Source organism: Maritalea sp., from assembly GCF_047634455.1.
GTDB lineage: Bacteria > Pseudomonadota > Alphaproteobacteria > Rhizobiales > Devosiaceae > Maritalea.
In genome coordinates, this window is the sequence record NZ_JBLIAI010000010.1 from 1 (window position 1) to 56,335 (window position 56,335).

Annotated in this window: 60 protein-coding genes, 1 pseudogene and 1 riboswitch (1 of these 62 cut by a window edge); of the genes and pseudogenes, 15 read left to right on the forward strand and 46 right to left on the reverse strand. The window is 50.4% G+C overall.

The window, feature by feature from the left end:
- From ACJAZW_RS04650 to ACJAZW_RS04660, 3 genes and pseudogenes are all read right to left on the reverse strand, one after another.
- Nucleotides 1-215: pseudogene (locus ACJAZW_RS04650) on the reverse strand (hypothetical protein); the annotation flags it as partial.
- Nucleotides 216-325: 110 nt separating this feature from the next.
- On the reverse strand, nt 326-1,372 hold the full coding sequence (locus ACJAZW_RS04655) for a permease (RefSeq protein ID WP_415155709.1): 1,047 nt from the start codon (nt 1,370-1,372) through the stop codon (nt 326-328).
- Entirely contained in the window at nt 1,365-1,715 is a 351-nt protein-coding gene (locus ACJAZW_RS04660; RefSeq protein WP_415155710.1) for an ArsR/SmtB family transcription factor, read from the reverse strand. The genes ACJAZW_RS04655 and ACJAZW_RS04660 overlap by 8 nt, the downstream gene beginning before the upstream one ends.
- 221 nt (nt 1,716-1,936) lie before the next feature.
- Here ACJAZW_RS04660 and ACJAZW_RS04665 point away from each other — a divergent pair, with 221 nt between their 5' ends.
- Nucleotides 1,937-3,649: an ABC transporter ATP-binding protein gene (locus tag ACJAZW_RS04665; protein WP_415155711.1), complete on the forward strand. Its 1,713-nt coding sequence runs from the start codon at nt 1,937-1,939 to the stop codon at nt 3,647-3,649.
- A 46-nt stretch (nt 3,650-3,695) separates the two neighbouring features.
- Here ACJAZW_RS04665 and arfB read toward each other — a convergent pair whose 3' ends face one another.
- The 4 genes from arfB to fliI all read right to left on the reverse strand — a co-directional run bounded on the left by arfB (nt 3,696) and on the right by fliI (nt 6,607).
- The gene (arfB, locus tag ACJAZW_RS04670) at nt 3,696-4,109 is read right to left on the reverse strand and encodes an alternative ribosome rescue aminoacyl-tRNA hydrolase ArfB (RefSeq protein ID WP_415155712.1); all 414 of its coding nucleotides are present in this window, start codon (nt 4,107-4,109) and stop codon (nt 3,696-3,698) included.
- Between the two features lie 55 nt (nt 4,110-4,164).
- Entirely contained in the window at nt 4,165-4,689 is a 525-nt protein-coding gene (locus ACJAZW_RS04675; RefSeq protein WP_415155713.1) for a hypothetical protein, read from the reverse strand.
- 144 nt (nt 4,690-4,833) lie between these two features.
- Nucleotides 4,834-5,247 carry a flagellar export protein FliJ gene (gene fliJ, locus ACJAZW_RS04680; RefSeq protein WP_415155714.1) on the reverse strand — a complete coding sequence of 138 codons (414 nt, stop codon included), beginning with the start codon at nt 5,245-5,247 and terminating at the stop codon, nt 4,834-4,836.
- 28 nt (nt 5,248-5,275) lie between these two features.
- Nucleotides 5,276-6,607, reverse strand: a complete 1,332-nt coding sequence (gene fliI, locus ACJAZW_RS04685) for a flagellar protein export ATPase FliI (protein WP_415155715.1) — start codon at nt 6,605-6,607, stop codon at nt 5,276-5,278.
- A 385-nt stretch (nt 6,608-6,992) separates the two neighbouring features.
- On the opposite strand from fliI, the gene ctrA reads away from it, so the two are divergent.
- Nucleotides 6,993-7,694, forward strand: coding sequence for a response regulator transcription factor CtrA (ctrA, locus tag ACJAZW_RS04690; RefSeq protein ID WP_269394795.1), 702 nt, complete (start codon nt 6,993-6,995; stop codon nt 7,692-7,694).
- A gap of 103 nt (nt 7,695-7,797) precedes the next feature.
- On the opposite strand, the gene ACJAZW_RS04695 is transcribed toward ctrA, so the two are convergent.
- The 9 genes from ACJAZW_RS04695 to ACJAZW_RS04735 all read right to left on the reverse strand — a co-directional run bounded on the left by ACJAZW_RS04695 (nt 7,798) and on the right by ACJAZW_RS04735 (nt 16,223).
- Nucleotides 7,798-8,226: a GFA family protein gene (locus ACJAZW_RS04695; RefSeq protein WP_415155716.1), complete on the reverse strand. Its 429-nt coding sequence runs from the start codon at nt 8,224-8,226 to the stop codon at nt 7,798-7,800.
- A gap of 42 nt (nt 8,227-8,268) precedes the next feature.
- Complete coding sequence (locus ACJAZW_RS04700; RefSeq protein WP_415155717.1) at nt 8,269-9,321, reverse strand: phospholipase D-like domain-containing protein; 1,053 nt, start codon at nt 9,319-9,321, stop codon at nt 8,269-8,271.
- A gap of 73 nt (nt 9,322-9,394) precedes the next feature.
- Entirely contained in the window at nt 9,395-10,204 is an 810-nt protein-coding gene (locus tag ACJAZW_RS04705; RefSeq protein WP_415155718.1) for a CheR family methyltransferase, read from the reverse strand.
- Between the two features lie 13 nt (nt 10,205-10,217).
- Nucleotides 10,218-11,285 carry a chemotaxis-specific protein-glutamate methyltransferase CheB gene (gene cheB / locus ACJAZW_RS04710; RefSeq protein WP_415155719.1) on the reverse strand — a complete coding sequence of 356 codons (1,068 nt, stop codon included), beginning with the start codon at nt 11,283-11,285 and terminating at the stop codon, nt 10,218-10,220.
- Nucleotides 11,286-11,307: 22 nt separating this feature from the next.
- Complete coding sequence (locus ACJAZW_RS04715; protein WP_415155720.1) at nt 11,308-11,673, reverse strand: response regulator; 366 nt, start codon at nt 11,671-11,673, stop codon at nt 11,308-11,310.
- A gap of 33 nt (nt 11,674-11,706) precedes the next feature.
- Nucleotides 11,707-12,177 (reverse strand): chemotaxis protein CheW, encoded by a 471-nt coding sequence (locus tag ACJAZW_RS04720; RefSeq protein WP_415155721.1) that lies wholly within the window; start codon nt 12,175-12,177, stop codon nt 11,707-11,709.
- The gene (locus tag ACJAZW_RS04725) at nt 12,174-14,783 is read right to left on the reverse strand and encodes a chemotaxis protein CheW (protein WP_415155722.1); all 2,610 of its coding nucleotides are present in this window, start codon (nt 14,781-14,783) and stop codon (nt 12,174-12,176) included. Before ACJAZW_RS04725 ends, ACJAZW_RS04720 begins: the two co-directional genes overlap by 4 nt.
- 136 nt (nt 14,784-14,919) lie before the next feature.
- Nucleotides 14,920-15,570: a histidine phosphotransferase ChpT gene (gene chpT, locus ACJAZW_RS04730; RefSeq protein WP_415155723.1), complete on the reverse strand. Its 651-nt coding sequence runs from the start codon at nt 15,568-15,570 to the stop codon at nt 14,920-14,922.
- 149 nt (nt 15,571-15,719) lie between these two features.
- Complete coding sequence (locus ACJAZW_RS04735; RefSeq protein ID WP_415155724.1) at nt 15,720-16,223, reverse strand: YHS domain-containing (seleno)protein; 504 nt, start codon at nt 16,221-16,223, stop codon at nt 15,720-15,722.
- A 132-nt stretch (nt 16,224-16,355) separates the two neighbouring features.
- Here ACJAZW_RS04735 and ACJAZW_RS04740 point away from each other — a divergent pair, with 132 nt between their 5' ends.
- Entirely contained in the window at nt 16,356-16,925 is a 570-nt protein-coding gene (locus ACJAZW_RS04740; RefSeq protein ID WP_415155725.1) for a DUF1134 domain-containing protein, read from the forward strand.
- Nucleotides 16,926-17,089: 164 nt separating this feature from the next.
- A complete protein-coding gene (locus tag ACJAZW_RS04745; RefSeq protein ID WP_415155726.1) occupies nt 17,090-18,283 on the forward strand; it encodes a hypothetical protein in 1,194 nt (397 codons plus the stop codon).
- A gap of 27 nt (nt 18,284-18,310) precedes the next feature.
- Here the strand turns inward: ACJAZW_RS04745 and ACJAZW_RS04750 are convergent, their stop codons facing one another.
- Nucleotides 18,311-18,673 (reverse strand): hypothetical protein, encoded by a 363-nt coding sequence (locus ACJAZW_RS04750; protein WP_415155727.1) that lies wholly within the window; start codon nt 18,671-18,673, stop codon nt 18,311-18,313.
- Between ACJAZW_RS04750 and ACJAZW_RS04755 the strand changes: the two genes are divergently transcribed.
- Complete coding sequence (locus ACJAZW_RS04755) at nt 18,672-19,679, forward strand: RluA family pseudouridine synthase (RefSeq protein WP_415155728.1); 1,008 nt, start codon at nt 18,672-18,674, stop codon at nt 19,677-19,679. The genes ACJAZW_RS04750 and ACJAZW_RS04755 overlap by 2 nt on opposite strands.
- Nucleotides 19,680-19,865: 186 nt before the next feature.
- Entirely contained in the window at nt 19,866-20,744 is an 879-nt protein-coding gene (gene rpoH / locus ACJAZW_RS04760; RefSeq protein ID WP_415155729.1) for an RNA polymerase sigma factor RpoH, read from the forward strand.
- Here rpoH and ACJAZW_RS04765 read toward each other — a convergent pair.
- Nucleotides 20,741-21,364, reverse strand: coding sequence for an FMN-binding negative transcriptional regulator (locus tag ACJAZW_RS04765; protein WP_415155730.1), 624 nt, complete (start codon nt 21,362-21,364; stop codon nt 20,741-20,743). The two genes, rpoH and ACJAZW_RS04765, sit on opposite strands and share 4 nt — an antisense overlap.
- A 9-nt stretch (nt 21,365-21,373) precedes the next feature.
- On the reverse strand, nt 21,374-22,081 hold the full coding sequence (locus ACJAZW_RS04770) for a thiamine diphosphokinase (RefSeq protein WP_415155731.1): 708 nt from the start codon (nt 22,079-22,081) through the stop codon (nt 21,374-21,376).
- A gap of 25 nt (nt 22,082-22,106) precedes the next feature.
- Nucleotides 22,107-22,202: riboswitch (TPP riboswitch) on the forward strand.
- A 68-nt stretch (nt 22,203-22,270) separates the two neighbouring features.
- Here ACJAZW_RS04770 and thiB point away from each other — a divergent pair.
- The 3 genes from thiB to ACJAZW_RS04785 are packed head-to-tail and all read left to right on the forward strand — an operon-like array spanning nt 22,271 to nt 25,533.
- Entirely contained in the window at nt 22,271-23,278 is a 1,008-nt protein-coding gene (gene thiB / locus ACJAZW_RS04775; protein ID WP_415155732.1) for a thiamine ABC transporter substrate binding subunit, read from the forward strand.
- A gap of 19 nt (nt 23,279-23,297) precedes the next feature.
- On the forward strand, nt 23,298-24,923 hold the full coding sequence (locus tag ACJAZW_RS04780) for a hypothetical protein (RefSeq protein ID WP_415155733.1): 1,626 nt from the start codon (nt 23,298-23,300) through the stop codon (nt 24,921-24,923).
- On the forward strand, nt 24,910-25,533 hold the full coding sequence (locus ACJAZW_RS04785) for an ATP-binding cassette domain-containing protein (protein ID WP_415155734.1): 624 nt from the start codon (nt 24,910-24,912) through the stop codon (nt 25,531-25,533). The genes ACJAZW_RS04780 and ACJAZW_RS04785 overlap by 14 nt, the downstream gene beginning before the upstream one ends.
- 1 nt (nt 25,534) lies before the next feature.
- On the opposite strand, the gene ACJAZW_RS04790 is transcribed toward ACJAZW_RS04785, so the two are convergent.
- Together ACJAZW_RS04790 and ACJAZW_RS04795 are read right to left on the reverse strand one after the other, a co-directional pair.
- Nucleotides 25,535-27,778: a hypothetical protein gene (locus tag ACJAZW_RS04790; RefSeq protein WP_415155735.1), complete on the reverse strand. Its 2,244-nt coding sequence runs from the start codon at nt 27,776-27,778 to the stop codon at nt 25,535-25,537.
- A 46-nt stretch (nt 27,779-27,824) separates the two neighbouring features.
- On the reverse strand, nt 27,825-29,117 hold the full coding sequence (locus ACJAZW_RS04795; RefSeq protein ID WP_415155736.1) for an adenylosuccinate synthase: 1,293 nt from the start codon (nt 29,115-29,117) through the stop codon (nt 27,825-27,827).
- 165 nt (nt 29,118-29,282) lie between these two features.
- Between ACJAZW_RS04795 and ACJAZW_RS04800 the strand changes: the two genes are divergently transcribed.
- Together ACJAZW_RS04800 and ACJAZW_RS04805 are read left to right on the forward strand one after the other, a co-directional pair.
- Nucleotides 29,283-30,236, forward strand: a complete 954-nt coding sequence (locus ACJAZW_RS04800; protein ID WP_415155737.1) for a DMT family transporter — start codon at nt 29,283-29,285, stop codon at nt 30,234-30,236.
- 6 nt (nt 30,237-30,242) lie between these two features.
- Nucleotides 30,243-30,461 (forward strand): SlyX family protein, encoded by a 219-nt coding sequence (locus ACJAZW_RS04805; protein ID WP_415155738.1) that lies wholly within the window; start codon nt 30,243-30,245, stop codon nt 30,459-30,461.
- Between the two features lie 42 nt (nt 30,462-30,503).
- Here the strand turns inward: ACJAZW_RS04805 and ACJAZW_RS04810 are convergent, their stop codons facing one another.
- Nucleotides 30,504-30,890: a nuclear transport factor 2 family protein gene (locus ACJAZW_RS04810; RefSeq protein WP_415155739.1), complete on the reverse strand. Its 387-nt coding sequence runs from the start codon at nt 30,888-30,890 to the stop codon at nt 30,504-30,506.
- A gap of 71 nt (nt 30,891-30,961) precedes the next feature.
- Nucleotides 30,962-31,309 (reverse strand): winged helix-turn-helix transcriptional regulator, encoded by a 348-nt coding sequence (locus ACJAZW_RS04815; RefSeq protein WP_415155740.1) that lies wholly within the window; start codon nt 31,307-31,309, stop codon nt 30,962-30,964.
- Between the two features lie 113 nt (nt 31,310-31,422).
- On the opposite strand from ACJAZW_RS04815, the gene ACJAZW_RS04820 reads away from it, so the two are divergent.
- Both ACJAZW_RS04820 and ACJAZW_RS04825 read left to right on the forward strand, forming a co-directional pair.
- Complete coding sequence (locus tag ACJAZW_RS04820; protein ID WP_415155741.1) at nt 31,423-31,713, forward strand: putative quinol monooxygenase; 291 nt, start codon at nt 31,423-31,425, stop codon at nt 31,711-31,713.
- Between the two features lie 16 nt (nt 31,714-31,729).
- Complete coding sequence (locus ACJAZW_RS04825) at nt 31,730-32,740, forward strand: zinc-binding alcohol dehydrogenase family protein (RefSeq protein ID WP_415155742.1); 1,011 nt, start codon at nt 31,730-31,732, stop codon at nt 32,738-32,740.
- Between the two features lie 90 nt (nt 32,741-32,830).
- On the opposite strand, the gene serA is transcribed toward ACJAZW_RS04825, so the two are convergent.
- From serA to ACJAZW_RS04840, 3 genes are all read right to left on the reverse strand, one after another.
- Nucleotides 32,831-34,423, reverse strand: a complete 1,593-nt coding sequence (serA, locus tag ACJAZW_RS04830; RefSeq protein ID WP_415155743.1) for a phosphoglycerate dehydrogenase — start codon at nt 34,421-34,423, stop codon at nt 32,831-32,833.
- A 76-nt stretch (nt 34,424-34,499) separates the two neighbouring features.
- Entirely contained in the window at nt 34,500-35,672 is a 1,173-nt protein-coding gene (locus ACJAZW_RS04835; protein ID WP_415155744.1) for a phosphoserine transaminase, read from the reverse strand.
- A gap of 189 nt (nt 35,673-35,861) precedes the next feature.
- Nucleotides 35,862-36,572 (reverse strand): outer membrane protein, encoded by a 711-nt coding sequence (locus ACJAZW_RS04840; RefSeq protein ID WP_415155745.1) that lies wholly within the window; start codon nt 36,570-36,572, stop codon nt 35,862-35,864.
- A gap of 155 nt (nt 36,573-36,727) precedes the next feature.
- On the opposite strand from ACJAZW_RS04840, the gene ACJAZW_RS04845 reads away from it, so the two are divergent.
- Entirely contained in the window at nt 36,728-37,651 is a 924-nt protein-coding gene (locus ACJAZW_RS04845; RefSeq protein ID WP_415155746.1) for a DMT family transporter, read from the forward strand.
- Between the two features lie 22 nt (nt 37,652-37,673).
- Here the strand turns inward: ACJAZW_RS04845 and glmM are convergent, their stop codons facing one another.
- The 6 genes from glmM to pal all read right to left on the reverse strand — a co-directional run bounded on the left by glmM (nt 37,674) and on the right by pal (nt 44,907).
- On the reverse strand, nt 37,674-39,017 hold the full coding sequence (gene glmM / locus ACJAZW_RS04850) for a phosphoglucosamine mutase (protein ID WP_415155747.1): 1,344 nt from the start codon (nt 39,015-39,017) through the stop codon (nt 37,674-37,676).
- A gap of 158 nt (nt 39,018-39,175) precedes the next feature.
- Nucleotides 39,176-39,802 carry a LysE family translocator gene (locus ACJAZW_RS04855; RefSeq protein ID WP_415155748.1) on the reverse strand — a complete coding sequence of 209 codons (627 nt, stop codon included), beginning with the start codon at nt 39,800-39,802 and terminating at the stop codon, nt 39,176-39,178.
- Between the two features lie 91 nt (nt 39,803-39,893).
- A complete protein-coding gene (ftsH, locus tag ACJAZW_RS04860) occupies nt 39,894-41,819 on the reverse strand; it encodes an ATP-dependent zinc metalloprotease FtsH (protein WP_415155771.1) in 1,926 nt (641 codons plus the stop codon).
- A gap of 156 nt (nt 41,820-41,975) precedes the next feature.
- Complete coding sequence (gene tilS / locus ACJAZW_RS04865; RefSeq protein WP_415155749.1) at nt 41,976-43,274, reverse strand: tRNA lysidine(34) synthetase TilS; 1,299 nt, start codon at nt 43,272-43,274, stop codon at nt 41,976-41,978.
- On the reverse strand, nt 43,268-44,260 hold the full coding sequence (gene ybgF, locus ACJAZW_RS04870) for a tol-pal system protein YbgF (protein ID WP_415155750.1): 993 nt from the start codon (nt 44,258-44,260) through the stop codon (nt 43,268-43,270). Before ybgF ends, tilS begins: the two co-directional genes overlap by 7 nt.
- A gap of 164 nt (nt 44,261-44,424) precedes the next feature.
- Entirely contained in the window at nt 44,425-44,907 is a 483-nt protein-coding gene (gene pal / locus ACJAZW_RS04875) for a peptidoglycan-associated lipoprotein Pal (protein ID WP_415155751.1), read from the reverse strand.
- A 464-nt stretch (nt 44,908-45,371) separates the two neighbouring features.
- Between pal and ACJAZW_RS04880 the strand changes: the two genes are divergently transcribed.
- A complete protein-coding gene (locus ACJAZW_RS04880; RefSeq protein WP_415155752.1) occupies nt 45,372-46,565 on the forward strand; it encodes a hypothetical protein in 1,194 nt (397 codons plus the stop codon).
- 31 nt (nt 46,566-46,596) lie between these two features.
- On the opposite strand, the gene ygiD is transcribed toward ACJAZW_RS04880, so the two are convergent.
- The 14 genes from ygiD to ruvC form a co-directional block, all read right to left on the reverse strand.
- Nucleotides 46,597-47,415, reverse strand: a complete 819-nt coding sequence (ygiD, locus tag ACJAZW_RS04885) for a 4,5-DOPA dioxygenase extradiol (protein WP_415155753.1) — start codon at nt 47,413-47,415, stop codon at nt 46,597-46,599.
- Nucleotides 47,416-47,833: 418 nt separating this feature from the next.
- A complete protein-coding gene (locus ACJAZW_RS04890) occupies nt 47,834-48,391 on the reverse strand; it encodes a GNAT family N-acetyltransferase (RefSeq protein WP_415155754.1) in 558 nt (185 codons plus the stop codon).
- The gene (gene tolB, locus ACJAZW_RS04895) at nt 48,370-49,683 is read right to left on the reverse strand and encodes a Tol-Pal system beta propeller repeat protein TolB (RefSeq protein ID WP_415155755.1); all 1,314 of its coding nucleotides are present in this window, start codon (nt 49,681-49,683) and stop codon (nt 48,370-48,372) included. Before tolB ends, ACJAZW_RS04890 begins: the two co-directional genes overlap by 22 nt.
- Before the next feature lie 35 nt (nt 49,684-49,718).
- Nucleotides 49,719-50,774, reverse strand: a complete 1,056-nt coding sequence (locus ACJAZW_RS04900) for a hypothetical protein (RefSeq protein ID WP_415155756.1) — start codon at nt 50,772-50,774, stop codon at nt 49,719-49,721.
- Between the two features lie 4 nt (nt 50,775-50,778).
- Entirely contained in the window at nt 50,779-51,225 is a 447-nt protein-coding gene (tolR, locus tag ACJAZW_RS04905) for a protein TolR (protein ID WP_415155757.1), read from the reverse strand.
- A complete protein-coding gene (gene tolQ / locus ACJAZW_RS04910) occupies nt 51,225-51,929 on the reverse strand; it encodes a protein TolQ (RefSeq protein ID WP_415155758.1) in 705 nt (234 codons plus the stop codon). The genes tolR and tolQ overlap by 1 nt, the downstream gene beginning before the upstream one ends.
- 196 nt (nt 51,930-52,125) lie before the next feature.
- Nucleotides 52,126-52,560: a tol-pal system-associated acyl-CoA thioesterase gene (gene ybgC, locus ACJAZW_RS04915; RefSeq protein ID WP_415155759.1), complete on the reverse strand. Its 435-nt coding sequence runs from the start codon at nt 52,558-52,560 to the stop codon at nt 52,126-52,128.
- Between the two features lies 1 nt (nt 52,561).
- Entirely contained in the window at nt 52,562-53,023 is a 462-nt protein-coding gene (locus ACJAZW_RS04920) for a hypothetical protein (RefSeq protein WP_415155760.1), read from the reverse strand.
- Between the two features lie 21 nt (nt 53,024-53,044).
- A complete protein-coding gene (locus ACJAZW_RS04925; protein ID WP_415155761.1) occupies nt 53,045-53,533 on the reverse strand; it encodes an NUDIX domain-containing protein in 489 nt (162 codons plus the stop codon).
- 3 nt (nt 53,534-53,536) lie between these two features.
- Nucleotides 53,537-54,028, reverse strand: coding sequence for an NUDIX hydrolase (locus ACJAZW_RS04930; protein WP_415155762.1), 492 nt, complete (start codon nt 54,026-54,028; stop codon nt 53,537-53,539).
- Nucleotides 54,021-55,064 carry a Holliday junction branch migration DNA helicase RuvB gene (ruvB, locus tag ACJAZW_RS04935; protein ID WP_415155763.1) on the reverse strand — a complete coding sequence of 348 codons (1,044 nt, stop codon included), beginning with the start codon at nt 55,062-55,064 and terminating at the stop codon, nt 54,021-54,023. Before ruvB ends, ACJAZW_RS04930 begins: the two co-directional genes overlap by 8 nt.
- Before the next feature lie 3 nt (nt 55,065-55,067).
- Entirely contained in the window at nt 55,068-55,619 is a 552-nt protein-coding gene (locus tag ACJAZW_RS04940; protein WP_415155764.1) for a hypothetical protein, read from the reverse strand.
- On the reverse strand, nt 55,616-56,233 hold the full coding sequence (ruvA, locus tag ACJAZW_RS04945; RefSeq protein ID WP_415155765.1) for a Holliday junction branch migration protein RuvA: 618 nt from the start codon (nt 56,231-56,233) through the stop codon (nt 55,616-55,618). The genes ACJAZW_RS04940 and ruvA overlap by 4 nt, the downstream gene beginning before the upstream one ends.
- Nucleotides 56,234-56,335 carry the end of a crossover junction endodeoxyribonuclease RuvC gene (gene ruvC / locus ACJAZW_RS04950; RefSeq protein WP_415155766.1) on the reverse strand. 405 nt of this gene lie beyond the right edge of the window, so 102 of the gene's 507 nt are visible here — the last part of the coding sequence; its start codon lies beyond the right edge, outside the window; it ends in the stop codon at nt 56,234-56,236.

Genomic DNA, 56,335 nt, shown 5'->3' on the forward strand with positions numbered 1-56,335 from the left:
ATCAAGCCCCGCCAATCAGCCACCCAAATATTGTGAAACTGCACCATCATTATGCCCACCAACAGCGCTGCAACGCCGGAGAAAAGCTGCATGCCAAAACTCGCTTTGAACGACTTGATAAGGTCGAGATATTTCACTCGATTAACATAACCACCAACGCCGATCGCCAAATATAGCGGTCCCAACAATTGTGCGATAAATTGACTATTGCTCATGCTGACTTCCCTTGGTTTCAGCGAAGCATTCTAGCACCTTGCCGCTAGAAACAAAATGCGCCCCATAAAGGAGGCGCATTTCATTCAGGCTTTGTTGACAAGGGTTAGCTTTAGCCGACAAAACCATTTGCATATTGAAAAACCAGACCAAACAAGATCGCGCCAGAAATTGCCATGATCAAATAAATCGCAAAGACCGGCTTCTTGACCAGTGACATCACGGCCATCATGGCAGGAATTGAGGTAACAGGCCCCGCGATCATAAACGCCATCGCCGCCCCAAGGCTCATGCCTTGATCAAGCAACCCACTAATCAGCGGAATGGCTGCGTAGCCGTTTAGATAGGCCGGGGCACCAACAAGTGCGGCCAAGCCGATAGTTAAAATGCCTTCGCCACCTAAAATATTGGCGACCATTTGTGCCGGAACGTAAGTCACGAACAGGGCTTCGATCACATAGGCGAGCGCCAACCATTTCCCAAGGAACAAAAGATTTGTAGTGCTTTCTTTGCGGAACACATTGACGCGCGCCGCTTCTGTCCAAAACTTCCAGTTTGGTTTGCCTTTGAATTTGCCGGTGCCACAAGTTGAAGCCTTATAGTCTTCGCGCAACGGGTCGGCAATTGCGCCGCGTTTGCCGATCAATTTGACGACAAATCCGCCGAGCAAACCAAGTGCCACAGCAAAGCCAGCGCGAGAAAATGCAAATGCCCAGCCAAGTTCAGACCCCGTAATGATAAATGTTGGCGGATCAATGAGCGGCGACGCCAACCAAAAGGCCATCACAGCAGAAAGCGGCGCGCCCACTGCTAACAATCCAGCGATAAATGGAATGACTTCGCATGAACAGAATGGGGCGAGCCCACCGATAAGTGCGGCTAAGAATATCGCCTGAATTTCCCGGCCCTCAAAAGCGCGGGCGATTAAACTCTCAGACCCGGTGGCTTTTAAATAGCCGATCATCAACACCGCAAACAGAATGAACGGCAACGTGCCAAGGAATGCGCGGATCGCAAACTGGACCACGTCCAGCAATTGTGCCGGGTCCAACATTGCGACCGCCAACAGCATCAAAGCAATCGCAAACGGGACACTTTTGATATATTTGCTGATCTTGAATTTTGGCCGCAGTTTTTGACCCTGTATGGTATCAGACATTATCTGCCCCTTTGTCTTGAACGTCGCCATTTGAATTTGCGTGCAACTGCCGATCGTCCGCACAGCATTGGTTGATGATAAAACCAGCCAACGCTTCCAACTGATCAAGTTGTGCATAATTGTGGATCGTCCGGCCTTGCTTTTCTTGGCGCACAATCCCCGCAGCCGTCATAAATTTGAGATGATGATTGAGCGTGGAAGCGGGAATGCCCGTGCGTTCCTGAATGTCACCCACCAAAAGCCCCTTATTGCCCGCGCGCACCAAACACATCAATACTTCGAGCCGCGGCTCCGAACCCATCGCCGCGAATGCCTGCGCCGCTTGTGTCAATTCAACTGCCATTTCCATGCTCCAATCAATATTTCTATTAAACTAGATATATGGAATCATTATTGAAGTCAAGCGGCTGGTGCATTTTGGTCACGCAGGGCGCAAAGAATGTCCAAATTCGGCAATTTGAGGCGCACCAACATTGCGCACCGCTAGAGCACATGCTTAGCTTGCCTATCAGCTTCTGAACCGAGCTTTCATCTTAATTCCCCCCGCATTTTTTCGGATGATTTATGCTGTTCAGATTTTTCTCATACTACTTACCCCATAAACGCTTGTTTTTTATCGACTTTGGCAGCGCCATCACGTCGGGAGTTCTTGAACTTTTGTTCCCGCTGGCGATTATGATGTTTGTTGATCGGCTTTTGCAAAGCGGCGACTGGCCGCTCATAGCTATTGTCGCAGCCGCATTATTGGCGGTCTATATTCTCAATACCTGCCTGATTGCCATTGTGTCCTATTGGGGCCATGCGCTTGGTATCAATATCGAAACCGACATGCGTAACGAGGCTTTTGATCATTTACAAAAGCTCAGCTTTCGCTTTTTCGATCACGCCAAGTTAGGCAAGCTCATTACCCACGTCACCAAGGATCTCGATGATATCGGCGAAGTAGCCCATCACGGCCCAGAAGACATCTTTACTGCGATAATGACCTTTTTTGGTGCTCTTGGGATCATGTTCTTTATCAATTGGGAGATGGCCCTGATCACAGCAGCTATTACCCCGATGGTCACATGGCTGATGACGAAATATGGCCGGTCAATGGCCGCCAATTATCGCACCCTTTTCGCCCAAATTGGCGAAATCAATACCCGCATTGCTGAAAGTGTTGGCGGCACGCGCTTGGTTAAAGCATTTGCAAACGAGGTACATGAGCAAACCCAGTTCCGCCAAACGTCCGCCGAGTATCGAGCTATCAAACTGCAAGCTTATGATTTCATGACCAGATCTTGGGCGATCTCCTATTTTGCCATTCGCTTCATGCAATTGATGGTGATGGTTGCGGGGAGTTATTTCGTGACGATGGGTCAGCTTTCCAACGGCGAGTTCGTTGGCTTCTTGATCATTGTGGGTATCTTTGTTCGACCAATCGAAAAGCTCAACTCAATGCTGGATCTCTATCCACGCGGCGTGGCAGGTTTTCGGCGCTTTCTTGGATTGATGGACACAGATCCTGACATTGTGGACGCCCAAAATGCGCTCGATGTGGATCACCTTAAAGGCGATATCGAGTACAGAAATGTCAGCTTTTCATACGGTAAAGATGCGCGTGTTTTCGCCAATCTCAATTTGTCTGTCAAGCATGGGGAAACCGTTGCCCTTGTGGGACCGTCTGGTGCTGGCAAATCGACTATTTGTGCGCTTTTGCCACGATTTTACGAAGTTGGTCATGGTGAAATCACAATCGACGGCACTGACATTCGCCGCTTCACCCAACGCAGTTTGCGTCAACAAATCGGTGTTGTGGCGCAAGAGGTATTCTTGTTCGCCGGCACCATAAAAGAAAACATAGCCTATGGTCGGCTCGGTGCCAGCGACAAAGATATTTGCGACGCCATTCAAAAAGCATCCCTTGCCAACTTTGTTGATAGTTTAAGTGAGGGGTGGGACACGCTTGTTGGTGAGCGCGGCATTCGCCTTTCCGGCGGACAAAAGCAACGTCTCTCCATTGCTCGAATTTTCCTCAAAAATCCACCCATCTTGATTTTAGATGAGGCCACTTCTGCATTGGACACAGCAACCGAGCGACAAATCCAAAGCGCATTGGCCGAACTATCCAAGGGCCGAACTACATTGGTGGTGGCGCACCGCTTGGCCACCATTCGAAATGCCGATCGGATTGTTGTGATCACCGAACAAGGCGTCGTCGAACAAGGCAGCCATGATGAATTGTTGGCCCATGACGGAATCTATTCGGACCTACATAAGGCACAAGTTGGATAGGCGCGAAGGCGTGTGAAGCACCCATTGGGGGCGGAAAGCAACGGGATTAATCTTCAACTTTCCCGCGTAATTTCTTCACCTCACCACGCACCTTTTTCGCCACCAAACGGCGCTTCACCGAACCGCGCGTGGGTTTCGTCTTCACCCGGAATTTTGGTTTTTCTGCTGCTTGTAAAATCAACTCGGCCAGCCGTTCGCGCGCAATCTCGCGGTTACGCGCTTGGGATCGTGTGTCTTGCACAAAAATCACAATCGCCCCCTCCAGCGTCCAGCGCCGCCCGGCCAACCGCTTCAACCGCCGTTTAACGGGATCAGTTAAATTGGGGGACCGCTCCGCCTCAAACCGCAATTCAACCGCTGTGCTCACCTTGTTCACATTCTGCCCACCCGGACCACTAGCCCGGGTGAACTGTTCAGACAGTTCCCATTCGGCAAGCGTGATCTGGTCGTTGATGCGCATTTGGACCTACTTGGGTGCGGGATGAAATTGTGCCCACTATGCGCGAATTCTTGCATCAATCCCAGTGATGCTTTGTCCGCGTCGTCTTGCCAATTTCTCCAGAATATTCACCAGCATCAGAATTGACGACTTTTTGCGCATCTATACTCTCATTCCTAACGCGATAACCTTTTTTCCACCCGCCATATGCTCGATCCACTCCAAAAATTTCGCGCTGCGGCATCAGTGGAATCACGAAGCATATAAAACCCAAAAACCAAATTAACTGTCGCGGATGCTCAGGTCCAAGAATGGTAATTCCCACAAATAACACGAGCAACACGAGATCAGTTATCCAAATGGCTGTTCCTTTTAGTTTTGGCAGCTGCACCACTGTCATCGCTAAAACCGAAAGACTTAGCATGAAATTGCTTTGGCCAATTCTAGGAGCAACCGGCAAATAGTACGGCACAATTTCTGGGAAATACGAAGCAAGACCCGACCATAATCCGTAAAGGGCTGACAGGATGGAGAAAAAGAAAACCAACTTATATCTAGTGGTCATGCGGTAAGATGCATTCTTTTGGGTTTGATTTTTCATTTTGCATTCTAAAATTGACTAAAGTAAAAAACAATCACACACTGAAACTATTCAAATCACAACCCCAAAAAGGCCGCACACCGCTTGGCATGCAACCTTTAAAAATTACAGGGTAAGTGAGCTAAGCAAAAAGCTTAGACGAACCTATTTGCGGTGACGACGCATCAGCGCGATTTCATCCATTTCGGCTTGATCGCGTTTGATTTCTTCCGCCGCTTCACGTGCATGTTCGCGCGCTTCGAGCAGTTCGATCTTTTTCAAATCTTCAACCGATTCGGCCAACTCGTCTTGCGCTGCTTCTAGCTTGCCACGCATCTCGTCCGCCGAAGCTGTGAGATTATCGCGACGTGAAGACGCAGCTTTTGCAAAAGTCGAATAGGCAAAATGGCCAACATCGGTAATGCCGGTTTTTTGATGTTCGATTTCGATTTGCTGATCTAATTCGGCTGCCATCCGTTCAAAATCGGCAACCATCATTTCGATTTGCGACACAGCGCGACGTTTTTCGTCGACTGTGAATTTTCTCAACCGAATGAGAGACTCATTCCGTGATTTCATGACTTGTACTCCTTACCCAACCAAGTCTTCATTCCCCGCCGCCTTCTACACTGGCGACAATTTCTGCGAGTTGGCGATACCCTTCATCCAAGGTTACCCGCTCGTCTTGCAATTGAGACAAAAACGCGTCCAATTGCGGCGCAATGGAAATAGCGGTGTCCACTATTGGATCTGATCCAGACCGATAGGCCCCCAAACGGATCAGTTCCTCCATATCAGCAAAAACTGACATATATTCGCGTGCTTTCAGCAAAACCGGCCGATATTCATCCGGAACACAGCCCGGCATAGTACGCGAAATAGACCTCAAAACATTCACTGCCGGGTACCTTCCCCGCTCAGCAATCGCCCTTTCCATTACAATGTGCCCATCCAAAATACCGCGAACGGCATCCGCTATTGGCTCATTATGATCATCACCTTCTACCAAAACTGTAAAAAGTCCGGTAACAGAACCAGAATTTTTTAACCCTGGGCCTGCTCTTTCCAACAATCGCGGTAATTCGGTGAAAACAGTCGGTGGATAACCTTTGGCAGTCGGCGGTTCACCCGTGGCCAAGCCAATTTCACGTTGCGCCATGGCAAATCGGGTCAAACTGTCCATCATACAAAGCACGCGCTTGCCCTTGTCGCGGAAATATTCGGCCAACGTCAGCGTCATATAAGCGGCCTGCCGTCGCATCAGCGCAGGCTCATCTGACGTGGCCACCACAATCACCGCGCGTTTCATCCCCTCCGGTCCAAGATTGTCTTCAATAAACTCTTGCACTTCGCGGCCCCGCTCGCCGATCAGCCCGATAATCGCCACATCAACGGCCGTATTGCGCGCCAACATCGACATCAACACAGATTTACCAACACCAGACCCAGCAAATATGCCCATCCGTTGTCCATCACAACAGGTGGTGAATGTGTTGAGAATCTTGACCCCCAGATCAATTGGCGGACCAACCCGCGCCCGCTCGTGGGCAGGCGGCGGTGACGCACGCAGTGGATAATGGTCAGCGCCCTTTAGAACTGGCGGGCCGCCATCAATCGGGTCGCCATTGGCATTAACCACGCGTCCCAACCAATCGTCCGTTGGCTGTGCGGTGCCCCCATGTGAGGAAAAAACGGCCTTACAGCCGAGCCGAACCCCTTCGAGCGGCCCAAAGGGCAAACAAAGCGCATGATCATTTTCAAAGCCGACAATTTCGCACATCAGCTCGCTGCCAACCCGTGTTTCAATGGCCACCCGACCACCCACACGCAGTTCGCGCACCGGCCCGATCACCTCAACCAGCAGCCCTTGAACGGTCTTCACCCGTCCAAACACTTCAACAGCGTCCATCGCGTCTATATCGGCAATTAGTGATTCCAAAGCACCTTCAATCCTTTTGATTCGGTTAATGCTAACGATTCCTTTACGAAAACGCACTATTTACACAACTCAAGCGAAAAAATATCTTCTCCCGCTTCCATCACCAAACACATTCAGTCATATGCAATTCACCGAGTCTAAAGAGTCGGTTGAAACCTTTTCTTAAACTAAATTATTAAGTTGGTAACCGTCTTTTTATTCATATATTTCAATAGGTTAAGCTAAATGAAGAAAGTTGTTCAATGCATATTGCGGAACCGAATTAAACTTTGTTAACTATTTGACACTAGGGTTGATTCATATCCAGTAGGATTCATTAACTGGTGCGCTGATGTTGGGCTGCACCATGTAGGTTCCATGACGGAACAAGGACAAGGGGAACGACATGCGGGTACTCCTGATTGAGGATGACAGCGCTACCGCGCAGAGTATTGAGCTAATGCTCAAATCTGAGAGTTTCAATGTGTACACAACAGATCTAGGCGAAGAAGGCGTGGATCTGGGCAAACTATATGATTACGACATCATTTTGCTTGATCTCAACTTACCTGACATGAGCGGATATGAAGTCTTGCGCACCTTGCGTGTCGCAAAAGTTCAAACCCCGATCCTTATTCTTTCAGGTCTTGCAGGCATTGAAGACAAAGTTCGTGGCTTAGGCTTCGGCGCAGACGACTATATGACCAAGCCGTTCCATAAGGACGAATTGGTTGCCCGCATCCATGCGGTGGTTCGTCGCTCAAAAGGTCACGCACAATCAGTCATCAACACTGGTGACTTGTCTGTGAACCTAGACACCAAAACGGTGGAAGTTGGCGGTCAACGTGTGCACCTGACGGGTAAAGAATATCAAATGCTTGAGCTTCTTTCTCTGCGTAAGGGCACCACCCTCACCAAAGAAATGTTCCTCAACCACCTTTATGGTGGCATGGACGAGCCAGAGCTAAAAATTATCGATGTGTTCATTTGTAAGCTCAGAAAAAAGCTTTCAACCGCAACCGGCGGCAAGAACTACATCGAAACTGTTTGGGGCCGTGGCTATGTGTTGCGCGAGCCAGACGAGAACGAATTGTCCGAAAGCGCATAAGGCTTTCACTGACATTCAAATTTAAAAGCCCTGCCATTTTGGTGGGGTTTTTTTGTTTTCAATAGGGATATATTTTTTCAGCAAAATGGGTCCCGTTCGCTCGTCATTCGCTAGCAGGTTTCCAATCCGGCTGCGTTTCAAACGCGACAACATTGTCGCTCAGTTGCTCCCAATGCTGTTTGTCACGTTCAAATATCACAACTTGAATTTCCAAACCGGCTGCATCATCCATGGAACCTAGCGGCAAGGTCATATGCTCAGGTGAGCGTGTGTTTGCACCATAAATCGGGGTGCCACATTGTGGGCAAAATGCCTTCGTAACCTCGGATTCCTTGCCAGAAACGTACTTAAACTCACTCAACGTCCCCCGTAGGAATACTGCATTTCGGAGGAACATCGCTCCAATCGTATGTCCGGTTCCGCTCAGCCTTCGACACTCTTCACAATGACATTTGGCAACAACAACTGGGGGACCCGTCACGTCATAGGTTACTGCGCCACAAAGACACTTTCCTGAATATATGCTTTTCATTGGCTCACCCAAATACTTTACCGTCCACAACTGCAGCCAATGCTAAATCTCCTCACTCTGATGCTCAATGATCCGGGTAATTTCATCCCGCGCAAATTGCGCTAATTTAGCTTGCGCATCTCGTTTGGCCGGGTCGGTTTCGTCCAGATCGCCCAACACCATAATGTTTTCATCGTTAATCAGGTTGGCTGGGCCTGTGTAGTTGAAACTGCCCACAATCGTCAGCTGATCGTCAATCGTCATCAATTTGTGGTGCACCTTGCGCACACCGGTGCCATTTTTGTTTTGAAACAGGGTGATGCCGCCATTTTTCAGCGTATCTTTGGCCGCCCACTTTTGGTTCGCAGCACGGCGATCCAGCACGCCCTTCACCTCAACGCCTGCCAATTGCGAAAGCACCATCGCATCGTCAATGCCGGAGGACTTGGAAAAGGTGAAAATCGCAAAATCGATCCGCTGGCGCGCCTTGTTCATATGTTTGATGAATTCCATCTCAGGCATATGATCCGGCGCAAACAATGGCTTCACTCGCACATCCCCAACATAATGATCTTCAAGCGGTTTGCGTGAACGCTCGAGACTGCGCTTGCCAAATATGCCTTTGCGAATGTCTTTAAACTCACGCGTATATTCGCGCGCCACCTTTTGATCTTTCACAATCACAATGTGATTGAGATTTTTTGTCACGCCCGTGGTGGTGAAGTTCGTTGAACCCGTCAGAACCGCATTGCCATCACGCACGATGAATTTCTGGTGAAAAATCGCCGGGTTATAATCCGCTTTCGCGTCAATCCCGTGGCGCAAAATCCGCATCAGCAGTTCGCGGTTTACTTCCAGTTCCCCAAGAGAATTTGCAGCGGGTGGTTTGCTCTCTTTTAGGTAATCTTGCTCCATCACCATATGCACCTGCACACCACGCAGTTTTGCAGCCACAATCGCATCAGCAATCGGTTTATGGTCCAGCTCTTGAACAGAAATGAACAGGCTCTTGGTTGCCGCGCCAATAAAATCAATGATCGCAGCTTCCAAATCGTCGGGTCCACCTACCTGTGTTGGCCCCAAATATAGTGTGATATCGCCTACGGATAATGGCATGGCATTCACCCAAAATTGTTAAAATATGAGTGCATTCTATCACGTAATTTGAAATGTTGAAGAAGAGGGAAGACTAGGCAGGTTGGAACAGGTTTTGGTGTTCCTTGGTCGGCAAGAAATCTTTGCATACACCCACCAATGTTTCAGCAGCACCAAGCATCAGATATCCGTCGTCAACAATTTGATTTTTGATGTTTCCTAACACGTGGCACTTGGTCTCCACGTCAAAATAAATCAACACGTTGCGACAAAAAACGATATCCACGCGCCCGACTTGCTGCAAAGATTTCAGCAAGTTAAGCTCCCTAAATTCAATCAACTCACGCAGATGAGGTTTTGCCCGCCAGGCGCGGCCCTCTTGCTGAAAATGCGCAATCAAACGCCGCGCGCTCAACCCGCGCTGTGCTTCGAACTGGGTGTAAAGCCCATCCTCCGCTGTGGCCAATGCCGCCTGCGAAATGTCAGTCGCGAGTATTGAAACATCGATGTCTTCCAAAAGCCGCTGATTTTCCAAAACAGCTATCGCCAACGAATAGGGCTCTTGCCCGGTGGCGGCAGCGGCGCACCAAATCCGCAACGACTGGCCAGTTCTGCGTTTTTGCGCCGCAATTCGCGGCAACATAACATTTTCAAACAATTCAAAAGGCGTGCGATCTCTAAAAAAGAAACTCTCATTGGTGGTCATCGCGTCCACCACCGCTTGGCGCAAATCACCCTTTGCAGCCAAAAGCTGCGTTGCCAAATGTTCAAAGTTTGAAATACCAAATTGCGACAAAACCGGTTCAAGGCGCGTTTCCACCATGTAGGCTTTGCCAGAAGACAGTTTAATGCCGCTTTCTTGCGCCACAAAACGCGCAATAGCTTGATATGTATTGTCTTGCATTGTGATCTCTCTCTTATGCCTTCAATTGCAACAAACGCGCCCCGATTTTTTGGAGCGGCAGCATTTGATCGACAGCCCCTACCGAAACAGCTGCGCCCGGCATTCCCCATACCGTGCTGGTTGCTTGATCTTGCGCCAACACCACACCACCTGCGTCGTGTATAGCTTTTGCGCCAATGGCGCCGTCACTCCCCATTCCGGTCAACATCACGGCCGCGCAATCCTGTCCGTAATGGGTTGCAATACTTTCAAACATCGGGTCCACCGCCGGCTTGCAAAAATTGATCGCCGGGTCGTCCCCAATCACGATGCGCAACGCACCGGCCTCCCCCGCTAGCCGCATGTGAAACCCACCCGGTGCCATATAGAGCCGTCCGGCGAGAACGGGTTCACCATCAACCGCTTCACCGCCGGGCAAACCGATGCGTTGCGATAAATCTTCCCCCAATAGTTTCGTAAAATGTGCGGGCATATGTTGGGTCACAAGGACCGCGCAGCTCTCAAGCTTGCCAGATAACGCGCCAAACAATTCGTTCAAAGCTTGCGGGCCACCTGTTGACGCCCCAATGGCAAGCAGCTTCATCTCGCCTGTCCAACGCCGCGACTTTTGCAGCCCCATGACGCGCGCGCCATTTTGGTCACTGGCAATTTTAGTCACTTCACTCAAAGCGCGCAGTTTGGCAATCAATTGGTTTTGAAACTGGTCTCGTGACGTCGCTGCATCCGGTTTTGCTAAATAATCCGTCGCCCCAGCACGCATGGCGGCAAGCGAAGCGCGTGCGTTTCGAGTTGTTAAAGTTGAAGCGATGAGAATTTTCGCTGTGGGTGCAATTTGCCTCAATTGCGGCAACGCCTGCATGCCCGAAAGGACCGGCATTTCCAAATCCAGAATGATGATATCAGGCTGCACCCGCGCCGCTTCACTTACCGCCTCTTGGCCATTAATCGCACTCGCGACAATGTCCATACCCGGTTCAGCGTCGATCCAGCGCCGCATAAGACCGCGCACAACCGCCGAATCGTCCACAAGCATCACCCGCACCGACGTGGCGTTTGCCCCGGGTTCCAATTGCGCCTTCATAAGGACGCTCCTTTCGACCAAATTATTTTGGGTCGAGATCCTGGAATTTGCTTTCCATAATTTCCCGATCAAATGGCTTCAGCATGTATTCGTTGGCACCAGCCTTTAGCGCCATGGCGATGTGCCCCACATCATTTTCTGTTGTACAGAACAGTATTTTTGGGGTCTCACCACCAATATAGCTGCGCAATTCTTTGACGAATTCGAGCCCAGACATAACCGGCATATTCCAATCAACAAGAATAGTGTCGGGCATGCTTCTTGTGCATTTTTCAAAGGCCTCGCGCCCGTCTTCAGCTTCGTCGACATCGTAGCCGATTTCTTCAATTATACGGCGGGCGACTTTGCGAATGACACTGCTGTCGTCAACAATTAGACAGGTTTTCATCGCGCTTCTCCTTCAAATGCACGTTCTGGCAGCTTATGCAGCCTCTTGATCAAGGACTTTTGCGATCAATTTGTCCGCCATCAGAACCGTCGTCAACTCACCATCGAGCCGCAAGATTCCCTGACTATAGATCGCCAAATTCCCATCAAGATTGATCGGGTTTGGTTGGATGTCATCCACACTAAATGTGACAACATCCCCGACACTATCGGCCAAAAGTCCATAAGATTCGTTTAAATATTTTATATTGACCATCTGCCGCCCAACAATTGGCGCAGCAATGGCTGGCAGGCCCAAAAGCTGGTCAGTATTGATCGCCACAATGATGCGGCCACGCAAATTCAATATGCCTGCAATCTCCGGCCGCACGGTTGGAATTGGTGTATATTGTTCAGGCTTGAACACATCCTCCACCATCTCAAGATTGATGGCAAACAATTGCCCGCCAATCCGACACGTCACCAGCTGGATCATAGCGTTCGTGGCACTTGTTTGTGCACTCATGCTGCCTCCAATTGGCGCATGCTCATCGCCCGGCTCACCGCTTTTGTCAGATGTTCGCGATCCCCTTTAGCGACAAAATCAAACAACCCAACTTCCTTGGCTCGAGTTTTGACGTTCGGCCCATCATATGATGACAAGGCAATAACGGGTGTGTTTGCAACATGGGGCAACTGCCCAACCGATTGGGCCAACGAGAACCCATCCATGCCCGGCATTTCAATATCAGTTACAATCAGATCAAACTTTGCGCCCGCATGCAGGATTTGAAATGCGGCCTGTCCGTCTTCACAAACGGTGACGTCAAAACCCGCCCCCTTAAAGATCGGTATCAACATATTGCGAAAAAACGCGCTGTCTTCAGCATAGAGCATTCGCCGCCGCGCGCCTTCAATATAGTCGACTTGCCGGTCAAGCGATCTTGGATGTTCAAGCGCCATAAAATAGGCCATGTCCAATATTTCGGTCGCCCGCCCTTTAATGATTGCGGTGCCTAAATAGCCGCCTTGCTTGGCGTCAACATCAATGTCCATACGGTCTACGACAATGTCGAGCACCTGGCTAACCACCATACCAAGCCGGAACTCGCGATCTTCAAACACCAACATCGACATTTTGCGCCCGCCATGTTCTGGCTGTTCGCACAGGAAGCGAATTGGCATCAATGCGCCACGATATTGCAACAAATGTCGGCCATCGACCAACTCAAGTTCACTTTGTTTCACTGTCTCCAGGCGATTAACCAAAGACAGTGGCACGGCTTGCCGCGCGCCATCTCGGGCTTCAAATACCAAAAGTTCGGTCAGCACCGATTGATCGTCTTGCTCTTCAACTACAGGCTTGGTGCGCGCCAAGTCGCCCATATCTGTTTGCGCCACAGAACTCGCAAGGCCTGAGGGGTCCATGATCATGATCACGCTGCCATCCCCCAAAATGGTGGTGCCAGAGAAATGCTTTAAGCCTTGCAACGCCCCCATCATCGGTTTGACGACAATTTCTTCGGTATGGAAAACTTCATCCACCAGCAAACCAAAGCAATATTGCCCGATCTCGGTGACCACCACATATCCCTCATCAGGCACTTGGCCGGGGCGCACGCCCAAGAGGTCACTTAACCCCACAACCGGCAACAAGTGATCGCGCAATTGCAGCACCAAACTGCCATTTAAACGCTCGACAGGATTTGCTTTCTTGCTCACACGCACAAGTTCGCGCACCGCCCGTTGTGGTAGCGCAAAGCGCTCTTTACCAACCGCAATAATCAATGCAGGCACAATCGCCAAAGTCAGCGGAATTTTTAGGCTAACAGTTGTGCCAACGCCCACTTGCGACTTCAAATCAATAGTACCGCCGATCAACTCGACGTTGGAGCGCACCACATCCATGCCCACACCACGCCCCGAAACGCTTGTCACAGCATTTGCGGTGGAAAAACCGGGATGAAAGATCAATTGTTGAATTTGTCCTTCGGTCATCCCTTGTAATTCAGCGGCGGAGACAATTTCTTTTTCCAGCGCTTTAGATTTCAGTCGATCCACATCAAGACCACGTCCATCATCAGCAATTTCGATAACAATTTGTCCCCCTTCATGGAACGCGTTCAACCGCACCGTGCCGGCACCAGATTTACCCGCTGCTTGTCGGGTATGAACGTCCTCCAAACCATGATCAGCCGCATTGCGCACCATGTGGGTCAGTGGATCCTTGATCTGCTCCAAGATTTGACGGTCAAGCTCTGTATCTTCGCCCGACATTTCCAGCACAATCTCTTTGCAAAGATCCTTTGACAGGTCACGAATGAGCCTTGGCATTTTTTGCCATGCGGCCGAAATCGGCTGCATCCGGGTTTTCATCACCCCATCTTGCAACTCTGCCGTGACCGAACAAAGCCGTTGCAATGGCGCATGAAACTCACTTTCTTCGCGCCCGCGCGAAATCGCCATCAACTGATTGCGGGTGAGCACCAATTCGCTCACCATCGTCATTAAACCTTCAAGCACCGGAAGCTGAACCCGAATACCAGGCGCCGCGTTTACGCTGTTGCCTTTTGCGTTCGGCGCATCGATGCCCATAGGTTTTTGCATTGAGGGGCTCACATCATCAACACTGGGTGCAACAGCGGGTTCGTCAATAATGTCGTCCGGTCCCGGGGCCGCTAAAAACGCAGCCTCAAGCGGATCAAGCGGCGGGGTTTCAATTGCCAACGGATCTTGATCGAAACTATCGTTTTTGCTCCCCTGCTCCGCCAAACGGTTAAGCGCATCAATTAAGTCAAGATCGTTACCTTCTGGTTCAACGCCAGTGTCTGCCAAAATATCCAAATGCGATTTTACACGGTCAATTGAATTCAGGATGGTTTCAACGCCGTCCCCAACAACTGGCGCGCCATCGCGATATTGTCCCATGAGGTTTTCAGCGGCATGGGTTAAGGCCTCAAGTCGGGGTAAATCAAGAAACCCGCAAGTGCCTTTTATGGTGTGGACCAAACGAAAGATATGCCGCAATATTTCTTGATCGTCCGGATGTTTTTCAAAATACACGAGCTTGGAATCAACTTGCTCTATGCTTTCCGCCGTCTCGGTCAAAAAATCGATTAAAAGCTCGTCCATCTGCTCGCCCAAAAAATATGCCCGCACGAAACGCCAGACAAAAAGTATGGCGCCACATTGCGGGCACAGTTGTTAACGAGTTATTGCAAAATTTGCAGGTGCGTATTCACACCTATGGACCTACCCGGACATAAAACTAGGCAGGTGCAACAGCTTTGATGATCACTTCGTCATCAATCATTTCGATCGTCACGTCCAAACCGGCATCGCGCGCCAAAAGCCCCGCATAATAAGGTTGGATAACCTGAGCATCAATCCGCCCATCCTCTGGTTTGCCAGCCAACAATGGACCAACTTGATAGGGGATAAGGGTCTTTTTGCCAGTTGATCGCAAAATGACGCCTTCTTGCCCCAACGGCGCGCCATCAAGCTCGACAGTAATCATGCCGCCACGTGGCACCGAACCTGCTGATATCAACAGCAAGTTCAAGATCATTTTTACTTTGTTTTTAGGAAGCAGAACCGGTACGATTTTCCAATCAAGGTCCGCTTTTTCACCGGACATGTAGCTTTGCGCTACTTTTTCGGCCTCGCGCGTATCAATCTCTGTGCCTTGCGTTGAGGATGCGCCAAAAGCCAGCCGTGCAAATTCAAGCTTCGCGCGCGCTTGCTTGGCCGCACTATTGATCAAATCTTGCGCAAATTCAGCCATTTCAGCCTGTTCGGGATCGGCAAGCACTTCCAAACCATTGCCGATCGCGCCGACCGGGCTAATTAAGTCGTGACACACTCGTGAGCACAACATTGCTGCCAGATCAGTTCCATTAATTTCAACAAGTTCCGCCATTGAGTTCCCTTATGATTGCATAGGGTTGGCGCGCGAACAATCGGCCCAACCGAATCAAGTTGGCTCAGTTTAGCCCGAAGGCGGACGTGAGCAATACTCGGCACACAATATCCAAGCCTGATCACCACTATTGGGGGAAGATAATTGTTCTATTGACGTGCCAACTGATTGCGCAAGTCGAGCCAATTATCAAATGCATAGTTCACCATCGCCGCTTTTTCCAACATAAAGGCCTCGCGGTTCCCTGAAGAATAAAACATGTAGAGCCGACGGTTATATACCGAATATATTCTGGGGTTACCGGTTGACAAATAGCCACGCGACAGACCAGCTAAGCCATACCCGCCAAACTGCGGCACGTAAGCTTCTGGTGCCGAACGGAACACCTCACGGTTGGCTTCGGTCGCAAAAAACCACGACACGCCTTTCCAGTGATATTCGTATTCCGCAATGCCCATCAATGGTTCGGGTTCGGTGAAATAGCTCACGGGGTCCATGCCCTCAATCGCGGAGCCGGACAATGGGTCGGTGACATACATTTCAAGAAAATTGCGGTTCGCCTCGGCAAAACCTGGCGACGAAAAGCAAAAAACGGTGCCCAGTGCCAAACAAAGTGACGCAAGCTGCCGGATGGTTAATCTTTGTTTACTCAATTGCCGCATCATCGCCTTGTTTACGCAGTACCTGTTTAGCGAACGACATCAAGACTAACAAAAAGAGTTATCCGCTTTGTTAACAGCCAAACTGTCAATCTGGCGAACTCATACGTGAAGGAAATGTGGCTAATGTTTTCTAAAAGTTTCACCCTAATTGTTGTTTTGATTTCACTCCTTGCCGTCCCCGGGATGGCAGTAGCACAAGACACCGTTTCCGACCGCTATACAGCCAATGAACTGGTTGATGCGGGCAGTGAGTTTTTTGGAACAGTTTCTCAGGGGCTCGCGTCAGTCGTTGAACGAGCGGTTTCAGATTACGGTCTGCCCAATGGCTATATTTTGGGCCAAGAAGGCTCTGGTGCATTCTTTGGTGGTGTGCGCTATGGCGACGGCGAACTCTACACCAAAAATGCGGGCAACCACATCCTATATTGGCAAGGGCCAACCCTGGGTCTTGATGTTGGAGCCGATGGCTCACAGGTTATGATGTTGGTTTACAACCTCCCCTCAACCGATGCAATTTACGGTCGTTATCCAGGTGTCGATGGTTCAGCCTATATCGTTGGCGGTGTTGGCATGACGGTGATGAAATACAAAGATATATATCTTGTGCCCATCCGCTCTGGTGTCGGCGCACGTCTTGGCATCAATATTGGCTATTTGAAATTCACACAAAGCCCCACATGGAACCCGTTTTGATTGTTGGGTCACACAAGGTTTAAGCCGTTTACAATAATCGCTTTTTCCACGTGACCCGATACCCCCAAATATGCTATTAACCATTTGTAAATACAACAGCACCTTTGCCTTTCTTTTCGGGCTATTGTGAACTAGCAATAAGGTAGTGGATTTGGGAGTTTTTGATGGTCATCGAGTTAATGATGTTTTATGCGCTAGGGTTTTTGTGCGCCATCATTCTCGCATTGCTGATCTTGCCCAGCGTTTGGCGTCGCGCAGTCCGGCTCACCAAAAAACGCATCGCAGCAACAACACCTGTAACGCTGTCTGAATTTCGAGCCGAAAAAGATCAGTTGCGCGCAAAAAATGCTCTCACATTGCGAAAACTGGAGCTGCAATTGGAAGACTTGCGCAAAAAACGCGCCGCCCAATTGCGTGAACTAACCCAGCTCCGCCAAACCCAAGAATTGGCTATACATGAACATGAGGGCGCACAAAATATTGCGACAGAACTGGTCGAACGCAATCAGGAGCTGCAAGACCAAGTGCGCAATTACGAAGTTGAACTGACAACCTTAAGTCAAAAATTGCGTTATCGTGAGCGTGACCTGGCTGACAAAATTGATGAACTGGATCAAGCCCGCTCCGTGGCCAATATCGCTGCATCTGCGGTTGTTCAAAACTTCGAAGACGAAGCTGACATTAGCGCCTATGCAGGCGACGCAAAAGCCCTCGCCAAATCACTTGCAGCAGAACGTAAGCGCAACGCGTTCTTAGCTGAACAATTGCGGGCATCCATGACCCGTGTGCAAGAATTAAAGATCAAAGGCCGCACAACCCCCGATAAGACACTCACCAAAAACATCCCTGACCTTCTTGATGATGCAGAAGCGCACATTGCAATCGCCACAGAGCGCTTCAATGCGCTGCTAAAGGGTCAGGCGCAAACAACACAAGAGCAAGAGGCTGCGCAAGCGTTGACACCCACAGATCACATCGGCGCGGACGAAACCGCCTATATTGCCTCCCCCTCGACTGCAAGTTTGGCAGAAGAGCTACTGGTCGAAGATGAACTTGAGGATGTAGGTAGCCGCATATTGGCCCTTGAAGAAGACATCTTGGCGCGTTTTGCGCAAGAAACCGGCGATGTCGATGACCTGCGCGAACGTATGGAAAACATTGCCATCGACGTGAGCCACATCATCTATGCTCAAGACACTACGGATGCCACCCAAACTGAGGAAAGCCTGTTTGACCGGGTGCGCAAATACGCAGATGACGGTTTAGACGAAGCCGTGCTTGAACCGACAATTGACGAAGACATAATCGGCCGTGTGGCCGACCGCATGGACGCGCTTAAAAAATCTTCAACAAGCTAGGGTTCTGGACTGAATTGAGTTCAGACCCTAGTTTGCAGGCACTTCCGCAACCACACTTATATCACGCACCACCTCTCCAGATGTTGCATTGACCACGCGGATGGTCGTTGTTGCATCTAGCTTATAAGTCAGCGTGATCAGTCCATTTTGTGCCACCACCGACACTATCGTAGCGCCCTGTGGCAAACTCACACTTTGTGCCTGATACCGATCATCGCTCGACTTTTGGTTCAAACGATAGACAAGCGCACCCGCAACCGCCATAAACCCAATCAACAGGATGAAAATGCTTATACCAAATGAACGCCGAGCCCGGTTTATCACCGCCAGCGCTTCTGGTGTAAGTTCACTTTTTTCGTCAATAGTATCAGAAGGTTGATCAGCACTCATGCACTTGGGCTCCGAACGAGAATTGGTTACATTTTTAGTCAGTGCCGAAAATGACGGCAAGCGCCTGGACGTTGTTTTGGCTTCATTACTTGACGGACATTCCCGCTCAAGATGCCAAGCCCTCATACGCACTGGCGCGCTTATAATTGACGGTGCGACCATAAGCGAGCCGAAATACCGCGTCAAACAAGATCAGCAACTTTGTTTTAAAGAACCCGCACCCTTGGATGCCGAACCTGAACCGCAAAACATCCCGCTTACTATATTGTTTGAAGATGAGGCGATCATTGTGATCGACAAACCCGCAGGCATGGTCGTACATCCCGCTGCCAGCGTTGAAAAGGATACTTTGGTCAACGCACTCTTGTTTCATTGTGGCGACAGTCTTATTGGCATTGGCGGGGTCAAACGCCCGGGCATTGTGCACCGATTGGACAAAGACACATCCGGCGTAATGATCGCCGCCAAAACCGACGCAGCCCACCACTCGCTTTCCGCACAATTCGCCGACCATGGCAAAAACGGGCCGTTGCGCCGCACCTATAATGCCTTTGTTTGGGGTGTGCCCGACCCAGAAATTGGAACAATTGATGCGATGGTTGGGCGCTCAACACAAAATCGCACCAAGCAAGCTATTGTTGAAAAAAATGGTCGTCATGCCATAACGCATTACAAAACGCTTGCCGCTTTTGGCGGTGATAAATGGACCGTGAGCAAAATCGCTTGCCAGCTCGAAACGGGCCGCACGCACCAAATTCGTGTGCATCTCGCCCATATCGGCAACGCATTATTGGGTGATCCCACTTATGGCACCGGTTTTGAAAGTCGCGAACGCAACCTTCCAATGAAAGTACAAAAATCGCTCAAATCTTTGGCAAGACAGGCGCTGCACGCTGTCGATTTGACCATTGCGCATCCGGTTTCTGGCGAACAAATGCACTTTTCTTCACAATTGCCGGACGACATGAAAAACTTGGAAAACGCCTTACAAACTGCTGGTTCTTAGGCCAAGTTTTGCCTGTTTATTCATTTGTTGCGCATTTTTCTCCTATAAAGGGGTGCAATGCCATATATCGGCCCTATATAATGTCCAACTAACAAAATGATTGCATGTGATGCGGCCAGCAAGGAGCATCAAAATGTGCTGGCATGAGAGTGATGCGGCACGATCACGGGAATGAGGGGGTGCTAAATGGCCCAAACAAATCTGCCAACTCTGTCATCAGACGATGGTTTATCGCGCTATTTGCAAGACATCCGCAAGTTCCCGATGCTCGAGCCGAACGAAGAATTCATGCTTGCAAAGCGCTATAAAGAACATGAAGATCCTGACGCCGCGCAAAAGCTCATCACCTCACATTTGCGCCTTGTGGCCAAAATTGCCATGGGCTATCGCGGCTACGGGTTGCCCATTTCTGAAGTCATTTCAGAAGGCAATGTGGGTTTGATGCAGGCGGTAAAGCGCTTTGAGCCGGACAAAGGGTTCCGCTTGGCTACCTATGCAATGTGGTGGATTCGCGCATCGATCCAAGAATATGTTTTGCGCTCGTGGTCGCTGGTCAAAATCGGCACCACCGCCGCGCAAAAACGCTTGTTCTTTAACCTGCGCAAAATCAAAGGCCAGATCGCCGCCCTTGATGATGGTGCGCTACACCCCGACCAAATCAAGCAAATTGCCACAACGCTGAAAGTGTCCGAGGCTGATGTTGTGTCGATGAACCAGCGCCTTACCGGCGACGCCTCTTTGAACGCACCTATGCGCTCAGATGAAGGCGCATCGCAATGGCAGGATTGGCTGGTGGACGACGAGCCTGATCAAGAAACAGCGCTCGGCGACGCCCAAGAATATGACGAACGCATGGGACTGCTCAACAATGCCATGTCCGTTTTAAACGAACGTGAGCAGGAAATATTCAAAGCCCGGCGGCTACGCGAACCAGCTTTGACACTTGAGGAGTTGGCGCAACAATTTGGTGTCTCACGCGAGCGCATTCGTCAAATCGAAGTCCGGGCCTTTGAAAAAGTTCAAATCGAAGTAAAAAAACAAGCGATGGATCAAGAACCGGCTTAAATTGTGCGTGTGATAATGGCCGCCGTGTCGATGGCGGCCTGATCACCGTCATCGTGCAATCCTTCAACCACAGCCAGTTTGTCCACATCCTTGCGGTTTTGGCTCATTTTCCATTTGCCGACCAATTCTGCGATTTCAAATTCAAGCCCGTAAAGCCCTTTGAGCTGGCGGGCCAAATATTCCGCAGGCGCATCTGAAACCGACCACGGGGTTTCACGGCCATATTCCATCTTGTCCGTGAGCGACTTCAAATGGCTGAGTTTCCACTTGGCATCATGTTTGAAGCGCAATTTTCCGTGCGCATGCACCACCACATAATTAAAGGTCGGCACTTCTTTGCCATGTTCATTTTTGCCCGGATACCATCCCGCTGAAATATAGTGCGCAGGGCCCTGAAAAATTGCCAACGCGTCGACCCCGTTCTCACACTGGTCGATCAAGTCATTACCCCGCGACAAATGTGCATGCAGCTGCTTGCCGTCCTCGTTCGCCATCATGGGGAGATGGTTCGCTGTCAGCCCGTCATTTGTATTGCAAACCAGTGTCGCCAATGGATGCCGTGCAATCGCGTCGAGCAAAACATCTTCGCGGGTCTCTTTGAATGCTGGCGGTTGGTACATGGGCAATCCTTACAAAGCAGCGCGGCACATAACGCCCAAAATTGCGTCAAAATGCGCCTTTGGCAATATCACTAGATATGGAGTGGCAGATTTTTCTTCACATGACAATTCAACAATCGGCGAAATAGTCTGATTGGATGTTCCAATGCGACGGCCGACCTCCAACACGAGACCGTCGAGAGGAAATCGAAGTCCGGTAGAACCCGCAAAGCGAACGGGCTGAAGCGGATAGACCGAAAACCGCGTACCCACTGGCAAATCAATCTTAAAATCACCCACCACGCCAAGGCTGACATCGGTTTGATCCATCAAAACAATATGCTTGCGCCCGCCATGCCGGGCAATGGTGTGAAATGCTGCAAGAGTATGGTCTACCCGCTTCCCCAACATGCCAAAACAAATATAAAGCGGCGCCGCTACAGAGTAGAGGCATTTTTCAAAGTCCGTGGTTTCCTGCTCAGCAAGTTTGATCAACTTAACCTCAGGGCCAAATGCATTCTCATCCTTGATCGAATCAAAATCACCGATGATTGCAGCCAACTTGAGCCCAAGCGCCATCGCTACATCAGCCGCCCCGTCAGCGGCGATCAGCGGATATCCGCGCGCAACAAACTCGCGCAAGTGTTCGGGCGCAAATTCACCCCCACCAAGAATAATCACTGGAGTGGAAAACTGCATCTGAACATTTTCAGCACTAGAACGAATGGGGTCTTGCATAACATTTCAAATCAACTAAGTTGGCCCCATCTCGCTGGGGTGCTCCGATAGGAGCTGAGATTAAACCCATATAACCTGAACCAGGTCATGCTGGCGGAGGGAGACCGAGATGACAAGGGCCTATGGGCTAAGACTTGTCATTTTCCCTTTTATGCACGACCGCACATTGTTTGATAAGAGGGACAGCAAATGTCTTTGAATAAACTTACGATTGCGGCGCTTTTCACAATCATGCCATTTGCATCAACGGCAATGGCGCAAGAAAAGCCAACCCTTACTATTTACACCTATGATGGCTTTGCATCTGATTGGGGGCCAGGCCCACAATTAAAAGCCGGCTACGAAGCTACGTGCGATTGCGTGGTGGATTTTGTCGGTGCCGAAGATTCGATCAGCGCATTGCGCAAAGCCCAACTTGAAGGCGACAGCACAAAAGCGGACATCGTTTTGGGCCTAGATACCAGTGTTGCCGCAGAAGCAAAAAGCTCTGATTTGTTTGCCCCCCACAACACCGATCTATCGGCGCTCAAACTGCCAATCGATTACACGTCCGATCAGTTCGTGCCTTTTGACTATGGCTATTTCGCCTTTGTCTACCGCAAGTCGGATTTTCCCGAAGCCCCAACTTCATTTGAAGATTTGGATATGGCCGACGACGATTTCAAAATCGTTATTCAAGATCCGCGTTCTTCAACACCCGGTCTTGGTTTGGTGCTATGGGCCAAAGCGGTATATGGCGACGATACAGAAGAAATGTGGCCAGACCTTAAAAAATACATTCTGACGGTCACAAAAGGCTGGTCAGAAAGCTACAGCCTGTTCTTGGATGGCGAAGCGGACATGGTATTGAGCTACACCACCTCACCTTCTTATCACAAGATCGCAGAGGGTGACGACAACTACGCCGCGGCGATTTTCGACGAAGGGCATTACGTACAGGTTGAGTTAGCGGGCATTCTAAAATCGTCCAAGAACCAAGAATTGGCCCAAGGTTTCATGAAATATCTTGTGAGCCAAGACGCACAAAAAATTATCCCAACAACCAACTGGATGTTCCCAGTTATCGAACTAGAAGGCGGATTGCCTGAAGATTTTGCAACACCGCTAAGCAAAGAGCAAACTTTACTGCTTGCCGATGATGTGGTGGCTGCAAACACGAAAGCCTATATCGATGCCTTCTTTGCCGGCATTGAGTAAAGTATTATGGTCTCGCCCATTGGGCGGGACCACACCGCTTTGGCGCGCGCCGCGCCTTACAGTGGGGCTGTTTATCGCGCTTGGCGTAGGCACACTCATTTTCGCGCTCATCACCATCATTTGGCAAGCGGCGGATCTTTTTGGCAATCAAAAAACCAGCTCAATCGATATTTTTCACTTGCTGCGCATGTCCGCCCTACAAGCCGGACTAACAGTGTTGCTTTCGTTTTTCACTGGTGGATTGGTTGCCCTTGCCCTCACCCGGCTCAACTTCGTCGGCAAATCATTTTGTTTGGCCGTTTTGTCCGCCGGGTTGGTGTTACCCACATTGGTGGTGGCGTTTGGTTTGTTGGCCGTATGGGGCCGTGCCGGGATCATCAGCGACGTCGGACAAACGCTTGGATTGGGCAAATTGCCGTTCACTATTTTTGGCCTTCAAGGCATTCTCGCCGCCCACACCATCCTCAACGGCTCTTTTGCGGCGCGCATATTTTACGATCGTCTTCAGGGCTTACCAAGCACCAGCCTTAAACTCGGACAATCACTTGGTTTAAGCGAATGGCAACGGTTCACCATTTTAGATTGGCCAGTGCTCAAAGGCTCCATGCCAGGGCTCAGCGCCACCATATTTTTAATGAGTTTTACTTCATTTTCCGTCGTCCTGTTGCTGGGCGGCGGGCCAAGCAACGCCACATTTGAAGTCGCGATTTTTGAGGCCGTAAAGCTTGATTTTGATTTACATCGTGCCGCCATATTGGCCGCATCTCAACTTGCATTCTGCCTGCTCATTATTATTCCAACCGCTGGGATAAAAAGCAATTCGATCCTTATCGGTGCAACCCAAAACCACAATTGGTTGGCACGCGGCATTTCAAAATGGATCGCAGGCGTTTTACTTTTTATCCTCATGGTTGCTTATGCAAGCCCACTGCTGGTCATAATGTATAAGGGCATGGACCCAAAAATATTCGAGCTGGTCACCTCACCAAAGTTCATCAATGCGTTCATCACATCCAGCACCATAGCTTTTGCCAGCGCACTCGCCTCGCTGGGTGCTGCTTTGCTGCTCGCGTTCGCCCGCGCCGAATTGGTCTATCAAAACGCACAACATATCGGCAACAACGTCCTTCGCACATTGATCAGCGCGCCGGTATTTGCCTACCTTGCCACCCCCTCAATTGTCCTGGCGCTCGGGTTCTTTCTGCTTGCGCGGCTTGCAGGTTTAGACACGTCAAAGATCGGCATCTATGTGGTGATCCTTGCCAACGCATTGCTCGCTTTACCGCTGGCGAACGCGACACTTGGCCCGCCATTGGAAAAAATCGCCACCAAATCCTACCGGCTTGTCAAAAGCCTCAACATCAAAGGGTGGCGCAGGTTCCGTTTCATTGAATTGCCTTTGATCCGCAAAGAATGCGCTTATGTGTTCGCATTGGGGTTCTCCTATTCGTTCGGAGACCTTGGTGTGATCGCTTTATTTGGCACAGACGAATTCAGCACCCTGCCTTGGATGATGTACCGCGCATTGGGCGCATACCGATCAAACGACGCAGCAATGTTGGCCGCCATATTGCTGTTCATCGCCGTTTTTAGTTTTTATATTTTCCCCAAATTGCTGGGAGGTCGCGATCATGTTGACGCTTAGCCAAGTGCAGTTCACATACCCTAAAACGCAACCCTACATCTTTGACCTCCGCGTTGCCCCGGGAGAAATTGTCGGCATTTCAGGTACAAGCGGGTCGGGCAAGTCTACGCTTCTTGATTTGGTTGCGGGTTTTCAAACCCCGATTGCGGGACGAATTGACTTAAATGAACACTCGATCCTTGGATTAGCGCCCGAGGATCGCCCGGTGTCCATTCTGTTTCAAAAAGACAATGTGTTTGCCCACCTGACAGCTGAACAAAATGTCAAATTGGGCACCAGCGACAAAATAAATGTGCGCGAAAAATTGCGCGAAGTCGGGCTTGAAGGATTTGAGGAGAAAATATGCGCAGCGCTTTCTGGCGGCCAACAACAACGGGTGGCTCTGGCAAGGACATTGGCGCGCAATCAGCCCATTTTGCTGCTCGATGAGCCATTTTCAGCACTCGACAGCGACACCGCCACACAGATGCGTAGGCTTGTCAAAAAGCTTGTTGTGCAGAACAAATGGCATGCGATTTTAGTGAGCCACCACACACATGATTTTGATGCGTTGGCTGATCGTGTTTTTCACCTCAATCAAGGAAGTCTGCACAACACCAAAGCTGAGTGACCTATTCAACGGCCCACGCAGCCAGCACCGCTTCAAATATTGCGCCGCCTTCTTTGCCTTTTTCCAAGGTCACAATCGCTTTGCGACCAGTGGAATAAACCACGGGCAAATCAATCCAACCGCGCTCAGAAATCAGAGCAACATTTTTGGCCAAATCCGCCTCCGCTGCGCTGAGCGCAAACAAGAACGAATTGTCAAATATCCGCGCCGAGGCACCAACCAACGGATCGCCCTGCGCCAACTCTTGGTCTTTAAGCAAGATACCGGGCAAACTTGCGATGCCTCCACCCAGGAAACTATCGGTCACAGAAAAATTGACTTCAACAAGGTGACTGGCGGGCAGCGCCGGGTCACTGTTTTTTCTGATCAACACATTCACCGTCAGGTTGCGTGCGGGAACGGACACGAGCGCCTTGATAACGGGCGAACCCAGCTCATCCACATCACGAGACCATTGGGTCTCCCCAGAAAATGGCACAGCGCCGCCTGTACCTGTAATTTGCTCTTCAATCAGTAGGGATCGGCTGCCAACTTCACCCGCAGTTTCACCCGTACCACCAACATTGAGCTCCGGCTGGTCTGCGTCGCCAACCATTTCTGCCGCAGTCAAACGCTCATCACTCGGTGTAGCGGGCTCTTCGCCAACAGCGACTTCCGAAGTGGCTGGTGTTGGCGCTGTAGCGCTCTCAACAGTTTCTGGCGTCAATTTTACGTCCCCAGCAGATTCATGTGGAGCAGTATCCTCAACAACCGGTGCCGTTTCAGAAGTCACTTCCGCCAAGCCTGGGGAGGCACTGGGCAATATATCGCGCACATTACTTTGTGTGGCCGTACTATCAGGCGTAGGCGTGACAGCAACCGGGTTTGCTTGGCCCTCGCTCGTCGTTTTATCTGACAAACCAAGCTGCGCCATCAGCGGGTTGAGGTCCACAAACCCCTCTTTCCAAGCCCAATATGCACCACCCCCAGCGCTAGCGAGCAACACAACCACCAGCAACAAGAAAACGGTTAGGCCATTGCCCCCGGTTTCTTCATCTTCAACAATCTGGGTCTCACTAAGATCATCCAGCAATTGCGCAGCGGATGAACCAGTGCCGGCGACTTTATTATGGTCAACCGCTTTTGCACCCGCATTGGCAGCAAAATGTTCCTCAGCGTCCTTGCCTTCAGCTTTCTTGCCTTCAGCTTCTTTGCCTTCAGCTTCCATGTCCAGCGCTTTGATCGCGCGATCAATCGTGGCTTGTGGCTCATCGCCACCAACATTAATGGCACTGACAGACAGACTTTCATCAACTTCAACTTCCCGAACGCTGGATAGCGCAGGTGTAATTGTCGGTGCTGCATCGACAGAATGTGAGCGCTGAGTGTCCGACCTTATGACAACCTTGGGCGGGTTAATAGCCGATGCCGACGACGCAGCCTGTGCTGCCGCAATAACTTGATCAACAGGGTTCTTTGGTTCGGGTGTACTTGCGCCCTTATCCTCGTCGTCAGAGATTTCTTTTTTGGGAGTATTTGGAACAGGTTCGGTCTGAGGCACCACTGGCGGTAAAACTTCAGCTGTTTCAGGTTCCTCATTTTTGGGCGCAGGCTCCGGTTCCTGTGCCAAAACCTCACCGACAATTGCCGTATTGTCCAACGGCGTCTCATCTATTGCTGCAGTCGCATTTATGGCCGGTGATTTTTCATCCACGCTGCCCTTTTCAGTGGCATCATCGTTAGTTTCAACGATTTTTGTGTCACTTATCGGCTCATCTGGCGCACTTTGAGCAAATGATTCTGTTTCGGTTTCGTCGGCTTGCGCCTCATCAGCTTGAACAATATCAAACGGCTGATCACCGCCATCACCCGTTGGCGCCTCAGGGTGATCACTTGGTTTGGCAAGCGGCTCTTGCGCCACTTCTGGAACGGAAACTATCGGTTTTTCAGGCTCAGTCCTTGTCGGTTTGGCGTCCGGTATATCGACCGCAGGATTTGGCTCAGCTGGCGGCACAATTGGTGCCTCAGTTTCTTGCTTAAGCCCCTGCAACAAGGCTTCAGTGGCCTCTTGCTCAACTTGCCGAATACAGTCTTCAAGCGTCAGCCTGTGCTGCGTAATTTCGCGCGCAGGCAATGCAGGCTCAATCGCGCGCAATTGCGTCACAAGCGCTTCACGCGCTTTTTCATAAACGGCACGTCGCGACATGCCATTATTCTCTGGAAGGGCGTAAACCGCCCGTCGCAAAAGTTCTCGATAGTCAGCCATCAGTTACTCAAACTTGCTCCCCGTTACTTGTTGTAACGAAAAAAACTTAGTCTTGGAAAGGGTCATGCACCAAAATGCTGTCCAAACGTTCCGGAGATGTGGACAGAACAGCGACAGGTGTCCCGATTAATTCTTCAATTCGACGTACATATTTTACCGCTTCGGCTGGCAGGTCGACCCAGCTACGCGCACCAGCTGTTGTACCCTTCCAACCAGCAAGAGTTTCATAAATTGCTTTAACCTGAGCCTGACCTTTCATGGTCGCAGGCAAATAGTCAATCCGTTCTCCATCCAATTCATACCCAACACAGACTTTAATCTCGTCCATGCCATCTAAAACATCTAGTTTTGTCAACGCGATGCCGTTAATGCCAGAGACCAGAACTGTTTGCCTGACCAGCACCGCATCAAACCATCCGCAACGACGTTTACGACCGGTATTCACGCCCCACTCGTGGCCTGTGGTGCCCAAATATTCGCCAATTTCATTGATCTGCTCAGTCGGGAACGGCCCTTCCCCAACGCGGGTCGTATAGGCTTTGGTGATGCCCAACACGTAATCCAGCGCACCCGGCCCAAGGCCAGACCCGTTAGATGCTTGCCCACCAATCGTGTTTGATGACGTCACGAACGGATATGTGCCATGCTCGATATCAAGCAGTGCGCCTTGTGCACCCTCAAACAGTATCCGTTTTCCATCGCGGCGCATATTATTGAGCTTTTCCCAAACCCGCCCAGCAAATGGTAATACGTCGCCAGCAACCGCCATTAGCTCATCATAAATGGTTTGCGCTTGCACTTCTACAATGCCCAAACCGCGACGCAGAGCGTTGTGGTGACGCAGGATGCGCTCAATTTTTGGCATCAAACTTTCTGGGTCACCCAAATCGCAAACCCGAATGGCACGACGACCAACTTTATCTTCATAGGCTGGGCCCATACCACGTTTGGTGGTGCCAATTTTTAAGCCAGCATTTGAATTCTCGCGGAAACTATCAAGCTCGCGGTGCAGCGACAGGATCAAACACGCATTGTCAGCAATCATCAAATTGTCAGGAGAAATCTCAACGCCTTGGCCACGAAGCAAAGCCAGCTCTTGCACAAAATGGTGTGGATCAACCACAACTCCATTGCCGATGACTGAGAACTTGCCCGGGCGCACAACACCCGATGGCAATAGAGCGGTCTTATAGGTGACACCATCAATAACCAAGGTGTGGCCCGCATTGTGGCCGCCTTGGAAGCGCACGACAACGTCCGCGCGTTCGCTTAGCCAATCGACAATCTTACCTTTACCCTCGTCGCCCCACTGGGAGCCGACAACCACCACATTCGCCATTAAAATGTTCTCCTTGAGATCGAACGTTTTAGCCCTTATGAACCGATCACTTCGATCAATCCCGCCCCGACAAAACGCTCAAAACTGACAGCAAACCCGTACTGTTTGGTATATCGGGCATTGCCAAAACCTGTTAAGCGTCGCTGGTATAGCAAAAGTGATGTCATGACAAAACAACAATCCGCCGAAAAGAGGGCAAAAAGACCCCTAAATCGACTATTTGATCAGCCTATTTTGCTTCTGTTGCTTACAGCGTTGTTTTGGGGCGGAAATATGGTGGCGGGCAAAATGGCTGTGGGCGAAATTGCGCCCACAAATTTGGTCGCCGGGCGATTCCTTTTGGGCTTTTTGGTAATTTTGCCATTTGCATTACCCCATTTCAAAAAAGACTGGCCCGCGATCAAAGAGAAATTCTGGTTTCTCGCCTTTGCCGGAGGCGTTGGTTTTGCCGGGTTCAACCTGTTTCTCTATTTAGGCGCGCAATATACAACCGCCGTAAACGGCGCGATTGAGCAAGCCTCAATCCCTATGATGGTGATGCTGGCCAATTTCATGATTTTTGGCGAGCGCACAAAAGCCCTGCAAATCATCGGTGTCATCGCCACCATTTTTGGGGTCCTATGGGTCGCAACCGCAGGCGCACCACAACGTCTGCTCACCCTAGACATAAATGTGGGCGACGGGCTGATTTTGATCGCCTGTGTTATCTACGCCGCCTATTCGGTTCTTTTGCGCTATCGGCCGAAAATTCACTGGATGAGTTTTCTCGCCACAACATTTCTGTTCGCCACGCTGTCGTCCGTGCTTTTTGAACTGGTAACAGGCGGCCTGCCCACAATGCTTGTTAATTTCACCAAGGTCACGACAACAGGCTGGCTTTTGGTGCTCTATACGGGCCTGTTCCCCTCCATCATCTCACAGCTTTTTTATGCACGTGGGGTCGAGTTGATCGGCGCAAACCGGGCCAGCTTATTTATCAATGCTTTGCCATTATTTGGCGCCATATTGTCTGTACTCATCTTGTCCGAGCAACTTCAAAACTATCATTTTGTTGCAGCTTTATTTATCATCGCTGGGATCACTATGGCTGAATATGCAGCGCGCACCAAAAAGGGATAATGGAAAATGAGTAACACCAAAGACCTATTGTCGCGCATTGAGGTGCTTGAAACCCAAGCCGCTCATCAAGACCAAACCATTGAAGACCTTAACAACGCCATCACCGAACAGTGGACGCAATTTGAGAAGCTGCAACGCGAAATCTCAAAACTGCACGCCCAAATGGAGGAAGTTGAAACCTCTGGCGGCGGTGGCGAAGTTGACGAACGCCCACCTCACTACTAGCAGCACCGCATCAGTCAGCCTGTATGCATTAAACTTGCTGCCCTAGAAAAGCCCGTTGTCGTTTTCCGAGGCATCGCCAATTGTCTGAAGTACGTCCCAGTGCTCCACAATTTTGCCGTCCTGATCAAATCGAAAAATGTCCATTCCCGCATAGTCTTCGCTTCCCGGCCAAGTTTGATGGCAATGCAACACAACAAAATCTCCCTCAGCGATAGCACGTACAAAGGTCGTTTTCTTACCCGGATACTCCACAGCCATCTGCTCGAAATAGTCAATAAACGCCTGCTTCCCATCACCCACATGTGGGTTGTGTTGTATATACTGAGCGCCCACATAACGCTCCACTGCTTCTCCTGGCTTGCACTGATTGAACATCAAATCATAGAAAGATTGGGCGTTAGCTTTGTTTTGGTCAAGTTGTTCGGTCACGTAATCACTCGATTGGCTCGTGTTAAAAATCTGTTGTTTGGGAAGCGGCTAAGCGCCGCCTAGCAAGGGAATTAGGCCAAAGCTTTGCTTTTACGGTGTACGGTATGTTTGTCGCCCCAATCACGTAAGGCCAGCAGGACTGGTGCAAGTGTTTTCCCCTTTTCACTCAATCGATACTCGACGCGCGGCGGCACAACCGCAAAGACTTCGCGCAATACCAGCCCATCACTCTCCAACTCGCGCAACTGTTTGGTCAGCATGCGTTGGGTCACACTACCCATCTTCCGCTTCAACTCGTTGTAGCGCAGGGTACCACTGAGCAAGTGAAACAAAGCAATCCCCTTCCACTTACCGCCAATCAATTCCAGCGTTGCTTCAACCGGGCAGCCAGCTGAACAGTCATAATTTTCAAACCGCATTCGAACCTCCTAAGGATACTTTTGGTACCTATGCGACAAAACTGTGCGTACTTGCACATCATATCCTTAACTTGTACCTCAATAAGTAACGCAAATCAAAACGAGTTTATCCAATGACAAAACTTACAATCGTGGCCAATATTCATGCCAACCCAGAAAAAACTGACTTGGTTAAATCTGAGCTGGAAAAACTAGTTGCAATTACCCGTGCTGAATCCGGCTGCATCAACTATGATTTGCACCAAGACAATTCAAATCCCGCGCACTTCATGTTTTTTGAGAACTGGGAAACACGCGAATTGTGGCAAACCCACATGAACGCGCCTCACTTGGCAGCTTATACGAAGGCAACAGAGGGTGCAGTTGCTGAGTTTACTCTGAATGAAATGACCCAAATTGCTTAAGCAAAGGACTGTCTAAATGAAAGCCGTCGCTCTTACCCACTATCTTCCCGTTGAAGACCCAAATGTGTTTTTGGACGTAGAATTGCCCAAACCGAGCCCGTCCGGTCATGATCTTCTTGTTTCGGTCAAAGCCGTATCCGTTAATCCAGTGGATACCAAAGTGCGCAAGCCAAAAGACCAAGTCGAGGAAACCCCAAGGGTTCTGGGGTGGGACGCAAGTGGGATTGTTGAAGCCGTGGGGCCAGACGTCACTTTGTTCAAGCAAGGCGATGAAGTTTATTATGCAGGCGACATTACCCGATCTGGGTCAAACGCCGAGTTCCAGTTGGTCGACGAACGCATCGTGGGCTTCAAACCAAAAACGCTCAACTTTGCTGAAGCAGCGGCACTGCCGTTAACAACTATCACCGCTTACGAATCGTTTTTCGACCGCTTAGGCATTGATCGGGGTGGTGCCAACAAGGGCGAAACGATTCTCATCATTGGGGCTGGCGGCGGCGTTGGGTCCATTGGTATTCAACTGGCAAAAGCTGCAGGGCTTGAAGTCATAGCCACAGCCTCGCGTCCAGAAACAACAGCTTGGGTGAAAGAACTAGGCGCAACTCATGTGATCAATCATCGCGAACCAATGGTTGAGCAAGTTAGAGCCCTGGGCATGCAATATGTCGATCACATTGCCATTTTTAACGACATGCGCCATTGGGAAACAGCTGTTGAATTGATCAAACCGCAAGGCGGCATCGTCACTATAGATGACACCGAATTACCGATGCCCATGACAAATATGAAACCCAAAGCGGCCAGTTTGCATTGGGAATTCATGTTTGCTCGGGCAATGTTTAATACCCCCGACATGATCGAACAGCACAAACTTCTGACTTATGTTGCTGCTGAAATTGATGCCGGGCGTATTCGCACGACCCTGGATAAGGTTTTGTCTCCAATCAACGCTAAGAACATGCGTGCTGCCCACGCCCTCATCGAAACAGGCACCGCCAAAGGCAAGATTGTCCTAGAAGGTTTCTAATAATTCCAATCAAAAAGGCCGATCCCTTTACCTTTAGGGACCGGCCTTCTCATTCAACAGGCTGCAGCCTGCTACGTGAAATAATCTGCTCTAAGTCGCGTCGAAATAGAGCGGTTTGGCTTGCTGAACGCCTTCAAGCGTGCAGATGTTGGCCAGCTGAGTATCGGTAAGCTTGCCATCTATATTGATCAACGCAATTGCGTCACCGCCCGCTTGCATCCGACCCAGATTGAAGTTGGCGATATTGATGCCCTCATCGCCCAACAACATGCCCAACCGACCAACAAAGCCCGGCTTATCTTCGTTCGTGATATAAAGCATGGATGGGGTAACTTCGGCTTCCATGTTCACGCCCTTCACTTGAATGAGACGTGGTTTACCATCAGCAAATACCGTACCAGCAACAGAACGCTCTTGCCGCTCGGTCACAATGGTCAGACGGATATAGTTTTCATAAGCGCCTTGTTGTTCGCGGTTGGTGGTTTCAACATTCATGCCACGATCTTTTGCAAGCACGGGCGCTGAAACCATGTTCACATCGCCGAGCAATGGCTTCAAGATGCCCGTCAATAATGCTGAAACCATGGGTTTTGTATTGAGGTCAGCCACATGGCCCTCAAACTCAATTTTGACACCTGTGATCGCGGTTTCTGTCAATTGCCCGGCAAAGCTACCCAATATTTCGGCCAGTTTCACAAACGGCATCAGTCTTGGCGCTTCTTCAGCAGAAATAGAGGGGAAATTCAACGCGTTTGAAATTGCCCCATGCATCAAATAGGCGCTCATTTGCTCTGCAACCTGCAGCGCCACATTTTCCTGCGCTTCGGTCGTTGATGCACCCAAATGCGGTGTGCAAATGATATTTGGTGCGTCAAAAATTGGGTTTTCTTTGGCGGGCTCAACCGCATAAACATCAAGCGCCGCCCCTGCGACCTTGCCGCTTTCCAGTGCAATTTTCAAAGCCACTTCGTCAATCAGGCCGCCACGCGCGCAGTTCACGATGCGCACGCCGTCTTTCATTTTGGCAATCGCCTCAGCGCTAATGATACCGCGTGTGCTGTCCGTCAAAGGCGTATGCAGAGAAATGAAGTCCGAACGGCGTAACAATTCGTCGAGTTCGACTTTCTCCACACCCAGATCAAGTGCACGTTCTGGAGTCAGAAACGGATCAAAAGCGATCACTTTCATTTTCAGACCCTGCGCCCGGTCCGCAACGATGGCACCAATGTTGCCGCACCCAATAATGCCAAGCGTCTTAGCGGTCACTTCCACACCCATAAAGCGCGATTTTTCCCACTTGCTGGCGCGGGTTGATATGTCAGCCGTCGGGATTTGACGCGCTGTTGCAAGCAACAATGAAATCGCGTGTTCGGCCGTGGTGATTGAATTGCCAAACGGCGTATTCATCACAATAATACCTTTGGCCGTGGCTTTTGGAATATCCACATTGTCCACACCAATACCCGCGCGACCAATAACTTTAAGGTTGGTTGCTGCCGCAATGATTTTCTCGGTGACTTTGGTCGCGGACCGGATCGCCAAACCATCATATTGGCCAATGATCTCAAGCAATTTGTCTTTATCTTTGCCCACGTCCGGCAAAAAATCTACTTCAACGCCGTTATCGCGGAAAATTTGAACAGCGGTTTCACTCAAGCTGTCAGATACAAGAACTTTAGGCATGAAAGCCTCCATCAATCTGTGTAATTTGGGAAAAGGCTGGCGGATTTTCCCGCCAGCAAAAATCTGATCGTGTGGCTTACGCTGCTTGCAAAAGTGCAGCTTTTTCGCTTGCAAAAGCCCAGTCGAGCCAAGCGGTCAGCGCTTGCAGGTCCGAGGCCTCAACAGTCGAGCCAGCCCATATCCGCAAGCCAGCAGGTGCATCGCGATAAGCGCCAATGTCATAGGCGACATTTTCCTGGTCCAAACGGGTCGCAATTGCTTTGGCAAAAGCGGCTTGTTTGTCTGCGGCCAGCGCAATGATATCCGCATCAACGATTTTCAAACACACGGATGTGTTTGACTGCGTTGCAGGATCAGCGGCCAAATTAACCACCCAATCCGTTGCACTAACCCAGTCAGAAAGCACTTTGAAATTGGCGTCGGCACGTTCACGAAGTGAATTAGGCCCCAAAGATTTTGCCCATTCCATCGCATCAATCGCATCTTCAATCACCATCAAAGATGGGGTGTTGATGGTCGCGGCTTCGAAAATACCCTCGATCAATTTACCACCCTTTGTCAGGCGGAAGATTTTTGGCAATGGACGATCAGGCGCATATGTTTCAAGACGTTCAACAGCTTTGGGAGAAAGGATAATCACGCCATGTGCACCCTCGCCGCCCAAAACTTTCTGCCAAGAGAAAGTGACAACGTCGAGTTTTTGGAAGTCTAAATCTTGCGCGAAAGCTGCTGACGTCGCATCGCATATCGCTAAACCTTCACGGTCAGCTGCAATCCAATCCGCATTCGGCACGCGTGCACCAGAGGTTGTGCCATTCCAGGTGAAGACCACATCGCGGGTCCAATCAACTGCACCAAGATCAGGCAATTTGCCGTAATCGGCGTCCATCACCCGCACATCATCAAGCTTGAGCTGCTTGACCACATCGGTGACCCAGCCAGCACCAAAGCTTTCCCAAGCGAGCATATCAACACCACGAGCGCCGAGCATGGACCATAGGGCCATTTCAACTGCGCCTGTATCAGAACCCGGCACAATGCCGATCCGATAATCATCTGGCACGTTCAGCAACTCACGTGTCAGATCGATTGCGAGCTGAATACGTGCTTTTGCCGGCTTCGCGCGATGCGAGCGACCCAGATGTGTGTTGTTAAGGAAATTTGGCGTCCAACCGGGACGTTTAGTGCAAGGACCGCTAGAAAAACGCGGATTTACCGGACGAAGGTCCGGTTTCAAAATATCTGTCATGTGACTACCCTTTCAGATAGGCGCCTCTCGTTGGGGAGAGATGGCCCACTGACCGCAATAGAGATTCACAAACTGGATTGCAAACGAAAAATCATAAAGCGGTAATTTCGTCGCAATTGTCTGACAAACGAAAAACCCCGCATCATTTCTGACGCGGGGTTTAAACTCATACTCTAAACTGTAATCAGCCTAGTAGAAACGGTACCGCAAGCTGGCACGAATTTCGTGTGCAATTGCATCTTGTGCCCAAAAGTCCGTTCCACCCGAAGTAGAGAACCCTTTAAGCCACAAAGCGCGATAGCCGATATCAGCAACCATATTGCCCATGTCGTAACCTACGCCAACCATACCGGCAGCAGCCCAAGACCGGTTGCCCGAGCCTTCAACAAGATCAGGGTTCGTTGCGTGTGTTGCAGAAGCATAGCTCCATGCTTTACCAACACCAGCACCCACATAACCTGTCCACCCACCTTCAGCAGTTTGTTTTCCCATGCCTTGCAGGTCAAAGTCATAATAGACGTTGGCCAAAGCAACAGTTGAACGTAAACTGGCGGTGTATCCAGCAGCAGTTAGGCCACTATTGGCCAGATAATCAATTGTCAAATCTGTGCGCCAACCATCACCAAATTCATAACCTGCACCGGCACCAACACTGTAGCCATAGCCAACAGCTGTCACACTATTGTCTGCACAACATATGACAACGTTACGTGCCCAAAGCACGTTTCCGCCAACTGAACCACGAAGGTAGAAAGAGCCACCAAGCCCATAATCAACCTCTGGCAGTTCAGGATATACTGGGTATTCTGGTTCAGGAACAATCGGGTCGGCAGCCAACACGACGTTGCCGAACATTGTTGCAAATGCCAGTGTAGCGGCGATCATCCATTTAAGCATCATTCTAATCCTCATTACGCAAGCCATTTTCTGTGACTTCTCGCTGGGCATTATTGCTGCTTATTGTTAAAAGGCGCTTAACCTCAATATTTAACCCTAACATTTAAACAATCACATTAACTAGAACAGGCACTTATCTTCGATTTTGCGAGTAGAAAATGGAACAACAGCAAAGAAACGCATCTGATTGGCTATGGCTTGCAAGCCTTGTCTTTATGTGGGGTAGCGCCTTTATTGCCATCAAAATTGCGGTGGACCATATCGGTCCATTATGGCTGGTCGCCATTCGCCTGATCATTGCATCAAGCTGCATGATTGCGTTCGCATATTGGAAAAAAGTAAAGTTACCAAAAGGTTGGCGCGAGTGGCGTGCCATGCTGTTTTTGGGCTCTTTTGGCACAGCTGTTCCCTTTATTCTGATCTCATTTGCCGCGCCCTATGTCCCGTCTGCCATTGCAGGGCTGATGATGGCCACCATCCCGTTTCAGGTTTTGCTGTTTTCATTGGTGTTTTTACCAGAAGAAAAAGCAACGCCTGTGCGCCTTCTTAGCCTGATCATTGGTTTTTTGGGTGTAGCCGCGATCATTATCGGCAGTGGCAACAATGGGCAAAACCAAGCCATAGTCTTTCTGCCCTTTGCGCTATTGATCATTGCCACCACCGGATACGCAACCAACGGTATCATTTCACGCCGGATGATCGACATGCCCGCTATGACCAAATCTTACGGCACAATCCTTGTGGCCACTGGCACGGCCTTCATCGGGGCTATTTTGTTTGAACCCATGCCACAATCCATCAGCTGGCAGGGCTGGTCATCTGCTGCTTATCTTGCCATCTTTCCCACATGGGCGGCCACTGTGGTCTATTATCGGCTTGTCGATAAAACTTCGGCGGCCTTTTGCACGCAAACAAGTTATCTAATTCCCATCGTTGCGGTGGTGCTCGGCGCGATTATTTTTCAAGAACAATTGTCGCCCATACAATTCGCAGGGTTTTTTGCAATCATTTTCGGGTTGCTCATTGCCGAGGGCATTCTAAAAAACCGAAAGCGGCGCCGTTTACCGACACCGCCTGCTTAAAAACCAACCCGAGTCAGTAAATCTAAGCCACCTGCTGGATGACCTCAGCGATATCGCCAACCACAGCGTGAACCAATTTCTCGTCGTCACATTCGCCCATCACGCGGATTAGCGGCTCTGTGCCAGAAGCGCGAATGACCAAACGTCCGGTCTTGCCCATTTTTTCTTCGCCCGCTGCAATTGCTTTTTTCACACGTTCATCTTCCAGCGGCGCGCCACTTTCGTAACGCACATTGGTCAGCAATTGCGGCACAGTGTCAAACAACCGGCATACTTCTGAAACAGGTTTGTCCTTATCTTGCACCAAAGCCATAATTTGCAAAGCCGAAACAAGCCCATCACCGGTTGTTGTGTGGTCAGACAAAATGATATGGCCCGATTGCTCGCCGCCCACATTAAACCCGCCGCCGCGCATGCGCTCCAGCACATAGCGATCCCCCACTTGGGTGCGTTCAAGCGACAAATCGCGGCTATTTAAATAGCGTTCAAGACCCAAATTTGACATCACAGTCGCCACCACGCCACCGCCGGTCAGCTTTTCTTGGTCCTGCCAAAACATCGCCAGCGCCGCCATGAGCTGGTCGCCATCAACGATCTCACCTTTTTCGTCAACAATCACAACACGATCAGCATCGCCATCCAGTGCAATGCCCAAATCGGCGCGGGTTTCGCGCACTTTTTGTTGCAGCAAATGTGGCGCGGTTGATCCGCATCCCTCATTGATATTATATCCGTCTGGCGACACACCGATGGTGATGACTTCTGCGCCCAGCTCCCACAAAACTTCAGGCGCTGATTTATAAGCAGCCCCATTTGCACAATCCACCACCACACGCAAACCCGAAAACTCTGTCAGGCGCGGCAATGTGCGTTTGGCATACTCAGAATAACGTCCCCGTGCTTCTTCAATTCTGTGCGCCCGACCGATTTCACGTCCGCGCACCAATTCGTTGGCCAATTCGCTATTTAGCAAAGCTTCAATTTCGCATTCCATATCATCGGTCAGCTTATAACCGTCCGGCTGGAACAGTTTAATGCCATTGTCGTCATATCGATTGTGGGAAGCGGAAATCATGACGCCCAAATCGGCCCGCAATGACCGTGTGAGCATCGCCACAGCTGGTGTTGGCATCGGCCCGAGCAGGAACACATCCATGCCCACTGAGTTGAAACCCGCCGTCAGCGCGTATTCGATCATGTAGCCTGAACGGCGCGTATCTTTGCCGATCACCACACGATGCCGGTGGTCACCACGCTGAAAGGCTGAACCGGCAGCCTGGCCAACTTTCAACGCCAATTCAGACGTCAGCTTATGTCCGTTTGCCAAACCCCGAATGCCGTCAGTACCGAAATATTTTTTTGCCATTTAGTTTCCTTGGACGCCGCTTCGAATAAATTGCGTCACATGCCCTTTTGCACACGAACCAGTATTCTCAATCCATTAAAGCAATTGTGAGGCGAATAAAACCTGTTGAAATTGCTTACTCATTTTTTGGTAAAGAATGTTCCTCTGAGGATCATGCCCTAATGATCCAGTGCGAGCTTTCCACCCAGCACCATCAAAAAAGAACCGCCAGCAATTTTCGCCCATTTAGGGCCAGAACCAGACCGTGCAAGGCGTTTAATCATCAAACTTGCAAACACCACACACAGCAGATCTGCCGATGAAAATATGATGTTGACGATGGTGCCCAAAACCAACATCTGCACCCAAATCGGCCAAGCGGCATTGATGTCAACAAATTGCGGCAGGAAAGCCACAAAGAAGATCGCAGTTTTGGGGTTTAACACCTCAACAATCATGCTCTCAACAAATGCCTTTCGCGCGTCTTTTTGCATCGCCACGCCTTGTTGCATCCGTTCATTGCGTTTTTTGAGCATCATCACACCCAAAAACACGAGATAGAGCGCACCTGCCAGTTTCACCAACACGTAAACCTGTGGCACCAACGCCAATAAAGCCGCCAAACCCAACGCTGCCGCCACCACATGAAAATAGCCGCCCAAATGCACGCCCAACGCCGCCATTAACCCAGCCTTGCGCCCGCGCGCCAAAGTTTGCGCCGAAACGTAAATCATGGCCGGGCCCGGCATATAGGCGAACATCGTCGTCGTTATAAAAAAGGCAATCAAAACTTCAATATTTGGCATTCAAGTTCCCTCAAAACCTGTCGAGCAGTATGAATCAAAAAGGGTCGCCTGTTAAGGGCGACCCTGATTAATGTTTATAACATAAGCGGTGTTAAGCTTCAGGTTGCGGCTCGGCATCGCCGCCCGCCAGTCCATCGCCTTTTTTCTTCGTTGACGCTTTTCCAGCACTCGGCACAGCTGAAACTTTTGGCTTTTCAGAATCATCATCATCTTTACGTGTGGGGCGATGACCTTCAATCAAACCACGAAGTTCGTCACCTGTAAGCGTTTCAAACTCAAGCAATGATTGCGCGATGTTTTCAAACAAGTCTTCATTGTCATTGATCATCTTGCGCGCTTGGGTTTCAGCGGCTTCAATCAAGCCACGCACTTCTTCATCGATCAAACGAGACGTATCATCCGAAATTTCCGCGTTCTGAGCGCCATAAAAACCATTTGGTTCTGACTTCAAAAGAACCCGGCCAAGCTTATCGCTCATGCCCCATTCGGTCACCATCGAGGTTGCGAGTTTGGTCGCAGCTTGTATGTCACCAGCGGCACCAGATGTTACTTTTTGCGGTCCAAATTTGTGAATCTCTGCTTCGCGACCACCAAAGGCCATGACCAACTGCGCCAATGCTTTTTCTTTGGAAAACGAATATTGATCAGATTCAGGCAAACTCATCACCATCCCAAGCGCACGACCGCGCGGAATGATTGTCGCTTTATGAATAGGGTCCAAAATATCCGGCATTAATAGCGATATCAATGCATGCCCTGCTTCATGGTAGGCGGTATTTTTCTTCTCATCTTCTTTCATGGCCATAGTGCGGCGTTCCGCACCCATCATGAGTTTGTCTTTGGCATCTTCAAATTCAGTCATCATGACAAAGCGTTTATTGCGCCGCGCCGCCAACAATGCAGATTCATTCACCAAGTTCATCAGTTCGGCGCCAGAAAATCCTGGAGTACCACGTGCGATGATTTTCAAATCCACATCTGGGGCCAATGGCACCTTGCGCACATGCACTTTGAGGATTTTTTCACGGCCACCCACATCTGGGTTCGGCACCACAACTTGACGGTCAAAACGGCCTGGACGCATCAATGCCGGATCAAGAACGTCAGGACGGTTGGTCGCAGCAATCAAAATGATGCTTTCATTTTCTTCAAAGCCGTCCATCTCAACCAAAAGCTGGTTCAATGTCTGCTCGCGTTCATCATTGCCGCCGCCAATGCCAGCGCCACGCGAACGGCCCACTGCATCGATCTCATCAATGAAGATAATGCAGGGCGAATTCTTTTTGGCCTGCTCGAACATGTCGCGCACACGACTTGCCCCAACCCCGACAAACATTTCAACAAAGTCAGAACCTGAAATCGTAAAAAACGGCACACTGGCTTCGCCAGCCACAGAGCGTGCGAGCAATGTTTTACCTGTGCCTGGAGGGCCCACCAACAACACACCGCGTGGGATTTTACCGCCCAAACGCTGGAATTTGCCCGGATCACGCAAATATTCGACAATTTCTTCCAAATCCTGCTTGGCTTCGTCAACACCGGCCACATCTTCGAAAGTAATTTTTCCCGAGGATTCGGTTAGTAGTTTAGCGCGCGATTTGCCAAAGCCCATCGCCCCACCTTTTCCACCACCTTGCATTTGGCGAATGAAGAAAAACCAAACGCCAATGATAACGATAAACGGCAACCATGATGACAAAAGAATTGTCCAAAATGGGCTTGAATCCGGATCGCGGGCTTCAATCGCTACGCCGCGAGCTTCCAAACGCGACACCACATCAACACCGGCCGGAATATTGGTCTCAAATGTCCCACCACTGTTCAGCGCACCGCGCAGCACATTTTGCGTAATGATGACACTGTTGACATTGCCAGCGTCCACCTCTGCCACAAATTCGGAGTAAGTGCGTTTGCCAACCGTTACCGTTTGTGTCGACGTGTTAAAGACCTGAAAGAGGCCGAGCAAAAGGACCAAAATTACGATCCAAATGGCGAAGTTTCTAAAATTGCCGTTCATTAATCCTGCCTTGGATTTATGCCCCGCGCGTACGCGAAGCTCGTCATGAAATAAGTTACCGCGAATGTAAGTACCAAGCCCCCTAGTTACAAGGGGCATTTTGTCCTCATCGCGTGTTGCATTCGTTGATCAAAACTAACACTAAATATATTAACGTTAGATCAGCGCATTTGGGCCAAAACTACGAAATACATCCACACCATCGGCCAACACATGTTCCCCCAGCGCCAAAATTTGGTCATCCAGAACAACCATCGGCGCAGCGCATACAGCTTGCATAGGAACATAGGGCAAGCCGGGAAGCATATTGTCCAACATATTGCGGGTGATTTCAATCGCCGGCAAAACACAAACAGGTGAAGCCATGTCTTGTGCAACCATAATCTGAAACCGATTATCCCATCGCAGTGAATTTCCCGGTGAAATATCCACTTTTTTGACACTTAGCCGCCCAGCTTCACGATAAATCTGAACGATGCCATCTTTGATTTTTATGCCGCTGCCCCCAAGGGTGATCCCTTTGAACGCAAAAATGCCCGATTGCAAATGCTCAAATAGGGCTTCCACCTGCGCCAAAGTCGGCATCTGCGTGTCACCACCCGCATCGTCCAGCGCCCGCGCCAACAACCGAATGGCAAGCTCAGCAGGCTGTCGTACAAGTTCGTCAAGTTCAAAAAACAAGCACCCAAACGAATCGATCGCAAATTGCTCATCATAGATTTGTTCGGTCAACTCGCTCAGCGCCTGATCAGCCCGCCGCAACCGTTTCGCCGATAAGCCAATCATTTCACTGCTAAGCCCGGTATTTTCCAGTGCGGGCATATGTTGACGCCAACGCACACGCTCAAATTGTATATCCCGGTTTGATGGATCGTTCACCGGGACAAGATCGCTTGTCGCCATAAACGCCTCCAATTGCTCGCGCTGCACGTTCAAAAGCGGGCGAAACACGAACATATCTTGCCGCACGCTAATTTTGGCCATGCCACCCAGCCCACCAACGCCGCTGCCCCGCGCCAACCGCATCAAAACGGTTTCCGCCTGATCATCGCAATGATGCCCCGTAAGCAAACAACCAATTCCCGCTTCGTCCATCGCCCGGCCAATCAAACCATAACGCAGTTCTCGCGCTTTTTCTTGCACACGCGTTTTAAGATTCTTGAGCGAGCCGCTCAATATTTGCGCTTCAAAACCAAGGTCTAACGCAGTATCAGCAACAAATTTTGTTTCCTGTTTCGCCGCCGGTCGCAGGCCATGATCAACCGTGAACACCACCACGCGCGGGGGTGTTTCCTGCAACGCACACCAGCGGGCCACCAGTAGCATCAAAGATAGGCTATCAACACCGCCAGACACCGCCAACGCCAACTGAGTTTCACCCTGCACAGGTGCAAACAGCAGATTGAGGTGATCCGGGTCGTCCAGTTGCAAATCAGTAACCGCTCCGCCTAGCATTGCGACTGTCTTTGTTCCTCTTTTACGCGGATTTTAAATGCGTTGGGCTGCGACGGATATTTGCGCAATACCTCAACAAATGTGCGGCAAGCCGTTTCTCGTTCACCCGTTTTGGCCAACACCATGCCCAGTTTTAACACCATATCAGGCGCGCGCGTTGCATTTGGAAACTTCTCATAACCCGCCAAAAACACTTCAGCGGCCTCCTCAGCATCCCCATTTTGCATCAGCGCCTCACCCAGCCAATGATACGCATCAGCGGCTTGCGCATGGTTGGGGTAAAGTGCGACGAATTGCGAAAATTGGTCTTTTGCAAACAGGTAATCACCGCGCACAATCGCTTCGTAACCGGCCGCATATTGCGCATCGCCGTCCGCATCTGAAATGCTGGTTCCCGGGTTGAAGTTCAAATCAAGCGGTTGCCCGCCCTCATCAACAACAATGGTGCCAAGCGTTGTGGCTGAAGAACCTAACGTCTGTGCTTGTGAAGACAGCGCATCACCTTGGGTCTGCGGCACGCCCTCAGGCAGCGTCGCGCTGTCTGGTCGAGGTGCCGCTCTAGTTTTTCCCAAAGAACCGCCTTCCAGTTCTAAGAACCGAAATTCGTAATCCTCTTGCATACGCTCTAACAGCGTTTGCATTTGCGTCAGTTGGAACTGAAGCCCTTCAACTTGCCCATTGAGCACCCGCATTTGGTTCTCAATCTGATCAAGTCGCACATTGATCTGGCCAACTTCACGACTTTGCCCAACGCGAATACGTTGGGTGGGCACCGGGGCCAAACCATTGCCGCCCAAGCCTTGTTGCAGGCTCAATAAATTGGCACCCAACTGATCTGCCTGTAGTGTTAGCGTATCAAGTCGCCCATCAATCGATGCCGGCTCGGCTTTTCCCGCGAACGCCGAAACGCTTAGCATGGCACCCACAAGTGCCACCCCGAGCATCAACGGCACGCGTGATCGTGTGGGGTTCATTTTCTTTAGCATGGCCACTCCTTGTTCAAAGAAAACTAATAGCCCCAAAAACGGGCTTGGTTCTCTTGTAAATCTGTTTGGTGATTGAGGTAAAACAAAATTACGACAAAAAAACGCCGGGATCGCATTAACGAAACCCGGCGTCAGCCTCCAGCAAAGGATTTTTTAGCTTTTGCTTACGGCAACAGCACCGTCACTGCACGGCGGTTCTGTGACCAGCAAGAAATGTCATTACACACCGCAACAGGGCGCTCTTTACCAAACGATTTCGTGCTAACACGGCTTGAATTCACCCCACGGCTGACCAAGTAATTGACCGCAGCTGAACCACGTCGTGCACTCAGCGCAATATTGTATTCGCGCGTACCGCGCTCATCCGCATGTCCTTCAATCAACACACGATATTTCGGATACCGGCCCAGCCAAATAGCCTGTTTGTCTAACGTCACTTTAGCTTCGTCAGTCAAAATTGAACTATCCGTATCAAAGAATACACGATCACCAACGGTCACCAAAAATTCTTGTTGTGTGCCAGGCGATGCCTGCCCCGGCCCAAGATTGCCGACGCCGCCATTGGGTGTGCGTGCACATGCCGCAACCACTGCGACAAGCGCAACAATCAAAATGCCTTTTACTAGGCTGGTGATTTTATGACCCATTTGCTTGGTCCTTGCTCCGAATTGGGGAAAACTTATCGATAATCTTTACCCCCTGTTATCTTAAAACCGGGTTCTCAAACAAGGTTAATGCCGACATAATCAGGCCAGATTGTGGCGCTGTATCGCGTTTAAACGACATCTCTGAATAAAAGCATCGCGCTGCTTGCCCCCCATCACCCACTAGCTTAGGGTCTGAACTCAATTGAGAAATGATCTGGACAGCCGTTCAGTTTTGATCAGATTTAGGCGAAATGGGCCGAATTGACTTGCTGTCAATGAGGATATTTCAACGCAAACGGGCAAAATTGAACTGCGGCCTTTCGGGTTGGATGCAAAACAGGCTGCTTCAGCGTCGAAAAGCCTCACCGATATGAAAATCGCTTTCGTTTCTCTCCTCAAATCAGTCTATTGTGCACCCAATCCAGACCTTTTCTCAATTCAGTCCAGACCCTAGATATTATCAAATGACATTTAACATCATCATTGTCCTTATCAGCGTCTTATCGCTCTGGTTTTTGCTGTTCAACAAAGCAACAAACAATAAATTGTGGCGCGCCACCCAAACCCCACTGGCTTCAATTATTGGCAGTGGTTTTTTGATCATCGGCCCCATATTGCAATTGTCGTTTGGCTATTTGGCGCCACTTGCCATGCTCGCCCTGTGTGCGCTTGCATATGCCTTTGGTTGGGCAATCAGAAGCAACATGAATGCAATCGACAATGCGCAAAGCGACATTCTGCCAAACAAAAACCTCGAACATATAAGCTCTATATCATTGGCCTTCGCGTTCTTCGTTTCTGTGGCCTACTACCTAAATCTCTTCGGCGCGTTCTTTGTCAATTTAACGCCCTTCAACAGCTCGATAAACGCAAAAATCGTTACGAGTATAATGTTGCTCATTATTCTAGCGGTGGGCGTGTTGCGTGGTTTTACAGCATTAGAGCGGTTAGAGAGATATGCCGTGGCGATCAAACTCGCCATCATCGCGTCCCTTCTGTTTGCGTTTATGCTTTTTTTCCAGTGGAAGGTCGCAGAAGGCAGCTTGGTCACCCTCCCGGTTAAAATAAGTGGTTTGGACGCCATCACTTTGTCACTTGGCCTCATCGTCGCTGTGCAAGGTTTTGAAACATCGCGCTATTTGGGTGAAACTTATTCCGCCACTATACGCATTCGATCTATGCGACTTGCCCAGGTTATCTCCACCCTAATTTACGTGCTTTATGTAAGCCTGATCAGCTACGCGTTCAAAGCCAGTGAGATCGCGGTTAGCGAAACCGCAATCATTGACCTGACAAGAACCGTAGCCAGCATATTGCCTGTCCTTTTGGTGATCGCGGCTTTAAGTGCGCAAATGAGCGCAGCAATCGCCGACACCAGTGGCGCCGCTGGGCTAATTGAAGAGCTCACAAGGCACAAAATAAAAGAAAAATTCGGCTATGTATTCGTTGTAGTTTCTGGACTTGTTTTGACGTGGACAACAGATATTTTTGCCATCATTAGCTTTGCCTCGCGCGCCTTCGCCGCCTACTACGCGCTTCAATCTTTCATCGCCCTTAAAAATGCACTCCGCACACAACGCTATGTTGCAGCCGCAGCGTGCTTGGTCTTAACGCTGATAGGCGTTGCCGCCGTGCTATTTGCGGCCAAGGTTGAATGAGTTTGCAATCGACTGAAGCACTTGGCCAAAATCAAAAATAGACAAATGAACGCATCGACAAACTGCCCATATCCATATGATCATTAAAGAATGCCAATTGGTCTTTTTTGTCGGCCACCGCGGCCACATAAAGCGCTGGTGAGAAATGTTCAAATGTTGGGTGCGCTGCTGCAAACAAAGGATCTTCAGGCTGAATATTGGCCAGCGCCGCATGGTCTCCGCTTTCAAGCTTATCGGCAACGAACTGGTCAAATTCAATTGCCCAATCATGTTCGCCGCCTTCTGCTCGAATGCGCCGCAAATTATGCACGACGTTGCCACTGCCCAAAATCAAGACACCCCGGGCTCTCAGCTCACGCAGCTGCATGGACAATGCATATTGGCCGCTCAAGCCCAAACTCATATCAATTGAAAGCTGAAACACGGGCACATCTGCATTGGGGAACAAGTGACGCAACACCGACCACGCCCCATGGTCCAGTCCCCATTCCATTGTTTCGTGACCATGATGATCTTGCAATATTGCAGCAACCGCGCGCGCTGTGTCTGGTGCGCCAATTGCCGGATATTGCACATCAAATAACGCTTGCGGGAATCCGCCAAAATCGTGAATGGTCTTTGGCTGTTCGCTCACCTGCACAAGGGTTGTTCCATGCGTCTCCCAGTGTGCCGATACGCAAAGAATAGCTTGTGGTGTTGGAAGTTTTTCGCCCAACAGCCGCCAATTTTGGGCAAACTGATTGTCTGTAATCGCATACATGGGGTTACCATGCCCCAAAAACACCGCTGGCATTTTCGGACTAGGTTTTAATTGGTCAAGCAACGCTTTAAAACGAACAACTCTGGGCATTTGGTAAGTTCCCTCTTGGCAATCGTTGCCCATATTGGCAAACTCGAAGAGCAAAGCTAAGAACCTGAGATCAACATATCAAGTACGCACAAAAACCATACCGGCCAACATTATTTCAGCACAGGTCAGATTATGATAACTACGCGACGGTTTGCTTAGGGTCTGGACTGAATTGAGAAAAGGTCTGGATGGGTGCAAAATAGACTGATTTGAGGAGAGAAACGAAAGCGATTTTCATATCGGTGAGGCTTTTCGACGCTGAAGCAGCCTGTTTTGCACATAACCCGCAAGGCCGCATTCAATTTTGCCCGTTTGCGTTGAAATATCCTCATTGACAGCAAGTCAATTCGGTCCATTTCGCCTAAATCTGATCAAAACTGAACGGCTGTCCAGGTCATTTCTCAATTGAGTTCAGACCCTAGATACGCAGCGTGTAATATTCAGTGTCGAGCGTCGTTTGAGAACGATCCAGACTAAAACCAGACTTTATCAACACCCGTGCAGAGGCAACATTCCCAACTTCAACACCGCCTGCCAATTGACGAATTTCCTTCAATTCGGCGCACTGGCGAACCAAACCGGCGAGCATTTCACTAGCAAGACCTTGCCCCCAAAAATCCTCGCCTATCAAATAACCAATCTGAACAACTATGCCGCCGCTCTCCATCGCCGCGGAGAATAAAAACACCAATCCATAAAGTGTTTCCTGCCGTTCATCCAAAAGCAAAAGCACTTGCCCTTCCCCAAGCCGGTCGTACAACCATTGCTCGGGTTCAATTTCTTCAGTACCCATCGCAAAATGAGGGGGTAATGGTGCCAACACTTTTTGCGTGAGCGATGACTTCAATTGAACCAACAATTGCGCTTTTCGTTTGTGACTGACCAACATCCGTTGCGCATCAACCGCACGCAATCTGGTTGTCGCATAATCAAATTCAAACACCAGCGGACGGGTCATCGCAAAAGCGGCGACCATGTTGGATCTGACGCAAACGTTTCGGTCGGGATGCGCAACTCGTTCCGGCCCCACACATCAATGGAGTAAAGTTGCGGGCCACCGTCACCACCAGGATCTTTAAAGAACATGATCACGCGCCCATTTGGCGCCCAAGTTGGCCCTTCCATCAAATAGCTGGACGACAAAATCCGCTCGCCCGAACCATCGGGGCGCATGGTGCCAATATGAAACTGCCCCTCACTCTGCTTGGTGAACGCGATCAAATCTCCTTTTGGTGACCAAACAGGGGTCGAATAGCGCCCGTCGCCAAAACTAATCCGCTGCGCGCCACCGCCGCTTGTGTTCATGATATAAATCTGTTGCGAGCCACCACGATCAGATTCAAACGCCAACCGCGCCCCATCCGGCGAAAAACTGGGGCCAGTGTCAATCGCAGCGCCACTGGTCAGCGCCGTTGGTTTTCGTGCTTGCAAATTCATCAAATAAATATTGGTGTTCGCACCGCTGGTCACACTGAACGCCAAATTCTGCCCGTCTGGCGAAAAGCGTGGCGATAAGGTCATTTTGCCAAAGTCTGCAATCCTTTGCTGGCGACCGGTGGAAAGATCGAGCAAATAGATCTGCGGCACATCGCCAGCAAAATTCATGTAAGACAGCTCATTGCCAAGCGGCGAATAGCGCGGCGTTAAAACGATACTATCGCCGCGTGTCAAATATTGAACATTTGCCCCGTCTTGATCCATGATCGCAAGACGTTTGGTGCGGTTCGCTTTCGGGCCACTTTCCGCCACATAGACTATGCGCGTATCAAAATAGCCCGCCTCACCTGTCAGTTTCGCGTAAATTGCGTCAGCCACAATATGGGCGACACGGCGAATGTTTTGCCGATCCGCTGCAAAGCTTTCGCCAAAGGCCTGCGCGCCTTCAACCACGTCCCAAAGCCGAACATCTGCACGAATTTGCCCGTCAACTTGATCAACGCTGCCCATCAGCAAGGCGTCTGCCTTAGCATTCCGCCAAGCGCCAAAATCGGGATTGGCATTCACGTCACCCTGCTTGAGCGGCAAATTGCTCTCAGCGATGGGTGCGAACAATCCAGAGCGTTTCAAATCCGCGATCACAACGGATGTAATTTCCGCGGCCAATTGAGGGTCAGCGGACGAAAATATGGGCACCCCAATGGGCATCGGTTCAAAATCGCCACCTGAAACGACGATTTTAATAAGGGCACTTGCCGGGGTAGAAAATGCTGCAACGCCAACACCGGCCATGCCCAGTTTCAATGCGTGTCGTCTGTTCAAATCAATCATGGTTGTTCCTAACATCTTTTCACTCAAGCACCCTATTAGAGCAAGTCCTTGGGATCAAATTTAACTTCGATTTGCCGCCATTCATCAAACTTGGCCGGGTCTAGCGTCGTATAGGGTGCGCAGCGCCGCACGGCCCGTTGTGCAGCGCTTGCTGTGGCCACGCCAACAGAGTTTTGGATTGAAATCTCCAAAACCTGCGGTGTTCCCGCAACCGATCCGTCGCGGTTCATATCAATCAGTAACCGCACAAAAAGCCCATCAACATCTTTCGCCGAAATCGGCACCAACCAGCACTTGCGCATTTGCGCCACGAGCGCCGCTTTTTCCGACTGCGTAAGCCGTGCTGCGGTTCCTGTGGTTTTGCCGGCGGTTTTTTGACCACCACTTCCTGTGGTCGCACCGCGGCTATCTTCTTTGTTGATAATCTCAGAAATCTTGTCCGCTTTGTCTGAATTATCTGTGGCTTTTGATTCTTGCGAAATGGCCTTTGGCGGACTTTGCGACCGCGCTTTCTCAAGCGCTGCAGTTAGCGTTGGCGGACGCGGGTCCTGCACTTCGGGTTCCGCATCCGTTTGCGTTTGTACCGCAATAACTTGCTCAATCTGGTCCGGTGTGGGTGTCACAGGTTCTGGCGCTGGCTCAGGTTCTGGCTGCGGCGTCGGCGTTGGCGGCGTCGGGTCCACAGGTGCAGGCTCCGGTGTCACGTCAGGCGCTGGGCGTTCTGGAATTTTTTCAACCGGCACCGGTTCGATCACAGGTTCAGGCTGCGGCTCTGGCGCGGTCTCAGTCGTTGGCGCTGGCGTGACGGTGTTTGTTTCTTCGCGCGTATCTTGATTGGTTTCAGTATTACCAGTTGGCTCGGCAATTTGCGCAGGTTGTTCCGCGTCAACCGCAGATGGGGTTTCCGTCTTAATCACATTACTCTCAAGCGAGCCGAACCGTATATTTGAAATGCTCTCAATTGGCACCAGTTCAATTGGTATCGCTTCAATTTCAGTTGGGTCAAACGGCTCTGCGCCGCCGAGCGAAAACAGCCCGACAGCCAACAATGCCGCGTGAGATACAATTGAAATGCCTAAACCGATCCGCATGTGGCTACTGCCCTTGCTCCTGCTCAGTTATCAGCCCGATTTTTGTATAGCCTGCACCCGATAACTGACCCATGACTTTCATCACGCTGCCATAATCGGCGACGGTGTCGCCACGCACATAAATCCGCTCATCAGTGCCCTCAGGTATTAAAGCTTGAATGGTTGAGATCAGCTCGGCTGGATCAATTTTGTCCTCCAGAACATAAACATCGCCTGCGGACGTCACCGACACGGTGATTGGTTTACTGTCCGTATTCAGCGACTTGGCCTGACTTTGCGGTAAGTCGATCGGCACACCCACGGTTAAAAGCGGAGCGGCCACCATGAAAACGATCAGCAGCACAAGCATCACATCCACCAACGGGGTGACGTTGATCTCGCTCATTGGTCGGTTCTTACCGCGTCGGCCCCGGCGTGAACCGCTGCGACCACCGCCTGCACTCATCCCCATTACTGACCCCGGCTTTCAAGTTGCCGGGTGAGGATAGACGAGAATTCATCTGCAAAACCTTCAAGACGCCCGTTCAACCGGTTCGCGTCGCTGGAAAGCTTATTGTAAGCAATCACGGCGGGGATCGCTGCCAATAGACCAAGCGCTGTGGCAAACAACGCTTCGGCAATACCAGGGGCCACAACCGCAAGGTTTGTGCTTTTGGATGCCGCAATAGATTGGAACGAGTTCATAATGCCCCAAACCGTACCGAACAGACCAACAAACGGCGAAGCAGACCCAACCGTTGCCAAAAATGTAAGCCGGGATTCAAGTTTGTCGCTTTCGCGGCCAATCGTTAAATCCAGCACTTTGTCCAAACGTTGCTGCATGCCCAAATAGGAGGACGCACCTTGCTCGTGGCTACGCTTCCATTCTTTCATCGCCGCCACAAACACTGATGCCATGCCGCGCGTATCGGTTTCACTCAATTGCTGATAAAGCTCTTCCAAGCTTTGGCCAGACCAAAAATTCTTCTCGAACTTGTTCATTTCGCGACGCGAACGACCATAAAGAACAGATTTGTCTACAATTATCGCCCAGCTCCAAATCGAGGCGGCCAGCAAGCCGATCATCACCGATTTAACAACCCAATCGGCAGTCAAAAACAAAGCAAACAGTGAAAAGTCTACTTCAGCGGCCGCGCTGGCGAGTTCTACTTCCATTTATCTTCCCCTTAAACGCCAGCTCGTGGCCATTTTGCCTGCCTGCCAGCCTGTTCCCTCGACATGACGGTAAATTTTGTCAAATTTAAGTGCGCCATAGTCGATTTAGCCAACAAATTACTTCACCCCGACCCATAGGCTGATCTGGTAATTTTATGGTTAATGAAGTCTTGCTGAATTGTAGATGAACAATCTGCTATTCAAGCGCATTTCTGATCAATTGCGGCAATCGCGTGGGTTTTCCGTCCGATTTGATGGAAACAGCCACAACTTTAGCGCGTGTGATGATCTTACCACCGCAGCGTATAACCTGCGCAATGGTCAAGCGGCCACCTTTCATTTCAACCACTTCAGACGTCACCTCAAGCAAATCGTCAATGTGCGCCGCCTGCAAATATTCAATATTCAGGGACCGCACCGCAAACGCCACCCCATCCTCAGCCAATAACCGCTCATGGTGTACATCATGGGCGCGCAATAGTTCGGTGCGGGCGCGTTCGAAAAACTTCAAATAGGCGGCGTGATAGACATTCCCCGAAAAGTCTGTGTCTTCATAATATACCCGCACCGGAAACAAATGCGCACCATCACTAGTGAGGGTACCCCCAAATTGATAATCTTGATTGCTCACGCTAGTTCACAACCTTTGCACAACTTGAATCGCCAACGCCCTCGCACGGACGGTAGGTCATGATCTCAGTTTCAACATCATCTTCAAACACCACCTGCACCGATAGGATTTTAGCGGTCTGCGAAGGCAAAGTAAGCGCGATCGCTTCTGGCCCGGCATCACTTGGAATAGAAAATGGTGAATCAGGAATACAATCCGCCAGCGGGAACGTTTGATCCAAAGCGTCCGAATTAACAGAATAGCGGATTTCTTTCAACCGACATCGCGACGTCACGAGCGCTGTGAAATAAATCCACTGCTGTCCATCATATTCACGGAACGCCACCCAACCCGAACTTTTGTTCGCATCCACCATCATTTTGAACATCGACACATCCGGCACGCCCGACATGTCTTGCGCTGATGCCGCTACAGGGCCCATCCCTGCCAATATTGCCAATGCTAAACCCAATTTTTTCATCATTTCGCCCTCTAACTTTGCCCTTCACTCGTTTATAATAACATGGATGGGTGTCGACGGCAGGTCAATGAAATGATGATGAATCGCTTTAGGTTCCAAGTTCACACGCATCAGGTCTTCAGGTGTCGCCTTCACCCACGAAAAATCAAAATTTTTCCCATCTTCGACGTGAGAATAGCAAATCGAGCCGGGGGAAAATGCCAAGTTCTTCGGTCGATCAATCACATAATAGAACGCTATTTCATGATAGCGCTCGTTTTGCTCCCCATCATAAAAGCTCTCAGTTATGATGCACGGTTCGCCCACTAGAACGTCGATCTCGAGTTCCTCAGCAAGCTCCCGCTTAAGCGCTACTGCACTGCCTTCACCGCGTTGAATACGACCACCCGGCAGGATGCTAAAATCGCTACCGCGTTCGTAATCACAAAGAATGTACCCTTCATGCTTGATGATCGCAGCGGCACGAACATTGAACCGCTCACCCCGAGATTTGAAACTAAGATCAACGCCCATTTCTCAATAATCCGGATCAACAACGGTCTGGTGCAAGAACCCGTCTGGCAGGTCCATCAATCGGGTCCGCATGGAATGGGGGTTTAAGTTCACATAGGCCAAGCCATCCGGGCTATGCGGCACCCATTCAAAGCTCAATGCTGTGCCATCATCTTCGCCTGTGGCGCACACGCCTTCAAACTTAAACGGCACATTCTTGGGCGGTTCAATTTCATAATAGAAGCCAAATTCGTGGTAGCGTTTGCCATAGCGCCAGAAGAAGTTTTCGATAATATATTTCAGCTGCGGCGCTTCAATTTCAGCCTCTAGCTCCTCCGCCATTTCCCGATGAATGGCGTCCAGAGAGCTCTCACCGCGCTGTACCCGCCCGCCGGGCAAGCACACAAAATCATCATCATTTTCACGACAGACCAGCACATGCCCTTCGTGCCGGATAATGCCCGCGCACCGCACATTGACGCGTTCAATTCCTTGATCGAAAGTGAGATTACTCATCAGCACTCTCTTCCTCAAACAAGCTGGCTTGTACGCCCAAGAACCCCTGCGGCACGCCCATGCCCATATGTAAGAACGCCATTGCGGTTAACATACGCCCGCGCGGGGTGCGCTGAATAAAGCCTTGCTGGATCAGGTAAGGCTCAATGATTTCTTCCACCGCATCACGCGGTTCCGAAAGCGCAGCGGCAATGGTTTCGATGCCCACCGGACCACCGCTATAATTAGTGGCAATCGTGCCTAGATAACGTCGATCCAATTGGTCGAGGCCTTTTTTGTCCACGTCCAACCGCCCAAGCGCTTTGTCGGCAACCGCTGCGGTGATTTCAACCACATCATCGACTTGCGCAAAGTCAGCGACCCGACGCAACAGTCGTCCGGCAATACGCGGCGTGCCACGCGAGCGACGGGCAATTTCCATCGCCCCATCTTCGCTCATACCAATGCCCATCAACCGCGCGCCACGACGCACAATTTTCACCAATTCTTCTGGTGTATAGAATTGCAAGCGAACAGGGATACCGAACCGATCCCGCAATGGCGTGGTCAGCAACCCGGCCCGCGTCGTCGCCGCAACCAACGTGAATTTTGCCAAATCAATCCGCACTGAACGCGCCGCAGGCCCTTCGCCAATGATCAAATCCAGCTGAAAATCTTCCATGGCTGGATAAAGGATTTCTTCGACTTGCGGGTTAAGGCGATGAATTTCGTCGATAAACAGCACGTCGCGTTCTTCAAGATTGGTCAATAATGCCGCCAAATCACCCGCTTTGGTGATCACCGGCCCCGAGGTGGCGCGAAAGCCGACCCCAAGCTCTTTGGCCACAATTTGCGCCAAAGTAGTTTTGCCCAATCCGGGTGGGCCGACGAACAGCACATGGTCGAGCGCCGAGCCGCGTTTTTTCGCCGCGTCGATGAACACTTGCAAATTGTCCCGCGCCTGTTCTTGACCCACAAAGTCGTTGAACAGCGACGGGCGCAGACTAACGTCAACCTCGCCATCTCGATCTGCGGTGCTGTCGGTAATATCAGTCATTCTCTACCTATTATCATTGGTCGTTGGTGAGAGCTTTTCACCACCCAAAATCCAGCAAGTATGAGCCCACATAAACGATATTGCAGCGCCCAGTACTGCCGCCAGCGCTACGCTCAATATTACAAAGCCCATGCTCTGAATGCTACTGCCCTCGCCAAGCAAAAAGCTCATCAACCCGGCTGCTGCCACACCATAAACAGCTCCGCCCGCCATCGCACGTCGCACAAAAATTGAACGCAACAATACGACACCCTTGTTCACCGCAATCGAATATGGAGCCAAAGCAACTAGGCAAAATGGCACCGCCGAACCGCCAAGCAGCAAGACAAAACTCACGCCAATGCCAATACGCCCCCAAAGAGCCCCATCGGTCGGATTCGTCATGACGGCCCAGATGTCAGAAAACCCGTAGATCGCCATCAGAAATAGCGCACTGCCCAACGGCCCAACAATCGCACTGATCCACACAAAGCGCGCCGCATCATTTTGCGGCTTCTTCGCTTCCGGCTCCGGCTTGCGCTTTTGCGACGGATCAAATTTTAGAACGTTATTCAACTACTCAACTCCTTCAGCCCCATGCGGATGAGTTTTTCGGTGGGGACATCGTCGCCCTCTTTGGCAACAATCCGCGCCAAAGCCCCAGAGGCTTGCATGGGTGAATAGCCCAAATTGGTAAGGGCTGAAACCGCGTCGGCCACATTGTTTGGGGCCGCGCCTTCGCCAATCGCTTCTTGCAAGCCTTGCACGCCTGCATCCACCGCGCCCATGGCGGGAATTTTGCCTTTGAGCTCGGTCACGATGCGCTGCGCCACTTTGGGGCCAACCCCCGGCGCGCGGCCAACCATCACTTTATCTTGCAAGGCGATGGCGCTTGAAATTTCTGAAACGGTGAGTGTGGATAAGATCGCCAGCGCGACTTTTGCGCCCACGCCCTGTACTTTCATCAATAATAGAAACCACTGTTTTTCCGACTGGGTGCCAAAGCCAAACAGCTTGAGCTGATCTTCGCGCACATAGGTTTCAATGAACAGTGTGGTGGCTTCACCAACGCTTGGCAAATTGCCTAAGGTGCGGCCCGAACAATGGCAGACGTAACACACCCCGTTCACATCAATCAGAACGCTATCGTCTTCAAGTGCCTCAACAAGGCCTTTCAGTTTGCCAATCATTTACGCACTCGCCCTTTGATTTAACGTGCCGCGATGATGCGCATGGGTGATCGCAATCGCCAACGCGTCCGCCGCATCCGCGCTTTTGAAATTTGCTGTGGG

Excerpts from the sequence above, each read along its gene's own strand:
- ACJAZW_RS04655 (WP_415155709.1), bottom strand. The coding sequence starts at position 1,372 with ATGTCTGATACCATACAGGGTCAAAAACTGCGGCCAAAATTCAAGATC.
- ACJAZW_RS04660 (WP_415155710.1), bottom strand. The coding sequence starts at position 1,715 with ATGGCAGTTGAATTGACACAAGCGGCGCAGGCATTCGCGGCGATGGGT.
- ACJAZW_RS04665 (WP_415155711.1), top strand. The coding sequence starts at position 1,937 with ATGCTGTTCAGATTTTTCTCATACTACTTACCCCATAAACGCTTGTTT.
- arfB (WP_415155712.1), bottom strand. The coding sequence starts at position 4,109 with ATGCGCATCAACGACCAGATCACGCTTGCCGAATGGGAACTGTCTGAA.
- ACJAZW_RS04675 (WP_415155713.1), bottom strand. The coding sequence starts at position 4,689 with ATGAAAAATCAAACCCAAAAGAATGCATCTTACCGCATGACCACTAGA.
- fliJ (WP_415155714.1), bottom strand. The coding sequence starts at position 5,247 with ATGAAATCACGGAATGAGTCTCTCATTCGGTTGAGAAAATTCACAGTC.
- ctrA (WP_269394795.1), top strand. The coding sequence starts at position 6,993 with ATGCGGGTACTCCTGATTGAGGATGACAGCGCTACCGCGCAGAGTATT.
- ACJAZW_RS04695 (WP_415155716.1), bottom strand. The coding sequence starts at position 8,226 with ATGAAAAGCATATATTCAGGAAAGTGTCTTTGTGGCGCAGTAACCTAT.
- ACJAZW_RS04700 (WP_415155717.1), bottom strand. The coding sequence starts at position 9,321 with ATGCCATTATCCGTAGGCGATATCACACTATATTTGGGGCCAACACAG.
- ACJAZW_RS04705 (WP_415155718.1), bottom strand. The coding sequence starts at position 10,204 with ATGCAAGACAATACATATCAAGCTATTGCGCGTTTTGTGGCGCAAGAA.
- cheB (WP_415155719.1), bottom strand. The coding sequence starts at position 11,285 with ATGAAGGCGCAATTGGAACCCGGGGCAAACGCCACGTCGGTGCGGGTG.
- ACJAZW_RS04715 (WP_415155720.1), bottom strand. The coding sequence starts at position 11,673 with ATGAAAACCTGTCTAATTGTTGACGACAGCAGTGTCATTCGCAAAGTC.
- ACJAZW_RS04720 (WP_415155721.1), bottom strand. The coding sequence starts at position 12,177 with ATGAGTGCACAAACAAGTGCCACGAACGCTATGATCCAGCTGGTGACG.
- ACJAZW_RS04725 (WP_415155722.1), bottom strand. The coding sequence starts at position 14,783 with ATGGACGAGCTTTTAATCGATTTTTTGACCGAGACGGCGGAAAGCATA.
- chpT (WP_415155723.1), bottom strand. The coding sequence starts at position 15,570 with ATGGCGGAACTTGTTGAAATTAATGGAACTGATCTGGCAGCAATGTTG.
- ACJAZW_RS04740 (WP_415155725.1), top strand. The coding sequence starts at position 16,356 with ATGTTTTCTAAAAGTTTCACCCTAATTGTTGTTTTGATTTCACTCCTT.
- ACJAZW_RS04745 (WP_415155726.1), top strand. The coding sequence starts at position 17,090 with ATGGTCATCGAGTTAATGATGTTTTATGCGCTAGGGTTTTTGTGCGCC.
- ACJAZW_RS04755 (WP_415155728.1), top strand. The coding sequence starts at position 18,672 with ATGCACTTGGGCTCCGAACGAGAATTGGTTACATTTTTAGTCAGTGCC.
- ACJAZW_RS04750 (WP_415155727.1), bottom strand. The coding sequence starts at position 18,673 with ATGAGTGCTGATCAACCTTCTGATACTATTGACGAAAAAAGTGAACTT.
- rpoH (WP_415155729.1), top strand. The coding sequence starts at position 19,866 with ATGGCCCAAACAAATCTGCCAACTCTGTCATCAGACGATGGTTTATCG.
- ACJAZW_RS04765 (WP_415155730.1), bottom strand. The coding sequence starts at position 21,364 with ATGTACCAACCGCCAGCATTCAAAGAGACCCGCGAAGATGTTTTGCTC.
- ACJAZW_RS04770 (WP_415155731.1), bottom strand. The coding sequence starts at position 22,081 with ATGCAAGACCCCATTCGTTCTAGTGCTGAAAATGTTCAGATGCAGTTT.
- thiB (WP_415155732.1), top strand. The coding sequence starts at position 22,271 with ATGTCTTTGAATAAACTTACGATTGCGGCGCTTTTCACAATCATGCCA.
- ACJAZW_RS04785 (WP_415155734.1), top strand. The coding sequence starts at position 24,910 with ATGTTGACGCTTAGCCAAGTGCAGTTCACATACCCTAAAACGCAACCC.
- ACJAZW_RS04790 (WP_415155735.1), bottom strand. The coding sequence starts at position 27,778 with ATGGCTGACTATCGAGAACTTTTGCGACGGGCGGTTTACGCCCTTCCA.
- ACJAZW_RS04795 (WP_415155736.1), bottom strand. The coding sequence starts at position 29,117 with ATGGCGAATGTGGTGGTTGTCGGCTCCCAGTGGGGCGACGAGGGTAAA.
- ACJAZW_RS04800 (WP_415155737.1), top strand. The coding sequence starts at position 29,283 with ATGACAAAACAACAATCCGCCGAAAAGAGGGCAAAAAGACCCCTAAAT.
- ACJAZW_RS04805 (WP_415155738.1), top strand. The coding sequence starts at position 30,243 with ATGAGTAACACCAAAGACCTATTGTCGCGCATTGAGGTGCTTGAAACC.
- ACJAZW_RS04815 (WP_415155740.1), bottom strand. The coding sequence starts at position 31,309 with ATGCGGTTTGAAAATTATGACTGTTCAGCTGGCTGCCCGGTTGAAGCA.
- ACJAZW_RS04820 (WP_415155741.1), top strand. The coding sequence starts at position 31,423 with ATGACAAAACTTACAATCGTGGCCAATATTCATGCCAACCCAGAAAAA.
- ACJAZW_RS04825 (WP_415155742.1), top strand. The coding sequence starts at position 31,730 with ATGAAAGCCGTCGCTCTTACCCACTATCTTCCCGTTGAAGACCCAAAT.
- serA (WP_415155743.1), bottom strand. The coding sequence starts at position 34,423 with ATGCCTAAAGTTCTTGTATCTGACAGCTTGAGTGAAACCGCTGTTCAA.
- ACJAZW_RS04835 (WP_415155744.1), bottom strand. The coding sequence starts at position 35,672 with ATGACAGATATTTTGAAACCGGACCTTCGTCCGGTAAATCCGCGTTTT.
- ACJAZW_RS04840 (WP_415155745.1), bottom strand. The coding sequence starts at position 36,572 with ATGATGCTTAAATGGATGATCGCCGCTACACTGGCATTTGCAACAATG.
- ACJAZW_RS04845 (WP_415155746.1), top strand. The coding sequence starts at position 36,728 with ATGGAACAACAGCAAAGAAACGCATCTGATTGGCTATGGCTTGCAAGC.
- glmM (WP_415155747.1), bottom strand. The coding sequence starts at position 39,017 with ATGGCAAAAAAATATTTCGGTACTGACGGCATTCGGGGTTTGGCAAAC.
- ACJAZW_RS04855 (WP_415155748.1), bottom strand. The coding sequence starts at position 39,802 with ATGCCAAATATTGAAGTTTTGATTGCCTTTTTTATAACGACGACGATG.
- ftsH (WP_415155771.1), bottom strand. The coding sequence starts at position 41,819 with ATGAACGGCAATTTTAGAAACTTCGCCATTTGGATCGTAATTTTGGTC.
- tilS (WP_415155749.1), bottom strand. The coding sequence starts at position 43,274 with ATGCTAGGCGGAGCGGTTACTGATTTGCAACTGGACGACCCGGATCAC.
- ybgF (WP_415155750.1), bottom strand. The coding sequence starts at position 44,260 with ATGCTAAAGAAAATGAACCCCACACGATCACGCGTGCCGTTGATGCTC.
- pal (WP_415155751.1), bottom strand. The coding sequence starts at position 44,907 with ATGGGTCATAAAATCACCAGCCTAGTAAAAGGCATTTTGATTGTTGCG.
- ACJAZW_RS04880 (WP_415155752.1), top strand. The coding sequence starts at position 45,372 with ATGACATTTAACATCATCATTGTCCTTATCAGCGTCTTATCGCTCTGG.
- ygiD (WP_415155753.1), bottom strand. The coding sequence starts at position 47,415 with ATGCCCAGAGTTGTTCGTTTTAAAGCGTTGCTTGACCAATTAAAACCT.
- ACJAZW_RS04890 (WP_415155754.1), bottom strand. The coding sequence starts at position 48,391 with ATGGTCGCCGCTTTTGCGATGACCCGTCCGCTGGTGTTTGAATTTGAT.
- tolB (WP_415155755.1), bottom strand. The coding sequence starts at position 49,683 with ATGATTGATTTGAACAGACGACACGCATTGAAACTGGGCATGGCCGGT.
- ACJAZW_RS04900 (WP_415155756.1), bottom strand. The coding sequence starts at position 50,774 with ATGCGGATCGGTTTAGGCATTTCAATTGTATCTCACGCGGCATTGTTG.
- tolR (WP_415155757.1), bottom strand. The coding sequence starts at position 51,225 with ATGGGGATGAGTGCAGGCGGTGGTCGCAGCGGTTCACGCCGGGGCCGA.
- tolQ (WP_415155758.1), bottom strand. The coding sequence starts at position 51,929 with ATGGAAGTAGAACTCGCCAGCGCGGCCGCTGAAGTAGACTTTTCACTG.
- ACJAZW_RS04920 (WP_415155760.1), bottom strand. The coding sequence starts at position 53,023 with ATGATGAAAAAATTGGGTTTAGCATTGGCAATATTGGCAGGGATGGGC.
- ACJAZW_RS04925 (WP_415155761.1), bottom strand. The coding sequence starts at position 53,533 with ATGGGCGTTGATCTTAGTTTCAAATCTCGGGGTGAGCGGTTCAATGTT.
- ACJAZW_RS04930 (WP_415155762.1), bottom strand. The coding sequence starts at position 54,028 with ATGAGTAATCTCACTTTCGATCAAGGAATTGAACGCGTCAATGTGCGG.
- ruvB (WP_415155763.1), bottom strand. The coding sequence starts at position 55,064 with ATGACTGATATTACCGACAGCACCGCAGATCGAGATGGCGAGGTTGAC.
- ruvA (WP_415155765.1), bottom strand. The coding sequence starts at position 56,233 with ATGATTGGCAAACTGAAAGGCCTTGTTGAGGCACTTGAAGACGATAGC.